Origin of the sequence: Mesorhizobium sp. ES1-3, assembly GCF_020164795.1 — a bacterium.
Lineage (GTDB): Bacteria > Pseudomonadota > Alphaproteobacteria > Rhizobiales > Rhizobiaceae > Mesorhizobium.
This window is the reverse complement of sequence record NZ_JAIUGW010000018.1, coordinates 1-55,564: the sequence shown is the minus strand read 5'-3', so window position 1 is coordinate 55,564 and position 55,564 is coordinate 1. Positions and strand designations below refer to the sequence as shown.

The window sequence follows — 55,564 nt, the reverse complement described above, 5'->3', positions numbered from 1 at the left end:
CAAGAGAGAATTCAACAGCCATTATAGAACCACTCAGTTCTGGAACTAGTTGGTTCTATAAATGGTTTGACCTAGTCCGTCAACAAGCTTCGGGAAGCCTGCGAGCGCTTGGAGATAGGGCGCCTGCCGGGAAGGACGTTTCCAACCCGGCCGCCGCCAACCGCCTCAGGCGGCTGCCTTCTCGGCCGCGATGCCGTTCAAGACCTCGATCGCGTCGGCCGGTAGCGTCAGCTCGGCCGCCGCCAGATTCTCCCTGAGATGCCCGACCGACGAGGTGCCGGGGATCAGCAGGATGTTGGGGGAGCGCTGCAACAGCCAGGCGAGCGCCACCTGCATGGGGGTGGCGCCGAGCTTTTGCGCGACGTCGGCAAGCGTGCCCGACTGCAGCGGCGTGAAACCGCCGAGCGGGAAGAATGGCACATAGGCGATGCCGTCGGCGGCAAGCTCGTCGATCAGCCCATCATCCTGGCGATGCGCGATGTTGTATTGGTTCTGCACGCAGACGATGTCGACCATGCCGCGTCCCTGCACGATCTGTTTGCGGGTAACGTTGCTCATGCCGATATGGCGCACCAGGCCCTGTCGCTGCAGTTCGGCGAGCGTGTCGAGTTGCGGCTCGAGCGAGCCTTCGGCGGGTTCGTGGATGCCGTGCATGGAGCGCAGGTTCACGACCTCGAGCACGTCCAGCCCGAGATTGCGCAGATTGTCGTGCACGGCCTGCGTCAGCTCCCGCGGTGACATTGCGGGGATCCACGATGCATCCGCGCCGCGCCGGGCACTGATCTTGGTGACGACGGTGAGGTTGGCGGGGTAGGGATGCAGCGCCTCGCGGATGATCTGGTTGGTGACGTGCGGGCCGTAGAAATCCGATGTGTCGATGTGGTCGACGCCGCTGGCAACAGCCTCGCGCAGCACGGCGAGCGCGGCGTCACGGTCCTTCGGCGGGCCGAAGACGCCCGGTCCGGCCAGTTGCATGGCGCCGTAGCCGAGGCGCTTCACGCTGCGGTCGCCGAGCCTGAAGCTTCCGGCCTTGCTGATGTCTGTCATGGTCTCATCTCCGTTGGATCAGCCAGATATAGACAACGCCTGCCTGCACGATAATATGGTGCAATCGGTACGGCCTGTGCGGAAAGGCGAACAATGGCGGATCTGGGCGACCTCCAGGCATTCATGGCGGTGGCGCGCGCCGGCGGCTTCCGCGAGGCCGCCCGGGTGGGCGGCGTCAGCGCCTCCAGCCTCAGCGAGACGGTGCGGCGGCTGGAGAGCGGGCTGGGCGTGCGGCTCCTCAACCGCACCACGCGCAGCGTGGCGCCGACCGAGGCCGGTGCGCGGCTGCTCGAGCGGCTCGGCCCCGCGCTCGGCGAGGTCGAGGCGGCGCTCGACGTGGTCAACGGTTTTCGAGGCCGCCCGGCCGGCACGCTGCGGCTCAACGTGCCTGTCGTCGCTGCGAAACTGGTGCTGCCGCGCCTTTTGCCGCCCTTTCTCGCGGCCTATCCCGAGATTCGCCTGGAAGTGACCGCCGAGGACAGTTTTGTCGACATACTGGCGAGCGGCTGCGACGCCGGTATCCGCTATGACGAGCGGCTGGAGCAGGACATGATCGCCGTGCCGATCGGCCCGCGCCGGCAGCGCTTCGCCACAGCCGCCGCAACGGCCTATCTCGACCGGCGCGGCCGGCCCGGCCATCCGCGCGACCTGCTCGATCATGCCTGCCTGCGCGGCCGCTTCGCCAGCGGATTCACGCCGCCCTGGGAATTCGAGCGCGATGGCGAGGTGGTGAGCGTCGAACCGACTGGACCGCTGCTGGTCAGCACCGGCACGGCAATGGCGCTTGCGCTCGAGGTGGCGGTCGCCGGCGGCGGCATCGTCTCGCTGTTCGAGGACTGGCTGCGCCCGTATTTCGACGACGGCCGGCTGGAGCCGGTGCTGGAGCCCTGGTGGCAGCAGTTTTCCGGCCCGTTCCTCTACTACCCCGGCAGGCGCCTGACGCCGGCGCCGCTGCGGGCGTTCATCGATTTTGTCGGTGGGATGCGGTGGGACTGATACCTGACCGACATCGTTCCGCGGCATGTGCCGGCCTTTTCGACCCTGCCGTCATGGTCCCCTTCGACCAAAGGGCAAATCCCCTGATGTAACACTTTGTTGTCATTGGAGGTCTATCGAAGAGGCGGTACGGCGAAAGCCCGATGAAGGGAAAAAGGCGCGCAATGGGTTCGCCCTGGTCCGAATTGCTGGCCAATCTCGCGGTCGTGGCGATGTTCGTTTCGGTCTGGATCCACACGCATGTGTGGCTGGATCGCTGGCCGGCCGCCGTAAAGGCAGCGACCTTCGGCGTGCTGATGGGCGCCGGCGCCATCGTTCTGATGCTCACACCCATGCAGTTGCAGCCTGGTGTTCTCGCCGATCTCAGGGCGACGATGATCGCCATTGCCGGCTTCTTCGGCGGTCCTGTCGCCGGCATCGTCGCCGGGGTCATGGCCGGCGCCTTCCGGACATTCGAGGGCGGCATCGGCACCTTCGCCGGCGCGGTGGGAATAGCGGCAGCCATGCTGGTCGGTGTTGCCGGAAACCTGGCCCTGAAGGGCCGCCACGCCACCATGGTCGACATCATGATCCTTGGCGCGGCGGCGGCAGCCGCGTCGCTGCTTGGCCTCAGCGTCCTGCCGCGGAATGTCCTGCAAGTGGTTCTGCCTGATGTGGCGCTGCCGTCCTCCCTGCTCATCTTTGTCTCGGTGGTGCTGTCGGGGCTGACGCTCTACCAGGAGCGGCGTCGCCTCGAAGCGCTGCAGTCCCGGCGCATTTACAAGACCGTGGTGGAGACGCTGCCCGATTGCCTCAACGTCAAGGATCTCGACGGACGGTTCATCGCGGCCAACCCGGCAACGGCCGAATTGCTGCATGCGCCCGACGCCAAGGCACTGATCGGCAAGACGGACTTCGACTTCTTTCCGCATGAGACGGCGAAAGGCTTCCGCGAGGACGAGCTTGTCGTGCTTGCGTCGGGCGCCTCGGCCACCATCGAACAGCGCCTTCGCCACGAGGACGGCACCGATGGCTGGCTGGCGACCTTGAAAGCTCCGTTCCGCGACAGGACCGGGGCGGTCGTCGGCCTGATCACCCACAATCGCGACATCACCGCGCGCAAGCAACTCGAGACCGAGCTGGCGGAAAGCCGGGTCCGGCTCGGAGACGCCTTGACGCACATGGCCGACGGCCTGGTGATGTTCGACCCGGATGGCGTGCTGGTGCTGTGCAACGCACAGTATCGCGCCATGTTTCCGAAGACGGCCGAATTAAGAGTTCCGGGTGCCGACTACCGTGACATCCTGCGCGCCGCGGCGGCGCGCGGCGAGGGGACCACACCGCCGGACGCGGTCGAGGACTGGATCGCCGACATCATGGCCTCGCAGAAGCTCGTCAGCCACCGCCTGGTCCGGCTTGCCGACGGGCGCTGGCTCGATGTGCGCACCCGGCCGACCGGCGATGGCGGAAGCCTCAGCGTGTTTTCCGACATCACCGAAGCCAAGCAGATCGAGGCCGAACTGATGGCCGCCAATGAGAAGCTGAACCTCCTGGCGCACCGCGACGGCCTGACCGAACTCTTGACGCGGCGCGCCTTCGACGAAGCGCTGGCGCGCGAATTCGCCCGCGCCACCCGCAACGCGATGCCGCTCAGCCTGCTCATCATCGACGTCGACTGGTTCAAGCGGTTCAACGACCATTACGGCCATCCGGCTGGCGACGAGTGCCTGCGCGTCGTCAGCCGCTGCATCGAGGCCGCAGCCCGCCGGCCGGCGGACGCCGCCGCCCGTTACGGCGGCGAGGAGTTCGGGCTCATCCTGCCCGAGACCGACGCGCGGGGGGCCTTCGTCATCGCCGAAAACCTCAGGAGCAAGGTGCGCGACCTCGCTCTTGGGCATGCCGGCAGCGAAAAAGGCATCGTCACCGTCAGCATCGGTGTCAGCACCTTCGAGGCCGACGCCGCCATGGAGATCGCCGATCTCCTGAGCCGCGCCGACGAGGCGCTCTACGGCGCCAAGGCCGCCGGGCGGGACCGGGTGCATGGCTGGCGTCCGCATCTCAGCGGCCAACGCTCGACCGGTTCGCGGCGCAAGACATGAGCGTTCCCAGGCACCGGGTTGCCAGTAGAATTTGGATCGAGGCTGAACTGGCGAGTGCCTGAACGAGGATCCGGGCGCGCACCTCTCTCAAGTGGCGTGCAAGCTTCAACCGGTGCGAACTGAATCCGTGCTGGCGTGATCGAGCTTCACAAGACGAGCCTTCGCCTCGCCGACACGTTGTTGCGCGGATCGTATCCTGTCACAAAGCGTCAGATTGATACCAACGCCACAGTGTTCGTCCAACATCGCGTTTGCACGTTCGAGGGCGAGTTCCGCTCGGTTAAGTCGCTGCCTAGCCCTGGCCAGTTCCAAGGTCAGAAGAAGTTCCATTACTGCTGTTTCCGTGGCTACGGTCCCTTCAAGTGGGAAACCGTTGCCGGTCATTTTGGTTCCGGCTGTTTGCGCGCACCTGCGTTCGCTGCCGCGCGCACCCATGATGCCCGTCAGGACGGCCTTGGATGGGCAAGGTTGGTGTCGAAAGTGCCCGGGAGGACAGGTGTGTCATTCCGGTCGGTCGAGGCTGTCGACATCGTGTCGACCGGCGGAATGATGACCATGCGCACATGCTGCTCTGGCCACAATGGCTTTCCGAAAAGAACGAACGTGCCGGCGAGAAAACAGACCAGCAAGAGGATGGCCAAGATGTTGGCTATGATCTCACCAAGCTGCATTGCCTTTCCTCCAAATCACGCACCTGCAATCGGCAACGAGCACCAGCGGACTACGTTCAACGTTTAGGACCAATGCGCCCGGCACTTCGGACTTCGGTCCGAGTTGCGGGTCGAACGATAAGGGCACAGCCTGCGCACCGGCGGCCAGCCGGTAGCGAGGGCTGCTACCAGCTTAAGGTAAAGCTGACGAGCAGGACGGCAATCAAGGCCGATAACGGGACCGCCATCAATAGCGCCGCCTCGATAAGGCGGGTTTGCTTGTCGCCGAACATCCGAATCTCCTCACATCTCGGCCCAAAACCAGGGAATTTAGGGTTCGCCCACCGCATGGAAGCGGTGAGCGAACCCTATTGGCGCAGGAAGGGACGTAGCTGCGCCAATTTGCAAAAAAATTCGCAGTTACTGTCCGGCTTTTAGCAACTACCCGCCGTGTCCTCGCAGCGAACAACGAGCGCGAAAGGCAGCCGTTCCCGGCGACGGTTCCGGCAGGACTATTGCGTTTTTATATGGGACTTAAGTCTTGGGCCGATGGGACCGAAGCCCAAGCCTGGAACATTCGATGCTACCTGAAGTTCGATCCGCAGCGCAGTGACAATGTTGTGGCTGTGCGGATTGCAGATGGAGGAATTCATGAAAAAGAATCTTGCCGCCGTAGCCGCGGTTCTGTTGCTCGCAGGAGTCGGCGCGGCCGCGGCCGAGGACGTCGTCATCCAGCCCGAGCAGGAAACGGTGATCAAGGAATATGTGAAGAAGCAGCCGCTGGCTTCGATCAAGATTCCCGGCGTGGAACTCAATGTCGGCACGGCTTTGCCCGATACGGTCGAGCTGCACGAAGTTCCCAACGTCAAGTACCGCTACACCGTCGTCGACAACCATACCGTGATCGTGGATCCAGGCACCCGCAAGATCGTCAAGATCATCCAGTAACGGCGCCTGGCCCGCCACCGGGCTGGTGGCGGGCCGGCTACGCAAGATGGATTGCCTGAGCAATCGGAATTTGCGCGGGTCGATGGCCTTTAATGCATGTCGCCCGGAAGTGTCTTCGAGCCGGCCTGTAAGGGCTGCGGTTTCGCCGATCCTGACCTCGCGATCGTCGCAGCAGAACTCCCAGATCCACCTACCGGCATTCCGCGCAGGACACCTTCCGGTGGGGGACATTGCAGCCATGGACTTTGATCCGGTGGGCGAATGCCGTACCGCTAGCGGCTTGCTACCTTGTGCCGCAGAACGAGGCGATATTCATGCCAGATCAGCCAGATGACGATCAGGTCGAATATGGTGAGCACGATCAACCCGGCCGAGTGGGTATAGCTGAAGCGGTAGAGCTGGTAGACGATGAAGACCAGCAAGGCGACAAGCGATGCCGGATAGGCCCATAGCTTGCCCCACAACAGGCCTGCGACCAGGGCAATCTTGATGAGGCCGTGACTGAGAAGGTAGAATGCGTAGAAATGCTGCGTGCCGACAGAGAAATGGCCTGCCGCGTCCATCAAATGGCCGGCGATGAAATCGTGCGGGTCGTCGACCAGCTCTTCCTGCGTGAGCCTGTTCACCAGCGACACGATCGTGCCGGTGCCGACGACGGCGAGCAGCAGGCCGCCGACGCATTCGACCAGGGCGTGTGCGCCTTTTAGCAGCAGGCTGACCTCGAAAATCTGGTGGACACGCTGCTCGTTCATGCAGTCTCCTGGCGTTTGGCGTGGCGCGTCGATGACAGGGTGAGTTGATGGACGTGACGATTACACATTGGATCAATTCGGCGGCGGGAATAAGCCCAGTGCTGGATCAGATCATGATAGCCGTAACGAAATTCGGTGTTCCGCTTCTGGTGGCCTGCGTTGTGCTGCAATGGTGGAGCAGGCCGGACAGGACGCATGTGCGACATGCCGCGATCGCAGCTGGACTGTCTTTCCTGCTCGGACTTGGCGCCAACCAGATCATCCTGCTTTTCGTGCATCGCGTGCGTCCCTACGACGCCGGCGTGACCCACCTCATCATTCCCGCCAGCATCGACTGGTCGTTTCCTTCGGATCACGCGACAGCGGCTTTCGCCATCGTTGCCGCATTCGCCCTACAGGCGCTTCCGGGGCGCGCGTTGGTTTTCGGAGCAATGGCGCTGCTGGTTTGCTGGTCGCGGCTGTTTGTGGGCACCCACTACCTAACGGATGTGCTTGGCGGCGCTCTGACCGGCATTGCCGCCGCCGTGCTTGCCCGCGCCATATACCGCGAAGACTCCAGGCTCGACCGGCTGGCGACAAACATCCTGTGAGGGAAATCGGCTGTCGAGCAAACTCGGCCGTAATCGTGCAGGCCTTGCGTCCATGACCGATTCGCCAGACGCCTCGCTGACGCTCAGCGATTTCGCCGAACCGTCGATCCGCCCGCATGCCAATCTTTACTGGGGGCCGACTTTGCAGATCCTGAAGGCGATGTGCGAACGCCCTTGAACGGATCCAGCGTCATTACGATGGGTCCGCCTCTTGCAGTTCGTGGTGCCGGGCCAGCGCGCGAATTCGATCGGCGACCTTGCCGTCCACCGGGTTGTAGACGGTCAGGCTCAGATCGGGCCGGCCGTCGACCGCGAAGGCCGAATATTCGAGCTCGATGTCTCCGAGTTCGGGGTGCTTCAGGCGCTTTGTCCCGTCGCCATGGCTGAGCACGTCGTTTTCCCGCCATAGCGCGTCGAACTCCGGGCTGGCGCCGCAAAGCTCCTCCACCAACTGGGCGACCTCCGACACCGCGCCGGCGCGTGCCGCGTCGGCCCGGAACGCACCGACCACGAAGCGGGCGAGGTTTTCCCAATCGTGCTGCTTGGCGCGGATGGTGGGGCTCAGGAACATGAAGCGCAGGATGTTGTGCTGACCGGGGGGCAGGACGCTGTAGTCGGTGAGCACGACCTGCGCGGCGCGGTTCCAGGCAACGACATCCCAGGTCGCCGTCTTGATCAGGGCCGGGCTCGCCTCGAGCGTGTCGATGAGGCGCTGCAGCCGGGGGCTGACGCCCTCGGCGCCGACGTAGCGGACCTCCGGCGGGCGCCCCAGCCCGAGCATGAAAAGATGTTCGCGCTCGGCCTCGGTCAGCAGCAGCCCCTTGGCGATCCGGTTCAGCACGTCGGCCGAAGGCGCGCCGCCGCGGCCCTGTTCCAGCCATGTGTACCAGGTCGGGCTGATGTTGGCGCGCTGGGCGACCTCTTCCCGTCGCAGTCCCGGCGTGCGCCTGCGCCCGGAGAAGCCGAACGATGCGGGGTCGAGCCGGGTGCGCCGGTCTTTCAGAAATGCCGCGAGCGAACCGGCGGAATTGTTGGGCATCCTGTTAGCCTTCAAGCTGGTAGTCATTATACCATGATAAGATCACTACTTTAATGGAATAATAGAGCAGCGATACTGCGCGGGCAACTGTGCAGGAGATTTGCATGCGTATCTTTCTTACCGGCGCGACCGGCTTCATCGGTTCGGCGCTCGTTCCCGAACTCATCCAGGCCGGCCACCAGGTGGTCGGTGTCACCCGCTCCGATGCCGGCGCCGAGGCGTTGGCCGCCGCGGGCGTGGAGGTGTATCGCGGAACCCTCGAGGATCCCGAGGGGCTGCGCGAAGGCGCGGCGAAGGCGGAGGCCGTGATCCACACCGCGTTCGACCATGATTTTTCGCGGTTTGCCGAGAATTGCGAAAAGGACAGGCGCGTGATCGCGGCACTCGGCCAGGCACTCGCCGGCTCCGACCGGCCGCTGGTGATCACGTCGGGCACCGGCATGGGCGCCGCCGGACATGGTGAGTTGGCGGTCGAGGACGTCTTCAATCCCAGCCATCCCAATCCGCGCGTCGCCTCGGAACTCGCCGGGAATGCCCTGCTGGAGGCAGGCATCAACGTGTCGGTGATGCGGCTGCCACAGGTCCATGACACGGTCAAACAGGGGCTGATCTCGCCGCTCGTCGAAATCGCGCGCCAGAAGGGCGTCTCGGCCTATGTCGGTGAAGGCCGCAATCGCTTTGCGGCGGGCCATCTCCTCGACGTGGCGCGCCTCTATCGCCTTGCCGTGGAAAAGCGGCAGCCGGGCGCACGCTATCACGCGGTCGGCGAGGAAGGCGTCGAGGTGCGGGCGATCGCCGAGGCGCTTGGCGGGGGCCTGAACCTGCCGGTGGTTTCGATCGCGCCGGAAAAGGCGGCGGAGCATTTCGGCTGGATGGCGATGTTCGCTCCCATGGACCTGCCGGCTTCCAGCGCGCTGACCCAGGCGCGGCTCGGCTGGCATCCGACCGGGCCGACGCTGATCGCCGATCTCGACGCCATGCGGTACTGAGGCGCATAGCAACGTTCGAGGTTAGCCGAAGCCTCTAAACTTCGTTATCCCTGGGCGCAGCAGGAGCGGCGCTCCGTCACGGAGAGCCTGGGATCCATTCCGTGACCTGGGCCGAAGAGCGCAGCGGAGCAGAACTCTGCACTGTGGCGGTGCTCAGAAGTCCCGGCATGGATCCTCGGGTCTGCGCCGCGTCGCTACGCTCCTTGCTCCGCCCGTGGATGACGAAGCGATGGAGGCATGCAGTCCATAAACGCAAGCACGCAGCCTATTCAGGCTTTTGCACCAGGCAACCAGACGGAAAGCGGTTTCCTGCTTTCAGGATCATGCAGGGCTGACGGCGTAGCGCAGATGGACGACCCCATGCGTGAGGGGCTTGCAGTCCGTAAGCGATAGCCGCACCTTGCCGGCAAGGCCGGCCTCGCCGAACTCGACAAAGCCCTGGTTTGCCGCCCGCGCATCGAGCGCGGGGGCAATGAGAAGGCTGAGTTCGTCGATAAGCCCCGCCGCGAAGAAGGAGCCGTTGATACCGGCGCCGCCTTCGAGCAGCAGCCGGCGGATGCCGAGTTCGCGCCCGAGCACGTCGAGCATCGCGGCGAGATCGATGTTGGCCGTTTCCGACACGATATAGGACACGCCGTCGGCGGCGAGTTCGGCCAGATGGCTGTCGGCGACGTCGTGGCCAAGCAGCACCACGACATGGTCGCCGCCGATGTCGGGTTTGGCGAAGTGCAGCTTGCCGGAGGCATCGAGCGCCACGGCATAGCTGCCCGCGTCGCGCCGCGCGAAATGATGCGGCCGGTCGACCTTGCCCCCATGCGCCGGCGGGTGCGCGCCGGCTTTGCTCATCTCCGCCATGGTGACGCGGCCGACGATCCAGGCGTCGCCTTCGAGGTCGTTGTGGATCTGTTCATAGAGACCCGACCACTCGGCCCGGCTGCCATCGGGGCTGGCGGTATAGCGGCTCGGATGAAGGCTGCCGTCGAGCGAGGCAAGCATATGGCAGATGATTTGCGGCTTCATGCGATTTCTCCGGAGATGGATTCCAAAATTCAGGCCTTGTCGTGCGTGGTCCTCCCAAACCGTACCGCTTTTAGGCGCTCGCACGACACGAGACGGCTGGCCAAGGGAGCAGCCAAACTCTCGCAGACCGTGAAGTAACGCCCGCTATGTCGATTGCAATGTTTGAGGCGTGACCGGGCTAGGCCGCTTCAAGCGCCATCACCTTCTCCGCCGCCTTCGCCAGAAACCCCGATCGCGTATAGCCGTGGGCTTCGGCAAAGGCATCGATCCGCTGGAGAACATCGTCCGGCAGCGTCACGTTGATACGCACCGCCTTCCTGGCCCCGGTTCTTGCCGCGACCAGGATTGCAACGCCGTCACGATTGTCGGCGTCTGTCATCACTGTCTCCAGACTGGAAGGCTCCGGAATGGCATCGCCATCCTCGACCAGCCCTTCGATATGGAGGGCAAGCGCCTCTTCAGCCATGGACCGGGCGTCATCCAGATCCTTGCCGGCGGTAATCACGCCTGGGAAATCAGGGAAAGACACGCCGAAGTCGCTGTCGGCATCCTTGTGGATAAGTCCGATATACTGCTTCATGTCCGTCACCTCGGTTTCAGTCCAGATTGCTTTTCGATGCTGCGCAAAGTGCCTATCGGAATATCGCGCTTGGGATGGGAACGGTGACGCGCCCTGGCTTGTCGCGGTGTTTGAATTGCGCATGGCTACCCTTTCGGGCGACCTCGAACCAACCGTCAGCTTCCAACAGACGGATGATTTCAGCGCTAGTCATGTGTATTTATACACATCGAAAGGCGGCCTTTCAATAAAAATACGGAAGGAAGCCATGGCCCTCGAAGGAGCAGCATGCCCGCAATCCAAAATTCCGACAAGTCGCCGTCCGGCTCTGTTATATCGATGTTACACAAACGGTTGACCCTGGGTTAGCATCCTCTTGTTGACGCCGATCGGAGGAATTTAGGCGGCGGTCAGCTGGAGCTGCATGCGTTCTTGGCGCAAGGAGGATGCTCCAACACTTTAACCGGCGCATGATCCTTCCTGAAACCGGTCCCGGTTTTAAGGGACGTGCGCTTCAGTGGAGGAGGAACCCATGAACAGACGTGAATTCCTGATGACGTCCGTGGCCGCGGGCGCCATGATGTTGGCCGCACGCTCGGCTTTCGCCGAGGACAAGCTCACCATTCTCGGCTCGGTGCCCAGTCTCGGCTTTCCGTTCTTCGTGCATATGCTGAACGAGATCAAGGCCGAAGCGCAGGCGCAAGGCGTCAACCTGACCGAGAGCGACGGCCAGAACTCGGCCACCAAGCAGACCGCCGACATCGAGGCGGCGCTGGTGCAGAAGGTCAATGCGATCGTCATCTCGCCGCTCGACGTCAACGCGCTGGCGCCGGCCATCGAGGAAGCGGTCAAGGCCGGCGTTCCCGTGGTGACGATCGACCGCCGCGTCGACGGCGTCCAGGGCATTCTGGCCCATGTCGGCGCCGACAATGTGAAGGGCGGCGAAGCGGAAGCCCAGGCCGTGGTGGCGGCATTCCCCAATGGCGCCAAGCTGTTCCACCTGCAGGGCCAGCCGGGCGCGGGTCCCGCCATCGACCGCAACAAGGGCGTGCACAATGTGCTCGATCCGCTGAAGGACAAGTACCAGATCATCTATGAGCAGACCGCCAACTTCGCCCGCGCCGAGGCGCTGACGGTGACGGAAGCCGGCCTTGCCGCCAACGGCAAGCCGGACGCCATCATCTGCGCCAATGACGACATGGCGCTGGGCGCGCTCGAGGCGTGCGCCGCGCGCAACTTCAGCGACGTCAAGATCTACGGCTTCGATGCGCTGCCGGAAGCGCTGGTCGCCGTGCGCGACGGCAAGCTCGCCGGCACGGTCGAACAGTTCCCCGGCAAGCAGTCGCGCACCGCCGTGCAGATCGCGGTCGCCTACGCCAAGAACAAGACCGAGCCGAAGGAGAAGCTGGTGCTGCTGACGCCCATCGTCATCGGCAAGGACAATCTCGACAAGGCTGAGAGGCTGAACGAGACGAAGTAGGCCGACTGGAAAGGCCGGCGGGACAGCACCCCCCTCTGTCCTGCCGGACATCTCCCCCTCGAGGGGGGAGATCGGATGTCTCTTCCGCCTTCGCCAATCTCCAGCATTGCAGGAAAGGGCGCTGGCGTTCAGGCTGCCAATCTCCCTCCTTGAGGGGGAGATGTCCGGCAGGACAGAGGGGGGCGCTCAGGCGCAACTTGACTCATGCAGGGATGGCAACAAGGAGAAGTCTTTGCCTTTAGCTGAAGCCGCATCCCCTGTCCTGCTTGCCGTCGAGGGCGTCACCAAGCATTTCGCCGGCGTCACCGCGCTGAGCGATGTCTCGCTCGACGTCCGCCCCGGCGAAATTCTCGGCCTGCTTGGCGAAAACGGCGCCGGCAAATCGACGCTTCTGAAAATCCTGTCCGGCGTCATGCCGCCTTCCGGCGGCCGTATCACCTTCGATGGCGCCGAATACCAGCCGGCGAGCCCGCAGGACGCCAAGCGGCACGGTATCGTCACCATCTACCAGGAGCTCAGCCTGATCCCGACGTTGACGGTGGCGGAGAACATTTTCATCGGCCGTGCGCCGACCGGACCGCTCGGGCTGGTGAGTTGGCGCAAGATGGAACAGGATTCCCGCGCCATCATTGCCCGCGTCGGTCTCTCCATCGACCCGATGACGCCGGTATCGGCACTGTCGGTGGCCGAGCAGCAGCTGGTCGAGATCGCCCGTGCGCTGTCGTTGAAAAGCCGGCTGATCATCATGGACGAGCCGACCTCGGCACTGACCGAAACCGAGGTGCAACGCCTGCTGTCGATCATGGACCGGCTGCGCAAGGACCATGTCGCGATCATGTTCGTCACCCACCGGCTGGAGGAGGCATCCGCCATCTGCGACCGCATGACGGTGCTGCGCGACGGCAGGCTGGCGGGGCATCTCGACCGTCAGGGCGGACCGATCAAGCTGCCCGCCATCATCGAAAAGATGGTCGGGCGCGCCGCCTCCGAACTGTACGCGCGGCCGGCTCAACGCGCGGCGGCCGGCGATGTCGTGCTTTCCGTGCGCGGCTTGCGCACCGTGCGCGACCCCGAGGCGCCGCATGCCATCGTGCTCGATGGCGTCGACGTCGACCTCAAGGCGGGCGAGATCCTCGGCGTCGCCGGGCTTGTCGGCTCGGGCCGCACGGAACTGGCGCGTGCCATTTTCGGCGCCGACCGCATCGCGGCGGGAACGATCACGCTTGATGGCAAACCGATAGCGCCTGTTTCGCCGGCCGACGCCATCGCGCTCGGCATCGGCCTGGTGCCGGAGGACCGCAAGCACCAGGCGATTTTTGCCGCGCTCGGTATCCTGCCGAATTTCTCCGTCGCCTCGCTCGGGCGCTTCAGCAACGGCTTCGGTTTCATGGCCGAGCGGCGCGAGCGCGACGCGCTGTCGGGGTTCAGGAAGATGCTGTCGATCCGCATGGCGTCGGCCGAACAGGCGATCGAGGGCCTGTCGGGCGGCAACCAGCAGAAGGTGATCCTGGCGCGCTGGCTGGCGCGCGACCCGAAAGTGCTGATCGTCGACGAGCCGACCCGCGGCGTCGATGTCGGCGCCAAGGCGGAAGTGCACCAGATCCTGGTGCAACTGGCGGCGCGCGGCATCGCGGTGATGATGATTTCGTCCGAGCTGCCCGAGGTGCTGGCGGTGTCGGACCGCATCGTCACCATGCGCAAGGGGCGCATCACCGGGCAGATGCCGGGCGTCGAGGCAAACGAGGAAAAGCTGATGGAATTGATGGCGCTCGACAGGCAGGATACGCCGGGACAGGACGCGCCGGGACAGGACGCGGAAGGGCAGGCACGATGAGCATCGCCGAGGAACAGAACCAGCGCGGCGGCGTGACGATCGCGCGGCTTTTGATGAGCTTCGGGCCGCTGCTGTTCCTGGCGGCGCTGGTCGTCGTCTTCACCGTGCTGAAGCCGAGCTTCATCGACCCGATCAACCTGTTCAACATCACGCGCCAGATCTCGATCACCGGGCTGATCGCGCTCGGCATGACCTTCGTCATCCTCACCGCCGGCATCGACCTGTCGGTCGGCTCGCTGCTCGCCTTCTGCGGCATGGTGGCGGCCGTTGTCGCCAAGGGCGGCACCGCCAATACGCTCTCGCTGTCGACCTCAGGCACGCAGGGTTTTGGCTGGTTCGCCGCGCTGCTGGCCGCCGTCGTGGTCGGTGCGCTCGCCGGCGGCGTGCAGGGGTTCGCCATCACAAGGCTGAAAGTGCCGCCCTTCGTCGTCACGCTGGGCGGGCTGACGGTATTCCGCGGGCTGACGCTGACCATCTCCAATGGCGGGCCGATCTCGGGCTTCGACGCCTCGATGCGCTGGTTCGGCACCGGGCTGATCGGCCCGGTGCCGGTGCCGGCGCTGATCTTCGCCATCGCCGCCATCCTGTGCCACATCGTGCTGCGCTACACCCGCTACGGCCGCGCCGTCTACGCCGTCGGCGGCAATGCGGAGGCCGCGCGGCTATCGGGCCTGCGCGTCGACCGTATCCTGGTCTCCGTCTATGTCATCGTCGGCTTCTTCGCCGGGCTTGCCGCCTTCGTGCTGTCAGCGCGGCTGAATTCCTCCGAAGCGGTCGCCGGCATCGGCTATGAGCTGACGGTGATCTCGGCCGTCGTCATCGGCGGCACCTCGCTGTTCGGCGGCATCGGCTCGGTCGGCGGCACGGTGGTGGGCGCGGCCCTGATCGGCGTGCTGCAGAACGGGCTGCAGTTCAACAACGTCTCGTCCTATACGCAAAGCATAGTCATCGGGCTGATACTGATCCTGGCGGTGGCGTTCGACCGCTGGCTGAAATCACGGGTGAGGCGGAGAGGGGGTGGTTTTTCCTTCTCCCCTTCTTGTGGGAGAAGGGAAAACCGGCTGCCGCGTTGCTTGCAAAAGTCCTCGCCTGAAACCCGCAAATGGCGCTATCGAGCCGCCGCAGCTCAAGCCGCTTGCCTTGCTTCATGGCCGAAGCGGCGGAAGAAACGGGCCAGGAGAAGCTGCTGCCTTGCTCTGGCGAGATCGGGCAAGCGCCGTTCCTGGCGCCAGCGCGGCATGTTGCGCCAGCCGGCGATGAAGCGGGCTGCATCCTCGACGGCTTCATGCGCCGACAGCGCTGGGCCAATCGCGGCCAGGAACAGCAGCTCCGACGGTTTCAATTCGTCGATGACGGCCTTGCGCCTGAAATGATCCAGGCGGGCCTGAGCGATACCGTTGCGGCGGATGGCCTCGAAGGCTTCGAGCAAAGCGGGACTGTCACCGGTGTAACCGCAGGCGCGGGCGAAATCGGCGGCATCCATTCTTGCTCCCGGTTCTGGCGCGTGCAATTCCGCGCCGACTCACGCTTGCAAGTCACATATAAGCATAACTCAAACTGATGTAAAAGAGAGACTTTTGGAGGAGTCTGGAAACTGCGACTCGACTCCTGCTTCAAAACACGGGAAGATACGAACAAATCAGGAACAAACGGACGGAGGAACGATGGCGTTGCCGGGCAGGGAAGCAGTGATCGCGCAGGTTGCCTCGCTGTCGGTCGAGTGCGCCGATTGCGGCCGCAACAGGTGGTGGCGGCCCGATCAGTTGAAGCGCTTCGGGGTGAACGGGAACACGCCGCTGGCCGCGCTGTCGGGTCGCATCGTCTGCTCGGCCTGCCGTGCCGAAGGGCTGCCGGGCAGCGCGGTCTCGATCCAGGCCGCGTTCATCGACGAGCGCCAGCGCGTGCGCTCGGAAGCGCGGATGCTGAGCGACCGCGAAGTGCCGCTGGAAGGATCGAGGTGGGCTTGAGAGGCGCTGGTTCTTCCTTCTCTCCTTGTGCCCCTTGTGGGAGAAGGTGGATCGGCGCGTTAGCGCCGAGACGGTTGAGGGGTGTTCCAGCGAAGTGAGACGTCGGCGTTCTCTGGAGCGCCCTCATCCGACCCCGCTTCGCGAGGCCACCGCCCTGGGCGAGTCACGGGCCTCGCCCGCCCTTCGGAACCCGCAAGGGGAGAAGGAAAGGGCGCCCTAATATCCCAGCAGTTCCTTCAGCGGAATGACGCGCCAGACCTGCTTGATGGCGTAGCGGTTGAAGGTCAGCGTCTTCGGCGGATTGTACTGCTCGACCACCAACTCGCCCGCGGTGCGCCGGACCAGCTTCTTGATGAAGGCCTTGCCGTTCTTCTCGTTTTCTTCGGGAAAGCTCTCGATCACCACGTGGTCGCCCGGCACCGCGTCGCGGCCGCCGCAATAGATCATGTCGCCGGGTTCATAGCGCGGCACCATGGAATCCGAGAGCACATGCAGCGCGAACACTTTCGGCAGGTTGCGGACCCCCGGCGGACGCTGCACGTACCCTGCCGGCTCGCCGTTGAAGGTGAAGTCGCCGTCGTCACCGCCGACGGCGGCGCCCAGCACCGGAATATCCATCGCTCCGGCCGGCAGCGGGCCGGCATCGGTGACGATCTCGGCGTCCGCCACCGGGCCGGCATCGTCGAGGAAGACGACCTCGCCCTTGCCGAGCGCCACGGGGTCGACGCGCAGGAAGGCAGCGGTCTTCAACAGGTTCTCGGTCTTGGGCAAGTTGCGCCCGGTTTCCCAGTTGCCGACGGCCGCGACGTCGGTGTCGTTGTGCTCGGCGATGTGGCGCATGACCAGGCCGCGCTGCTTGCGGGCCTGGCGGATCGCGGCCCCGACCCTGATCGACAGTTGCGTTTTCACCATGGCCTCATGTGACCAATAAGTCTTGCTTTCGTCCATGAAAGAATGACTTGCATCAGCTTTTGAGTTATGCTTATATCACTTCATGCAAAAGCTCAATCCCCTCAGAGTCGACAGCGCCTCCAGCCGGCCTTGCCGGGCTGCCCTTTCCCTTCCGCCCCGGCCGCCTCCTCCCCGGCCGGGGCGAAGCGCGAAGCCGATTGCCTCGGTGCATTGGCCTCGCGTCCGGCCTGCCCGTCACCGGCGGCCGGAACGGCCGGAGCCGCCGCTCCCCGCGGCTCCGGCCCCCCATTCGACCTGGCCGCGGGTTGTTCCCTGATCCGCACGCAGGACGGCACCGTCATTCTGTACGAGCCGACGACGGGCAGGGTGGTTTCCGCCCCTGACAGGGACATGGCGTCGGCGCGGCTTGCGCGCCTTGCCCAGTCAGCCGACCGGCGGGGCTGAAAGCAACCCTTCCACAGGCAACCCAGCGGCCGACAGGCCGGACCAGGCCCCGGCAGCCCATGGCGGCTGCGGGCAAACCCCGACGCTTGCCTGACGGCGCCGTGTGCGGCGGCCGCTGGCCGCGCAATGGAGACGGACATGGCAAGCTACAGCGACAGCGAATTGCAGGCGATCGGCGCCTGGCTGAGGGACGGGCTTTCAGCATCGGGGATCGCGGCGGCGTTCAGCGCGCAGCGCGGCGCGCGCGTATCACGCAACGCCATTATCGGCATCGTCCACCGCAGCGCCATGCTGGGTGCGATCGGCTTTGCCAATGGCAAGGGCCGGCCGGCGGCCCGCACGGCGATGGCCAAGGCAGCGAGCCGCGCCGCCAAGGTGGAAGCCAGCCGTTCCGGCGCCAGCCTGCAGCCGGCGGTCAAACCGGCCACACGGCCGAAGCGGGCTCCTTCGCCCGTCCGGCCACGGCTTTTCCAGCGCGAGGCGGGCGTGCTGATCGCCGATGGGCAAACCTACCGTATCAAGGTACCTGCGCCGCCACGTGGTCCCATCGGCCGGCAGCCACATGGCGTGGCCATGCGCTTCATCGACTGCCTGTTCAATCGCTGCCGAGCTCCGCTCGACCTGAGAGTGGAGGAAGACCCTCAAAATGGTGCGCCCGGCGGGCGGCCAGGCCAGGACATGCTGTGCTGCGGCATGCGCACCAGGGCGATGAAAAGCTACTGCACCTATCATCAGGCGCGGTTCCAGCGCCGTGTTTGCGAGGCCGGGTAAGTCCCTTCTCCCCGTTCAACGGGGAGAAGGTGCCGGCAGGCGGATGAGGGACGGCGCCGACATAACGGAATTTGGAACTCGGGCAGACGTCAACCTATGGAAACGCTGGCGCTGCCCTCATTGCCCTGCCGGACATTTCTCCCCGTGTAATGACGGGGAGAAAAAGCCGGCACCGACGCTTTCGCCAATCTCGGTCGATGTGGAAAATATTGGGAGAATTGTTTTGAACAGCACTCGCGCCGCACCGCTATTTCGGCATCTGGCGGCCCTGTTTGGGCAGACGGCTCTGCACCGTCCGTCGCTCCAGCATCGTCGCCGGGCCGCCGCCGGCAACCAGGATGCCGGCAACGCGGGCAAAGCCGGTGAATACTTTTATCGCATCGGCTTGCGAAATCTGCGCCGCGATGGCGGCGCTGCAGGCGTTGAGCGCACTACGATAGACGTGGCCCCGTCGCTCGATCGGCCAGCGCTGCAGGAAATCGGCGGCGTCGCTGACATTCTCGATCTCCTCGACATGTCCGTCCAGGGACACTTTGAGCGGCACTCCGGTTTTCATCGTACCCATGGCATTCACCTTCGGCCCAGGCGCGGCATTCAAGCCGACGCTCATAAACGCACAAGGCCGGCAAGCGGTTGCATCGCCGCCGTTTCAGGGGCTCGCCGCCGCGTCGAGCCACTCATGCGCGCGGCTTCTTGGCTTGGCTACCAATATGCCCTGTTGCCTGGCCGCCTCGCGAAAGGCCTCGAAGGCGGGGCGTGGGCAGCAGGTGCCCTCGACCGCGAGCCGGATGAGCCGTGCTGCTTCGAGATAGGCCGGCGCGGTCTTGTCGGGCCATTGGTGACGAAGCGCCGTCGCCGCATCGGCCACCGAGCCGACCAGCATGGTCTTGTTGTCGCAGAAACGCAGGGTCACCGGCATGAAAGCCGTCATGGGCAAACCTCCCCTAGCCATGGACGCGTCATAACGTCCGGACCGGCGGCTGGTTCCATTAGCGCGGCGTGGAGCGCGGCATGAGCGAACGGCCTTTCATGCAGCTCTACGTCTCCGATTTCATCGGCGACACGCTGCAGCTCTCGACCGAACAGATCGGCGCCTACATGCTGCTTCTGATGGCAATGTGGAATGCCGGCGGCAGCCTGCCCGACGACGACGCCAGGCTGGCGCGCGTGGCGCGCCTGCCGTTGAAACGATGGCGGGCGATCAGCGCCGAGCTGTTGGCCTTCTTCGAGCGCGAGGACGGGGAGATCGGCCACAAGAGGCTGACGAAGGAGTTGCACAAGGCGAGGCTCAAGAGCGAGGCGAGGGCGGCCGCCGGCGCGCGCGGCGGGGCCGTCACCGCCTTGAAAGCAAAGGCGCATGTCCAGGCAAATGCCGATGTTTTGATGCGGCATTCTCCAGATTCCAGAAACCAGATGGAAGAAGCTTCCGCTTTTTCAGCGCGCGGGGCGCGCGAAAGACCGGGGATTTCGATTCGGGGCCGTGAGGCGGCTTCGGGATCGCACGGCCCCGGCCGACCCAAGAAACCGCCGGGCTGGATCAGGCCGAAAACCCACGGCGACGCCGCCGCCGCCATCATCGAGGAGATCCGCGGATATGACAACGGCCGAACTGCAGCAGGCGACGAAGGCGCTGGCGGCAATGTTCTCCTGCTTCCCGCAATCCGCACTGACTGATGTCGAGATGCAGCTGCGCGGCTATCTCGGCGCCATCAGAGATGCCGAATTGGCCGACCTGCAGGCCGCCATCCAGCGCTTCGTGCGCGGCGAGGTGAGGAGCGGCAACGCGCAGTTCTGCCCTTCGAGCGCGCAACTCTGCATCGAAGTGCGCGAGCGGCGGGTGATGCGCGAGCTGCTGGCGCGGCGCGGCGCGACCTTCCCTACCTCTCCCCCGCAAGGCGAGGAACCCAGGTTCAGCAAGGCCATCACTCGAATACCCAACCACGAGGAGCCACCCCATGCCCAAGAAAACCAAAGCCGCCAGACCGCAGGCGCCGAAACTGCCGAAGGGCGAGGCCGAGCAGGTGCGCATCCGCCGCGAGGTCGGCCATGATTTCGCGCTGAAGGACGATGCCTTCGGCCGCAAGCGGCTGACATCGGGCACGGCGGAGGCGCGGCGCGTCTACGAGGTGTCGAATGACGGCCATACCTCCACCGGCGGCATCGTGCGGGTGCGCAATGTCGACCCGCTCCTGGGCATCACCTCGCTGTCGCGCCAGCAGCGCGAGGCCGGCCTGCGCTACCGCGAGCATTTCCAGGGCAGCCAGCGGGCCGATATCAAGCCGATGCGCTGGACAGAGCGCGTCGACGGCGGCCGCGTCGGCGGCGGCATCGCCGACAGCGTGCTCAACGCCGGCCGCGCGCATGCCGCAGCGACACGGGCGCTCGGGCATTGGGACGTGACGGCAATCGTGCAGAAGGTCGTGTGCCTGGAACAGCCGGTGAAGACCGTGGCCGAGCAGGATGGCGAAGGACGCGACGTGGTGACGAAGCTGCTGAAGGTGGGGCTCGACCTGCTGGCCGTCCACTATGGGATGATGATGGGGCGCTGAGGCGCGGCTGTTTGTTAGGCCCTTCTACCCCTTTGAAACCGCGATTACTTCAGCCTGGGGGTAATCACGTTTCTCTTTGTAGAGGATGATGTAACCGGGCAGGGCAGTCGCCTGCCATCCTTGAGGTAAGGGATCCACGATATGACGGATTGCTGACCTTGGAGTTAGAGGGCCGCTCAATGCCGCCAGCTTGGTTGCATCGAAATCCGAGTCCATCTTCTGGAAACGGAACGTGTACGGCAAGGCCTCTTTGAGCCGAGCGAGGGCGCTTGACGCGGTCTCGCCATGGTCGATGGCGAACGCCATTTGCCGGTCAATGTCGATCGGGAACTTGGCGTCATAGTTCTTGGGTTTGACCTTAGTGGTGTCGCGCTGCCTACCTGGATCGTTGGAGCCGAATCCGCTTCCGTTCCAATCTATGGCCTTTACGCCGCCATAGTGGCGTATGAGATTCGCCTCCAGATCCATGGCTGTGAACACGAAAATGCGCACGGCCCTGAAGCTGACGCGCGCTGGATCCAGGCCCACGCGGTGCACGATCTTGCGGGCATGGCGCGACAGGCGCTTCTGGAGTCCGGCCTCGGCGTCAGTCTTGCCTACATATACGAGTTGGCCATCAAGCAGGAGTTGATAGACGCCCTGTTCTTCGGGGACCGCCTGCAAACTCGCGCTGTTGAGCGGAGCAGCATCAAGCCTGTCGAGCACCTCGATAAGTCGTGCCAACAGTGCGCCTGGGAGGTCGAATTCGAATTCGACATAACCCTTCATTTCAAGAAATCCGACCCACCGAAGTCGAGATGGCGTTTCACGCTGCGCGCGATGATGGTCGCCAGTTCCACCGGGACAGCATTGCCGAGCTGGCGCATCGTTTCGGACCATGCGCCGTGGAAACGGAAATTGTCCGGGAATGTCTGCAAGCGAGCGCTTTCGCGCACGGTGAAGTAGCGCACGCTACCATCTGGCCGCAGCAGCATGTTCTCGCCACCCGGAACGCCGTGGACACCTGCTTTCAACGTCTTGGCCGGTTCGTCAAGTGGGCTTCCGGTATGCCCGGGGTAGGATCGCGCCCCAGGTTGGAACCGGTGGTTGCTATGGTTCGCGGCCTTTCGCAACTCATGCTCGGGATCGGGCAAATCACCAATCGCGTCTCGCGTTGTCCGCCATGGTGCGGTTTTTGGTTTGACGTCGAGTCGTGCCGCGCGCTCGGAATGCCTATCCCCAACCTTGCGATCAGCATTGCGGACTTTGTGTCGATCCCAGTAATCCCCGTTTTCCTGATCCCACAGCAAGGCCTCGAGAGAGTGTGTTTCCAATGGAAAAGCCCATTTGATGTCGAGGTCGGCTCGGAAGCCCACGAAAATCACGCGCTCCCGACGCTGCGGGATACCGTAATTCGCCGCGTTCAACGAACGTGGAACGACCCGATATTCAAGGCCTCTTGGTCCGCGACGGCCGGTATGATGCTTTTCAAGCCGACGCAGATGGCTTTCCCAACCCTCGTCGGATTCGGCGACTAGCTCCGGGTATGTCATCTGCAGCACGATATGCGAAAAATACGTCGCGAAGGTTTCGCGGGTCAGCCCTTTCACATTCTCGAAGATGAAGGCACGTGGCTTGGTTTCCCGAACCGCCCGGACTGCTTCCGGCCACATATCACGCGAATCCAGATGGGCGCGATGCTTGCCACCCAGCGAGAATGGTTGGCAGGGCGGGCCGCCTGTCACCAGATCGATCTTGCCCTCGTGCGCCCGAAAATCCACGCCGCGGACATCGCCCTCGATGGGCTCCGGCCAATCACCGACCAGGCCGAGGCCATCGGCCCGGTTTTCGCGAATGGTGTCGCAGCACCACCGGTCCCACTCGATTACGGCTTCCGGCGTGAATCCGGCACGGCTCACACCCATGCCAAGCCCGCCAGCGCCCGCGAACAGCTCGATCGATTTCATGCTATTCCCCCACGAATTGGCGCAGCTTGTTCTCTAATTGTTCACTCTGCCGCAATTCGCATTCCCAGACAACCAGTACCTTCCAGCCGAGCCGCTTCAATGCATCCTGTTTGAGCGCGTCGCGCTCCGCGTTCGCCGACAATTTAGGTCCCCAGAAGTCCAACCGGGACTTTGGAAGGCGAGCGAGCCTGCACGCCGGATCGTCGTGACGATGCCAAAAGCATCCATGAATGAAAATCGCTTTTTTTCGTTTTCCAAAAACAATGTCCGGTTTTCCGGGTAGGTCGCCACGATGGAGCCGGTAACGGTAGCCCATGCGGTGAAGGAGCCGCCGAACGACCATTTCTGGCTTCGTATCCCTGCCATGGATACGCGCCATTCGTTTGCTTCGTTCGATAGTCGAGAGGGTGTCCACTTTTCATCGTCTCATGATTCGGGAAGATGGTGTTGCGTTTTGCCGCGAATGTGAAGGGCCACACGCGCAAGCATTGCTGGAGGAAGCCGTCTCGCTCGATGCTCGAAACATGGCTAAGTTCCACTCCGTGTAGTGCCGGGGGGGGAATCGTGAAAGCCATCTTCGATTTGAAGTCGGGGTCTCGTTATAAGGACGGCCAAGGCCACTATCACTTTCCGGCTCGCTATCTGGAAGTAGCTCGAAATTCGGTTGGCGATTGGGTGCTCTACCGTGAGCCACGACGCAATAATGGTAGCCAAGCGTATATTGCCGTCGCTCGGGTGGCCGATATTGAGCCGGATCTGGAACTGGCCGGCCACTACTATGCCAATGTGACGGACTATCTTGATTTTCCGGCACCTGTGCCCTTCAAAAACGATGGCCGCTACGCCGAGACAGCGCTACGCGATATCGGTGACCCGCGCCGCGTCGGTCGAGAGATACAGGGCAGATCGATACGGTTAATCCCGCAGGAGGATTTCGACGAGATCGTTCTGGCTGGTTTGCGCGAACCACTTGACCCCGCAAATGCCAAAAGACTTAGCCCCGATATGCTTCCGCTCGACGTTCCATGGTCGATGCAACCTGGTTTCGATGGACAGTCCGGTTTTGCCGAGACAGTCGATCGTCGGGTCGAGCAGATTTTGCTAAACCGCAAAGTCCGTGATGCAACTTTCCGGCTGGAGGTCTGTCGCGCCTATGAGGATACCTGCGCTGTCACCGGCTTGCGCATCATCAATGGTGGTGGTCGATCTGAAGTTCAGGCCGCTCATATCAAGCCGGTCGCGGCTAATGGTCCCGATGTTGTGCGCAATGGCATCGCACTATCGGCCACGGTGCACTGGTTGTTCGACCGACACCTGATTTCGATAGGCGAGAACCATCGGCTGCTGGTCGCTCACAATCGGGTCCCCAGTGAATTGAGAAATCTCTTTCGCCCTGAATCCCAGGGTTTGCACTGGCCCAAGGATTCGCGATTGATGCCACATCCGGCGTTCTTGGCTCATCACCGAGAGCGGTTCGCGGGCGTGCACTGATCTTGAGGCACGCTTTTATCCGTTGGTTAGCAAGCCACCGGCCGACGGTATGCCGGCCGGACAAATAAGGTCAATAACCGCAGACACGCACTCTCTCGATGACACGGTGGTGATGACGCCAGTGCCTCACCACCTCGATACGGCAACGATGGCTGTGCATACCGAAATAGCGCGGCCGATAGCCGTTGTCATACATGCGGTAGTGGTGACGGCCATAATAGGGGCCATAGTCGGAATAGGCGCCGTAATAGTCGCGATTTCTGGGAACGTAGTAATCGCCATCATAGCCATTCCCGATGCCGAGCGTGATACTGGCGGCATTTGCGGGAGCGATCACTGACACCGCCGAAATCATTGCGATGACTGATGCAAGCAAGAGCTTTTTCATGACAACCTCCTCTTCAAGGTGTGCCTAATAAACGCTGCGGTAGCGACCCTGTTCCCATAAATCGGTGGATCGATGGCTGGAACCGCGCGCCGTGACGGCAAAAGCGGGCCGCTGCGATGGGGCGGTGCGTGGCCATACGTGTCAGCATGGTGACGCGAACTTTGAACCTCGGCCGCCGCCATCCATTCCCCTGTATGCAACCAGCAAGGGAGATTGGATCATGCATATCATTCTTGGCGGCACCGGGCATGTCGGCTCGGCCGCTGCGGCAGCGTTGCTGCGGCAAGGCGAGCCGGTCACGGTCGTGACGCGCGATAAGGCAAAGGCGTCGCCTCTGGCCGCGCAAGGCGCCGAGGTGGCGGTGGCGGACGTGCTCGATGTCGAGGCGCTGCGTGGCGTGTTCAGGCGCGGCACACGGGCGTTCCTGCTCAATCCGCCGGCCGATCCTTCGACCGACACGGATGCCCAGGAGCGCAGGACGGTGGAGGCGATCATTGCCGCGCTTGACGGCTCGGGGCTGGAGAAGGTGGTCGCCGAATCGACCTATGGCGCGCAGGCCGGCGAGCGTACCGGCGACCTCACCGTCCTGCATGGGCTGGAAGAGAAGCTGCATCGCCAGCCCATTGCCGGCAGCATCATTCGCGCGGCCTATTACATGAGCAATTGGGATGCCTCGCTGGAGACCGCCAGGCGTGATGGCGTGGTCAACACGCTTTTGCCGGCGGATTTCGAACTGCCCATGGTGGCGCCACGCGACCTCGGCGAAGCGGCGGCGCGCTTGCTGATGGAGCCGGCGGACAAGAACGGGCTGCATCATGTCGAAGGGCCGTCGCGTTACACCGCCAGGGACGTTGCCGCCGCCTTCGGCGAGACGCTCGGCAAGGCGGTCAGCGTGGTCTCGGCACCCCGCGAACATTGGGTGGAGACGTTCGAGGACATGGGTTTTTCGCCGGAAGCCGCGCAATCCTATGCGCGCATGACGGAGGTGACGGTCGATAGCACCTATGATCCGCCGACCAGGCCGGAGCGCGGGAAGGTGACGCTGGTGCGGTATGTGGCCGATCTTGCCAGAGCTGGGTGAGCGGGGTGGCGTTTCTTCCTTCTCCCACAAAGGGAGAATGAAGGTCCAACTCTTTCTAAAACAACGCCTTTTCCAGCGGTCCCTCCAGCGTCTCGGCAAACCCCGTCGCCAGATGATGCCGGTCGCGGAAGGCGAGTATGCCGCCGATGAAGACGTGGCATTCGGTCGAGCCGCAGAAGCGGTCGGTGAGGTCGACATAGCGCGTGTCGGGCACGCTTTTCACCACCGCGCGCTCTTGCGCGGCGGCGCCGTCATTGGCGGCCTCCGCCCTCGGCGTGTCGCACAGCGACGGCGCCTCGCGCCACCACAGCGCGCGGGCAACGCAGGCGTCCGCGAAGCTGTCGCCGATCGGCGTGTCGCGGATGACGGCGGTCTCGACGCCGGCCTTGCTGAAGGCCTGCAAGGTGGAGCGCAGGCCGGCCTGCCAGCGCGCGGTCTCGGCCTTGCGGCTGGCGGCGGACATGTCGCGGGTCAGATTGCCGATCGAGAATTCCGAGATCACCACCAGGCGCGGCTTGCGGCGGATGATGTCTGAAATCGCCTGTTCGCGCCAGGCGTCGCATTCGGTGTAGTCGCGCTTGAGCACGGCGTTGAAGGTCGACAGCCGCGAGGCGCGGCATGAGGATTTGAGGTAGGTGACCACTTTGGTGTCGTTGCGTTTTGCCGCTTCGACCAGCGGCGTCGACCAATGGTCGGCATGCGAATCGCCGAACAGCACGATGGTGTGGGCGGCGTCGGCCGGCCCGAAGGTGCAAGGTTTCGGTTTCACCGTGTGGAAGTCGAGCAGGCAGCTCTTGTCGACGGCGCGTGCGATGGAAGGCTGTTCGGCGGCCTCTTCGATGTCGCGCTGGGTAGGGTCGATGTTGCGGGTGGCCAGATGCGCGTTGGCGTAGGCCGCCGCCACGCCGGCGGCGGTCAGCACAAGGGCCGGGGCGAGGGCCAGTCCGGGAAACAGCCGAGGCGGTTTTGCGCCCGGGCCGGTGTTGAAGGCGCGCGCGACCGCCGCCGGCCAGTCGCCGCGCCGCGCCGGGTTCTCGATCAGCCGGTAGGTCGCCGCCGACAAGGCAAGCGCCAGTACGGCGCAGCCGATGCGCTGCACGACGCCGAGGTCCGGCTCCAGCATCCCGGCATAGACGATGATGGGCCAGTGCCAGAGATAGAGCGAATAGGAGAGCGTGCCGACCCACTGCAAGGGTGCCAGCGAGAGCATGGCGGCGGGTGCCAAGGCCTGCCAACGGGTGCCGGCCGGTGCGTCGCCCTGCCTGCCGGCGCCGCTCAAGAGCACCAGCACGGTGCCGGCAACGGGCAGCAGCGCGTACCAGCCGGGGAAGGGCAGGTCTTCGCTCAAGGCGAGATAGGCCAGGGCGATCAGCGCCAGGCCCAGCCATCCCTGTGCCGCCCGCAGCCAGGACTGATGCCGCCACAAGGCTGGCGCTGCGAACGTCGCCAGGCCGCCGGCTGCGAACTCCCAGGCGCGCAGCGGCGAGAAGTAGAAGGCCCAGGCCGGCGAGAGGCTGGTGAGCCAGAGGCAGGCGGCGAAGGAGGCGAGGCCGACGATCCCGATCACTGCCACCGTCATGCGCCGGCCCGGATATAGCCAGGCGGCGAAGACGAGCAGTGCCGGCCAGACGAGATAGAATTGCTCCTCCACCGACAGCGACCAGAAGTGGATGAAGGGGTTGCTCGAGGCGTCGGCGGCGAAATAGTCGAACGACCAGCGCAGCAGCCACAGATTGATGGTGTAGGCCGCCGCATACATGGCGCCGCGCGAATAGAGCGCCTGCTCCTGCGGCGCCAGGATAAGGGTGCCGGCGGCGAGCGTGGCCAGGATGACGAAGATGGCGGCCGGCAGCAGGCGCCGGGCGCGCCTGGCATAGAAGCGCCAGAGGTCGAGCCGGCCGGTCTCGGTGATCTCCCGCATCAGATGCGTCGTGATCAGCCAGCCGGAGATGACGAAGAAGATGTCGACGCCGGCAAAGCCGCCGGGCAGCGCGGTGAGGCCAAAATGGTAGGCGACGACGCCGCCGACCGCCAGCGCGCGCAAGCCCTGTATATCAGGCCGAAACGATGCCGCCACGAGGCCTCCTTGGTGCAAGCCCAGCCCCCAAGATCCCAGCCCTCGCCAATCTCGGCCGGACAGGCCGCTATCGCAATGCAATAAATCTTTCGCAGTGCAACATGGCCGGAACCAGGAGAAGCGTGCAACCGCTTCATGGAAGCGCGGCAACTATGTCGATCGATGGAATTCGCGGCGTCACGACAAACGCCTCGAGTGGGGAACCGGATCGCATGCAAAAGGAGCGGCAGTATTCGCCAACATCCTCCCGCCGCCGCCAATCGCGGCGTGCCTCCGGGTTGGCCAGGCTTGCGGCCGTTTGGACAACTTCGCGATTTGCGGATGGTTCCGGAGGCTCGACACGGCGGTCCCGGCGCTCCAAAAAAGCCCCGCCGGCGAGGCATTGATTGCAGGGTCTTGTCGTCGCCCGGGAGGCGATCACGCAGCTCGCGGAGAATTTCAACGTTCGATGTCCGTTTCTACAGCCATAGTCGCGCCGACCTCGGACGGCTGCCGCCCGGCGGCCTTGGACGCTCCGGGCTAACAGCTTTGCCGTCCGATCCTCTACGGCGCCTCGTCGCCCCTGCGTGGCTGCGCCAGCGACCGGGCCGCATCCGCTCCGGCCGCCAGGATGCGATCCGATAGGTCAGCGCCCTCCACCGCGCGGGCCAGCTGAAGCGTGCCGATGAGCGTGGCGAAGATGCCGAATGCCACGGCTTCCGGATCGCCTGTATGCGGCGGGAGAGCGGCTGACACCTGGCGCACCAAAGTCATCAAGCGTTCGGTGTAGAGTTGCCGCGTTTCGGGCTGCTCCCTCGCGATTTCCGGCAACAGGGCGGCGGAAGCGCAGCCCGTGCCCGGACTATCGCGGTGCTGCGTCGACAGATAGGCGTCTATGGCCGCTGCCAGGCCGCCGGAGGCCAGCGCCTGCGCGATCTGGCCTGACTGACCCTCCAGCGCCGCCGCCACGCATTCCTGGACAAGTACCGCCTTGGAGGGAAAATGCGGATAGAAGGCGCCGTTGGTCAGCCCGGCGTCGCTCATGATGCTTGCCAGTCCCGAGGCGGCAATGCCGTCGCCCCGGAACCGTTGTGTGGCGACCTCCATGATCCGGCTGCGCGATGCGTCCTTCCGGCCCTTCTCGTATCGCATGATTTTTCCTTTCTGCTCGCTATTGTATTATGAGCATAATATGATATTACGAATATAATCCAATCAATCGAAGAAGGCTAGCCCTGGTGGCTTTGGAGCGTCAAATGAAAGCACATTCTGGAAAGACCGCGATCGTAACCGGAGCTTCTTCCGGCATTGGTCGAGCAAGCGCCGAGGCCTTGGCGCGGGCGGGGTTCACCGTCTTCGGCACAAGCCGCCGGGCGACAGGCAATGGCCCAGCAAATGTGTCCATGCTGGCGTGCGACGTGACTGACGGGGACTCGGTCACCGCCCTCGTTTCGAACGTGCTCGCGCAGACCGGTCGGATCGACCTGCTGGTCAACAATGCCGGTATCGGCCTGTTGGGCGGCGCCGAAGAGTCCTCCATCGCACAGGTGCAGTCCCTGTTCGACGTCAATCTGTTCGGCGTCATCCGCATGACCAATGCGGTGTTGCCGTCGATGCGGCGGCGTGGCCAAGGGCGCGTCGTCAACATCGGCTCGATTCTGGGATTGGTACCCGCGCCATACTCAGCTCACTACTCGGCGGTGAAGCACGCGCTCGAAGGCTATTCGGAATCGCTCGATCACGAGGTCCGTGCCTTCAATATTCGCGTCTCGGTCATCGAGCCGGCATTCGTGCGTACCGTCTTCGACCAGAACGGAATCGAGCCGGATTCCCTGTTGAAAGAATACGATCAGGCGCGAACCGGGTTCAAGGCGCTGCTTGCCGATGTGATGCCCAAAGCCGATCGGCCAGAAATAGTGGCGGATGCGGTGGTCGAGGCGGCGGCCGATGCCAGTCCGCGGCGGCGCTATACCGTCGGCAAGGCAGCGCGCCAAGTCAGCCTGCTGCGCCGCTTCGCCCCTGCCGGGATGTTCGACAAGACCTTGCGCAAGCAGTTCCGTTTGCCGGTCTGAATGCCAACAAGGCGAAGGATTTCACGCGCATGCAACACGCAACCGCGACAAACCTGGTCAAGCCGGCCTGTTTCGTGCCGGACATCGAGAAAGATTTCAGAAAGCGAATATGATGAAAGCCTTCGTCGTCGACAAATATCAGAAAAAAGGCGCGCTGCGGCTTGCCGACATGCCGCAGCCGGAGCTGGGAGACAATGATGTGCTGGTCGAGGTCCATGCCGCCGGCGTGAACCTGCTGGATTCCAAAGTCCGCGACGGGGAGTTCAAACCCCTGCTGCCCTATCGCCCACCCTTCATCCTGGGCCACGACGTGGCCGGCATCGTCGTGCGGGTCGGATCGAAAGTCCGCAAGTTCAAAGCCGGTGACGAAGTCTATGCGCGGCCGCGCGATGGCCGGATCGGGACTTTCGCCGAATTCATCGCCATGGATGAGGCCGACGTGGCCCTGAAGCCAAAAAATCTCAGCATGGAGGAGGCCGCTTCCATTCCGTTGGTCGGCCTTACTGCCTGGCAGGTGCTGGTCGAAAGGGCAGGGCTGAGGAAGGGCCAGAAGGTCTTCATCCAGGCCGGCTCCGGCGGGGTGGGCACGTTTGCCATCCAACTGGCGAAGCATCTCGGCGCGACGGTTGCGACAACGGCGAGCGCGGCGAGTACGGATTTGATGAAAAGTCTCGGCGCCGATGTCGTCGTCGACTATCGCAAGGACGATTTCGAGAAGGTCCTGCAGGGCTATGACGTCGTCGTGAACAGCCAGGATGCCAAGACGCTCGAAAAATCGCTGCGCGTGTTGAAGCGGGGCGGGAAGCTGATTTCCATTTCCGGTCCGCCGGATCCCGAGTTCGCCAGGAAGCAAGGCCTGAACATCGTGCTGAAGCTTGTGCTGAGGATGCTTAGTCTTGGCATACGCCGCAGGGCCAAACGCGCCGGTGTGGACTATTCCTTCCTGTTCATGTGGGCGCAGGGCGACCAGCTGAGCCGGATCACGTCGCTCATCGAAACCGGCGTCATACGTCCCGTCATGGACCGGACTTTTCCGTTCGAACAGACCAACGAGGCCTTGGCCTATGTCGAAACGGGACGTGCCAAGGGCAAGGTGGTCGTGAAGGTCAGATAAGGACAGTCGGGAGCCGCAGGCCCAATTTTGCGGCGATGCCCGTTCTCCAGCCGGCGCTAGCCCGCCGGCCCTGTCTCGACCTCCTGGAGATAAAAAACCTTGCTCGGCTGCAGGTGGTCGACGCAGAGCTGCGCCAGCACCCAGTTGTCGCTGCGTTTCAGCGCCTCGATCATCATCAGGTGGTGCTGGCGCGAGATGTCGAGCTTGTCCCGGTCGGCCAGCGAATTGGCCCGCACCGGCAGGCTGAGGCGCATATAGTGCTCGATCGAGGACACCAGATAGGCATTGCCGCAGGCCGAGAACATGGTGAGGTGGAAACGGTCATTGGCCTCGTGGATGCCTCTGAGATAGCCGGCGTCGACATGGCCGCTGTAGACGTGGTGGATCGCGGTCAATTCGGCGATCAGCGCGTCACTCGCCGGCAGGCGGATCATCAGCGCGGCCTGGCGCTGCAGCATCTCGCGCACCTCGTAGATCTGGCGGACCTCCTCGGGCGCGAGCCGGCGCACCATGGCGCCCTTGTTGCGCTCGCGCGTGGCGACGCCGAGCCTTTCCAACTGGTACAAGGCCTGGCGAATGGTGTGGCGCGAGACCGGGAAGCGGGCCAGAAGCACGTCCTCGACCAGGCGCGTGCCGGGCGCCAGACGGCCGAAGATGATGTCTTCCTCCAGCGCGTGGACGATATCGGCTTCCTTGCCGCCATAGTCGACCGTGTTGAGCATCGCGACCCTCTCGTTGGCCCAATCATCATTGGCCCCCACCACTCTAGCCTTCGCGCGCGAAGCTGGCCACAAGCTGGTCGAGGCGCGGGTCGTCGAGGCTGACGACGCCGGACATCGGCATCGCCTGCCGCAGCTGATCCCGCCGACTTCCTGGCGCATGAGGAAACCGGCCCGCTCCTGCTTGCGGGCCGACATGGAAAGGCCCGCCACCGACGCGACTCGTGGCGGGCCTTCTGGAGTACGCCGGGCTCGCCCGGCCATTTGCAAAACCTGCCGGCGGCGCGATCGTTCCTATCCCCGTATAAAAATCATAGAACCGACGGGGCAGACCGCCGTCACGGACGACAGCTTGTCGCGCTTCACCAGAAGCGGCTTCTGATAGGTTTTTTCATGTGAATTCCCCGATACGCCGGAGAAAGCGCCCGCACCGGGGCTTTTCAAGCTTTCGCCAAGGTAAGCGTCTCGGCATGGGCCGGGCCTAGTTTCTGTCCGACGGCTTCGAGCGCATCCTCGAGACCGTCTCGCGCTCGGCGCGTTTGGAGCGCATCGGCGGCAGGCCGCGATCGATCAGGTCCATGTCTTCCAACACCATGTCGCCCATGCGCTTGAAGGCGATGTCGAGGGCGCCGGCGCGATGGGCGGAGCGCAGGAAGCCGGGCAGTGCGCGCACGGGATGGTCGCCCGCCAGCGGCTCTTCGGGGAAGACGTCGCTGGCGGCAAGTATATGGCCGCTCTTCACCGCCGCCATCAAGGCGGGGAAATCCACCACGCCGGCACGGCTGAGCAGGATGAAGGCAGCGCCCTTGCGCATCCTGGCGAAAGCATCGGCGCCCAGAAACCCCTGGTTCTCGGAGGTCACCGAGGCGACGACGAAGACGAAGTCGCTTTGCGACAGCACCGCGTCCAGCGAGGCCGGCTCGACGCCATTCTCGCTGAGTATCGACGGCGGCAGCCAGGGGTCGAACACCTTCGTGCGGGTGCGGAAGCCCCACAGCAGGCGGTTGAGCGCGCGGCCGAGGTCGCCGAAGCCGATGATGCCGACATCGGCGCCCGAAAGCAGCCGCGCGGTCCGGTTGCCATCGCCGCCCCACAGCTCCTCCCCTTGGCGGAAAGCGAGGTCGGCATCGACGATGCCGCGGGCAAGGTTGAGCGCCATGGCCAGGCCGAGCTCGGCCACCGGCTCGGCGAAGACCAGGCCCGTGGTGACGACATGGATGCCGCGCGAAAACAGCGTTTCGTAGGGCATGTTGTCGAGGAGATTGCTCTCGACGTTGAAGACGCAGCGCAGCGCCTTCATCGCTTCAAGCGTCTCCGGCGAGATCGGCGGCTGGCCGACGATGTAGCGGGCCTCGGCCAGCACCCCGGCCGGCAGTCGCGCCACGCCGTCCGGCGTCGTCTCGACGATGCGGTAATGCGCCCTGAGCCGCGCCAGTTGCGGCGGCGTGAAGATCAGCTCGAGCGTGCGCGGCTCGGGCGCGCTGATGACCAGCGGCAAGGCGGTGTCTGACATGGCAAGGTCCTCCCGGAGCGGCTTGTGGCGCTTTCTCGGTCCGAAATCTATCCCGGACTGGCGGATTTAAAAGCATGGTAGACCGATTTACCCGGCGCAGGAGCGTTTCGCTCGAAATCAAGATGGCCGTCCTGGCACGATTGACATTCGCTGCGAAGCCGGTCTTCACTGCGGTATCCAATAGGGGGAATAGCTGATGAAGAAATACGAGAAGCCGACTTGGCAGAAGCGCGAACGGCTTTCGGCCGTCACTGCTCAAACTGTATCTTCTACGCCGGCCTGAACGGGCTGGTGAATTAGCTTGCCGAAAACAAAGGCGCGATCGGTCGATCGCGCCTTTTGCTTTTGCGGAAAGAGCAAATCATCACCCCTGCGGCTTTGGCGGTGCGGGCTTCTTTTCCTCGCCGCTCGGCTCGGCTGACAGCCGCTGCTTGCGAAGGCGGGCGGTCTTTGCGTCGCGGGCCTGACGTTCGGCGTCGAGGATGATCCGCGACTCGCGATCCGCTCTCTCAAGCTTCTGCTTGTCGACCAATCGGGCCACTTCGTTCTCCGGCGGCATGTCACATTCCATAAAACCAACCGTGTGCGGCAAGGTTCCGCCGGATGCCGACTGCGAGCGATCGCGTCAGGATTTTGCCTGGCCTGATCGTTCGTGGCGATGACTGGCCTGCCAACTGATGAGTTGGCGCTCGGCCTCGGATATGGTCACGCTCATCAAGCCATCAAATTCGGCCATGGCGTCCATATGCCCATGATCGATTATGGATTTGCGAAGAGTGCGCATCGCCAGAATGGCATCCTGCAACGCGCGGTCGATATTCTTGACCATGACAGGATCTCCTGCGGGCATAACCTGTCGGCGCACCGCTTGTTCCGACTGAACGGCACTGGATCCGCTTTTTTTCAGCGCTATCTCATTATCTTGGTGAAGGCCGCAGGGTTGGAGAGGGGAAGCGGTGCTATCCTTACGGCAGCACCGGCAAGTTCCTTCGATGACGATGAAGGTGGGAGGCTGCTCAGGCCACGCCCGGCTCCCGCCGCAATCCCAAATGGGCTACCTTGCGTCCGATGATCATCAGCTGGCGTGCCGTGTTGTTACGCAGGCGCCGCGCGCGCCATTCCAGTCCGGTCTCGGTGGTAATCTGCCTGGCATAGACGCTCACGCGCATGCCGGCCTCATCGGAAGCGACCTTGACGGGATCGTCGTAAAAAGTCCCGATCTTGTCAGACGCCATGCCTGGTGTTTCCAGCCAGCGTGGAATGTGGACGGAATGGAGCTGATCGACGTCGATCATGACCCGCCCTATGCCGACCCCCGGCGTCGGGCATGTCGTACAGAACGCGTCGCCAATGAAGACGACCCCGTCGCGGCGATGGCCCTGCGTCGTGGTCAGATTGATCTGCCGGACCTCGACGGGACTCGAGACAGCGAAGTTGCCGCATTGCGCCGATATTTCGGGCATCAGCTCACAAAGCATCTTTTGCGGATCGGCCCGGAAATCCCTCGTCCATTGGTCGGCGACGGTATGATAGACGAACATGTTGGCCCGCATCTTGTCGCCGAGGGGAAAAACGGTGATGTAGGCGACGCGATCCGAAGGCCGCTTGCCGTAGCAGGTGACGGCCCGAAAGCCGCAGTCGCGCTGGGAGATGGCGAGATCGAAGCCCATCGACAGCGAATGGGCTTTCGATTGCTCGACGCGCTCGACGCCGATGGCGCGGCGCACCGCTTCGCTGTGACCGGTGGCCACCACCAGGAGGCGTGCATCGATGATCCTGCCGTCGGTGAGCACAAGGCGCTGCCGGTCCGGGCCGGTCGAGACCTCGGCGACCTTGCCGACCGTAAGCGGCACTTGCGGTGGAAGGGCGTCACGAAGCCCGTTGATCAGCGCGCCATAGGAAAATGCATACTCCGGCCTGCGCTCACGCGCGAACAGCTGGCCGAGGCGGAAGACATGGATATCGTCGAACGGGGTGACGAGACGCATGATCGTTTCGTCGAGGCCGAGCTTCTTGAATAGCCGTATCTGATCGGTACCGATCTTCTCGGCCCGGAACTCGTCGTGATGAACCCGGTGCGGATCGATCAGCGCCACCTTGCGGCCGGCTTTTCCCAAGGCGGTTGCCAGCGTGGTGCCGGCCATTCCGGCGCCAACGATCGCCACATCGACCTCGGCCGGGACAGCCTCGATGGTGTTCATCTCGCTGCCCTTCATGCTAGTCATCGTCCTTCTCCACAAGCTGTGGCGGAAAATATCTTCCAGAAGTAATCAACCTCAAGCAACCAGCGCGGGTGGCTGCTAGCAACAAACGTTTAGGTTAACTACGCCTCTTCTGCTTCCAGCGCGGCGCGATCGCCGAGCCATCGATGAATTCCAGGCCGCCCGCCTCGTTGAGCGTGTGCAGCTTACGCCCACTCCATAGCGCCCCGGGGGTTAAGATCGTCTCGACACGCTGGTCCATGCCGTTCAAATCAAGGTGAGTGACGCGTGCGATGCCAAGCGCGCCGCCGTAGCTCCTGCGGCAGTCCTGCACCGGGCGCAGCAATTGGCCATCACGTTCCACCATGCGGCCGGCCGGTCGCGCCGAGGCGATGTCGATCAGCACCGGATTTTTGGGATGCGGTGTCCACGGGCCGCGAAAGTTCGGCGCCGACCACAGATGCAGCGCGTCGGAGAAGGCGCCGCCGCCATCCCGGGCGATGCCTTCACCGTCCCGGACGGTGGCGAACATCCACCATGAGCCGCCATGCTCGACCAAGGTGGCGTCGCTGGCGACGATATCGGACAGCAGCGTCGCTTCCTTGACCCATCCGCCGGGGAAGGCGGTGGCGCGGTAGAGATCCACGGTGCGGTTGGCGCAGCTCTCCGGCACCATCCAGACCTCGCCGTCACGCTCGAAGACGAAGGGGTAGGAAAGATGGTAGGGCAGGTCGAGCACAGGCTCCGGGCGGCCGATCGGCCCCGACGGGCCGAACGGCACGGCGGAGATGATGGCTCTACCGAGACGGTGGATATAGTCCTCGACGAACAGGGTTACCTGTCCCCGGTAAAGGATCGGGAACGGGTCGGCGTAGAAGCGGCTGCCATCATCGGGCAGCTCTTGCCAGCCCGATTCCGGATGCGCGCGCAGGTCGAACAGATCCCGCCCTCCCATCTCGCGCCAGCCGACCTTCCAGTGCGGGGCGTTGTAGCAGAGATGATAGATCTTCTGGACGATGCGCCGCGCCAGCGCCTTGCCTGCCTTTACGCCGAGCTTGCCGGCCGAGGGCAGCGACGGCGCGGCCCTGCCGTCCGCCGGCTCGGGCAGGACGGGCAGGGCGCCGCGTGCAGCGCCCGTCACCGCCGCCAGGATCAGGCTTGCCGTGCGCGCCAGCATATCCTGGAACGATGCGAGCGCGATGCCGCCATATTCGGTTCCGAGCCGTGCTTCGGCGACCACGACGCCGTTCTCCTCGATGCGGGCCAGCGGGGTCCGGCCATCGAGGATCGACGCCAAAAGGGCCGCTTCGCCGCCGGCGCCGTCATAGGTCACACGCCAGACGCGCGTTCCTTCCAGTTGCACGTCGCCGCGGAGGTCGAGCACGAGGTCGGGCGAGGCGGGAGGCTGCGTGCGCCAGGCTGCCAGCGCCGACAGCGGCAGGCGCTTGGCCAGCCCGTCCGCGGGCAAGCCATGGATGACCGTTTCAAGCTGGAACAGCGCAGCGACGCTGCCTGGAATGCTGCTCCCGCCTGGGCGTGCGTCGACGCAAACCTCGACATCCGTGAGCGCGGCCAGGCGCTGCAACAGCAGCAGGTGAAAAGCACGGAGGCAGTCGCTGTCCAGGCGCAGGCTCACCTGCATGTCGCACCCCTAGAATTCTGATGTTCGGTAACTGGCCGGTGTTCGATTTTTGGGCACGAGAGGTGGGCGACGGTTGGATTGGAGACCGATGTTTGCTCCATTTCCATTCGTTTCCCGCTCGCTTGCGCCCTGTCAACACGACCCGTGCCTCTGCTACGCAAACTCCGTGCCAAAAATCAGAAGAGCTCCCAACATAATTAACAGTGTTTTAACAGTTGGAGTAATAGCTAGGCTGAAGCCGCAATTTAATCTTTTGGGGCATATGGAGTGTTGTCGGAGCGACCTTTGCAATCATCCCTGCTCTCGTTGCCGCAACAACACGCTCCGGAGGTGATGCAATATGCGCCGGAGCCACCGCCGGCCGCGTCCTATCCATCCTCGACGGTCGAACTGGGTGACCTGAAGCGCATATTGGTGCGCCGCCGTTTCCTGATCCTCGCCACAGCCGCGCTGCTGACCCTTGGAGCGCTGCTCTATGGATTGTTCACGCCGGCGCTCTACAGCTCGGTGGCGGAGATCATCGTCGATCCGCAGGACTTGCAGGTGGTCACCAACGATGTCAATCCGAGCCGCGTTCCGCCCGATGGCGGCATCACCATGGTGGAAAGCCAGGTCGCCGTCGTCCAGTCGAGCGGCGTGTTGCTCAGGGCTATCGCGGCGACCGACCTGACCAAGGATCCGGAATTCAACGGACAGGGCGGGTTGTTGAGCCATTTGCTCGGCGGCGTGCTGGGCTCGGGTTCGGCCGAAACCGACAGGACGGGCAAGACGCTCGATGCGCTGCGCCGGCGGTTGGCGGTCAAGCGGGCCGACAAGGTTCTGGTCCTCGACGTGATCGTCACCGCCAAGAGCGCCGACAAGGCGGCGAAGCTCGCCAATGCCATCGCGCAGGCCTACCTGACGGACCAGGCCGCCGCACGCGCCAAGATGGCCACGGACGCTTCCGACTCCATCACCGCGCGGCTGGACGAGCAGCGCAAGCGCGTCCAGCAGGCCGAGAATGCGGTCGAGGCCTACAAATCCGCCCACAACATGGTGATGGCCGCGGGCAATCTGGTCAGCGACCAGGAACTGACCGAGATCAACACGCAACTCGCGGCCGCGCAGAGCCGCACGGTCGCGCTGAAGGCGCAGGTCGACCAGTTGCGCCGGCCCGGCGGCGCGCCGGACGCGACCTCGGAAGCGATGCGCTCGGCGGTGATTTCGAGCCTGCGGGCGCAGGAGGCGACGCTGGTCGACCAGGTCTCCCAGCTCGGCACGGAACTCGGGCCGCGCCATCCCTCGATGATGGCGGCCCAGCAGCAATTGCGCGACACGCGCGCGCTCATCGCGCGCGAACTCGGCCGCATCGGCGCCGCCGCCGAAACCGACTACGAACGGGCGCTGGCCAACCAGCAGGCGCTGGAGGCCAAGGTCGCGGGCTTGAAGAGCAAGTCGCTCGACACCGACCAGGCCTCGGTCAAGCTGCGCGAACTGCAGCGCGATCTCGAGGCGTTGCGCTCCGTCTACGCCACCTATCTGCAGCGGGCGCAGGAAACGCGCGAGCAGGTGAATGTCGACAGCACCAATGCGCGCATCATCTCCAACGCCATGCCGGCGCTGAAGAAGAGCTGGCCGCCGCTCGGGCTGCTCGTGTTCGGCGCCTTCTTCGGCGGCCTGGGGCTGGGCACCGGCCTGGCGCTGATCGCGGAATATTCATCGCCGACGGTGCTTTCCAGCGCGCAGATGCAATCGGCCATCGATGCGCCGGTTGTGGGCGTGCTGCCGGCAAAATCGGCGCGCCGCCGCTGGTGGCCTTTCGGCAGCGCCGCCACGCCGGCCGGACAGAAGATGGACGCCGTCGCCGGACTGGCGCTGAGACGCCTGTTCTCCTCCAGCCAGCGTCCGCCGAACTGGCCGCTGGTGCCGTCCATCCTTGTGACGTCGGCGCCAGAGGACGCCGCGCAACGGGGCCGGGTGGCGCGCCTTCTGGCCAACGCGGCGGCTGCCAGGGGCAGCCGCGTCCTGTTCATCGACACCAATGCCGGCAAGGGCCAGAAGGAACCGCAGCCGGGCCTGCTCGACGTGCTGCGCGGCGAATATGCCTTCGAGGCGCTGAGCCAATACGCGCCCGGCAGCAACGTCGCCGTTCTGGGCAAGGGTCGGCCAAAGGCTGCCTTCTCCGAGGCGCAGGGCGTCTATTTCACGCAGCATATGCTGGCCCAGGCGAGCCGCAATTTCGAACTCGTCGTCGTCGACGGCGGTGCACTGGCCGACAATCTCAACGCCTCGCCGCTGGTCGCCATGGTCGACGAGATCGTGCTCGTCGCCACGCTCAACGCGACGCCGATGCGCGATGTCACGGCGGCCTCGCAGGCCATTTCCGTCATGGGGCGGTTGCCGACCGGCGCCCTGCTGGTCGACGAGGCGGCCTGACATGGTTGCCATCCGGCCCGCCACTCCGGCGGCCGGCTGGGCCGGCCAGGGTCAAGCCGTGGCCGCGCCTCGCGGCGGCAATTCCCTCGATTGGGTGACCGGCTACGGCCTGGTCGCCGCGGTGGCGCTGCTGTTCGGCATTTCGGGCGGCATGCTGTGGCTGGTGGGCTACAATTACGACGGCCTGATCGGCAATCCAGCCACCAAGATCCATCCCTCCACCTATCTGCTCGTGCTGATGTTTGCCTGGCGCGCCTGCACGTTCGGCAACCCGGTCGGCTACACGCTGGCCATCGCCGACAGGCGGCCGGCCAGCGCGCTGATGACCGTCATGTCGATCATGCTCCTGGTCGTCGTCATCGTCAGGCAGCGTCCCGGCATGGCCGGCATGATCGACACCTTCGTGGCGCCGGCGCTGCTGGTGATGATGCTGGCCGAGGCCGACGAAAAGATATTCGCCCGCATGCAGACCGTCGTTCACACGATCATGACCGTGAACGCACTGCTGGCACTGTTCGAGTTCGCCACCAAGACGCTGATCTTTCCCTATCGGCTCGACGGCGTGGTGTTCATGAACGACCTGCGCTCGACAGCCCTCCAGGGCCATCCGCTGTCCAATGCCACGATCACCTCGATCTACGTACTGGCGCTGCTTTCTGGCTCGCGGTCGCTGTCCATGCCGCTGCGGCTCGGGCTGATCGGCCTGCAATGCGCGGCGCTGGTCGCCTTTGGCGGGCGCTCGGCGATGGTGACGACGATCGTGCTCGGCGGTTGCTACCTGCTCCTCCAAGGCCTGCGCACCTTGCGTGCGGGGCGTATCAACCTGCTTGGCGCCGCACTTGGCCTCATCCTTGCCGCGCTGGTGCCGGTCGTTATCGTGCTCGCCGCTTCCTATGGCTTTTTCGACGCGCTGCTCGAGCGCTTCGTCTCGGACTCCGGCAGCGCCAATGCCCGCGTCGAGATGTTCGACCTGTTCAAACATTTCGAACTGCGCGACCTGATCGTGGGGCCGGATATCGATCTCATCGAAAGCCTGCGCCGCATCAACGGCCTCGAACAGGGCATCGAGAACCCGATCATCCGCCTGATCCTCTATCAGGGCGCTTTCTTCACCCTGTTGTTGTTTTTCGGCTTCGTGCTGTTCATGCACGAAGTGGCGCGCCGCTGCCATCCCGGTATCTGGCTGCCGATGCTGGGCTGGCTGATCCTGCTCAACACTTCCGAAAGCCTGGCGTCCAAGACGACGCTGATGACCAAGTTCGTGGTGATCGCGCTGGCGCTCTACAGGCCGGTGAAAGTGGGGTTGCGGCGCCCGGCGCAAGCGCGGCGAGCGTAGCGCTTCCTCTATTCCGGCATCCTTAACCCCAGTGCCTCGACCATCGCCGGGTCCAGCGCCCGCGTCTTGTCGTCCATCATGCCCATGCCGTCGAAGAGGTCCCAGAAGGCCCAGGGGAAGCCTGATGCCTCGGCGCTCTGCCTGACATCGGAAATGTAGCGGGCGCGGTCGGGGTTGGGGGCGGCGACATAGCGGGCGTCGGTGCGCAGCGCGCCGAATTCGCCCATGATGACGCGCTGCGGTGCGATGCCGTGGCTGTCGGCCCAGTCGCGCGCCTGGCCGATATATTTGTCGATGAACCAGCGGTCGGGCCTGGCGTCGAAATAGACCTTCAGCACGCGTTCGGTTTCGGCATAGGCGGCGTGCTTGTCCGCTTCGGAGGTTTCGGTGTCCTGAGCCATGCGCGCCCTGACCGAGGCCAGCGTCTGTTCCAGCGAACCGGCGGAGGCCGGCCATGGCACGTTGTTGAGCGCGCGGTAGACGGGCTCGCGCATCCAGGGCGCGCCCTGATGGCTGAACAGGTAAGGCTCATAGAAATGGAAGGTGAACAGGATCGGCTCGAAGGCCGCCAGCGGCTCCGGGTCGAGCGCGGCGAGCCCGCTCACCATCGAGCCGCAGCCGCCGGTGACGACAAGCGGCAAGGTCCGGGATGATGCCCTGGCCGCCGTCAAAAGGGCCGTCTGGACGTTCGACCAGACGTTGGAGGAGCACGCCTGCGGCGGTTCGTTGACCGGTTCCAGCGCCACCATGCCCTGTGCGAACCGCTGCAGCCTGCCGGCAAGCGTGCCGACCAGCGTGCGATAGGCAACGAATTCCGGCGCGGCGGTGCTGGCGACCATGCGGTCGGGATTCCAGTAATGAGTGGCGCCGTTGGCCTGCACGTTGACGATGATGCCGAGATCCGCATCGATGACGGCCGTCACGGCATCGTCCAGCGTCGTCAGCAATTTTGCGTGCGTGGCGGCGTCGGCGGCCAGGAACGGGCCGGGATCGACCGGCAGGCGGATGAAATCGAGCCCGGTCTGGCGCAGCCGGCGAAGGTCGTCGGGTGTCGGCACTGGCCGCTGCGACTGGAAGGGCGGCCAGGCATAGTCGGTGCGCGGTGCGGGAAACTCACGCGTCAGCGCGAACCAGGGCCAGGCATTGACGCCGCGGCGAAAGCGCCATTCGCCGGTGGCGGCGCGCGCGGGCGGTGCGGAAGAAAGTGCTGCCGTGGCGGGCACCAGCGTCGTCGACAGCGCCGTCCTCAGCAGCCGCCGTCGCGACCAGCCCGTCATACGGCGCCGGGAGAGGGGCGGTCGACCGGTACGGCGCCGGCGGCGCTCACGCCCAGAAGCCGGTAGGCTTCGGTTTCATAGGCAAGCAGGACATCGTCCCAGCGGAAGACTTCATTGGCGCGGGCCCTGGCGGCCGCGCCGCAGGTCTTGACCAGGGCGTCATCCTCCAGCGCCTGTTGCATGCGTTCGGCGCAGCTCCGCGCGTCGGTGAAATAGATGGCGGCCGCACCCGCGGTCCATCTGTTGTAGGGGTTGTCGTGGGCGATCACCATGTTGCCGGCGGCCAGCGCCTCGACCAGCGACGGGTTGGTGCCGCCGACGGTGTGGCCATGCAGATAGGCGCGCGCATGAAAACGCAGCGCCTTGACCGCCGCCTGGTCGTAAATGGCGCCGGGCAGCACGACCGAGGCGTTGGCCGCGTTGCGGACGGCGACATGATAAGGGATCTGGTCTGAAAGCGTGCCCAGCACCACCAGCTTCATGTCGCGCTTCTGGCTGCAGAAGGCCTCGACGATGGGCAGGATGTTGTTGTCGGGCTCAATGCGCGCGATCGAGATCAGGTATTTGCCGGGCTCGAGGCCGAGCGCGCGCACCGGCGCCTCCGGTGCTGAAGCCACCGGGTCGGCGCCATAGGTGATGGTGGCGATTGCGCTGCGCGGCCGGCGCGTCGCCAGGTGATCGGCGATGACGGGATGGTCGGCGACCAGACGGTGCGAGGCCCAGGCGCCGATCCATTCGTTGAGCCAGAACCATGTGCGCGCCGCCACGCCCCATTTGGGCCGCCGCCACTCGATGCCGTCCATGTTGGTGATGATCCTGCGCCGCATCAGCCTCAGCCAGGTCAGGAAAACCGCGCCATTATAGCCGAGCACCAGGCAGACGCCGGGCCGGCGGGCGGCGTCGAGCACGCATTGCCAGTCGAATTCCAGCGTTGCGCGCGGGCCTTTCGAGGCGACCTGGACATGGATGAGCTCGATGCCTTTCCAGGTGTCGACGCGCACCCTCTGGGCGACCCGGTCGACCTCTTCCTGGCAATAGACGCCGACCTTCCAGCCGCGCCCGACAAGAAACAGCGCCAGCTTCTCGGCGAAGGTTTCAAAGCCGCCATGGGCGGCGGGAATGCCGCGCGTCCCGAGGATCAGGATGGTGGGCGCTTCCGGTTTCATGGCTGCTGGCGCTTTCAAATCCGCTCGATTCCGCAATGCGCGGGCCGTCCCGTCTGGAAATCACAGCCCAGCGATATCCATGCCAGGCTCAGTTCCGCCCATCATCGCACCGGGGTGTAAAATATTTCTTCCAACGGCCGGAGTTGTTTCACTATCGGTCAACTATCCCGGCGTATGTGTACCGAAACAAGGCAATGCCGCAAGCTGGCGACCAGCAGACGGTCAGATCAGGGCCGGCATGATCCTTGCTCATGGACTTCTGTGCGCCACACCGGCGGAGGACGTGCAGCATTGGTATGGTGATCGAGGTTCCACATCCGCTCGTCACCATGCTGGCAACAAGTGAAGTCCAAAGGGGTATTGGACTTGAAGTCTCCACTCGCCTGATCCGTCAGGTGGCGGAATCGTCACCACCCCTGACAGAAAGATGCATGTGAATATGCGGATTGCCTGCATCCATCAGGGCTATGAACTCTATGGTTCCGACCGCAGCTTCGCGGAGAGCGTGGCCGCGCTGCGCGCCGCGTTTCCGTCAGCCGACATCGAAGTGGTCCTGCCGCGCGGCGGACCGATCACACAGATCCTCGAACCGCATGCGACCCGGATCGTCTTCGAGCCGCTGTGGGTGCTGAGGCGCCAGGCCATCGTGCGCCTTGCCACCATCGAGATGGTGCGGCTGCCGGTCGCGGTGCTGAGGGCCTGGCGGCGGCTCAGGGATTGCGATCTCACCTATGTCAACACCTCGATCGTGGCCGACTACGCGCTGGCCGCGCGCCTTCTGCCGCAGAAGGCCGTGCTGCACATCCACGAAATTCCCGAAGGCGCCATGCGCAGGATCCTCGTCGGCCTGATGCACTGGAGCCATGCCGATCTCATCTTCAACTCGCGCGCCACCCGCGCCGCGTTTGGCGACCCCGGATCCGCGCGGTCCTATGTGGTCTATAATGGCGTTGCCGGCCCGATCGCCGCCGAACCGATGACTTATGACGGCAAGCGCCCGCTCAAGGTGCTGCTGCTTGGCCGCATCAACAGGATCAAGGGCCAGGAAGTGCTTCTGGAGGCGATCGCTTCGCTGCCGGCGGAACTCAAGTCGAGGATCGAGGTGCGGCTGGTCGGCGGCGCCTTCGAAAGCGTCGAACGCGAGCACGCGCTCGCCGAACTGGTCGAGACCATGGGGCTCACCGGACGTGTCAGCGTGCTGCCCTTCATCCCCGACCCGTCCGAGCATTATCGCTGGGCCGATATCGTCACCGTACCGTCGCGGCGTCCGGAATCGCTCGGCCGTGTCGCCATCGAGGCGATGGCCTATGGCCGGCCGCCGCTGGTGTCGGCGATCGGCGGGCTGGTCGAAGTGGTCGCCGACGGCGAAACGGGTTGGCATGTTCCGCCCGGCGATGCCGCCGCGCTCGCCGGCAAACTCGAGGAAATCATCCTGCATCCCCAGGCCTGGCGCTCCTTTGTCGCCGCCGGACGCGCGCGCTACGAGGCGGTCTTCAGCGAGCCGGTCGCGGCGGCGGCGATCGCGGCAATAGCCGCGGACAAGCTGAAGGCAACCATCGCCAAGCCGGGCCGGACGGCAACCGCCCGCCAGGCGGAGACACGGCCGTGAAACTCCCTGGCCATCTGGTGCGCCGCCTCATGCTGATGATCGGCGGCGAGGCGATGCAGAGCGGCTTCCACTTTGCCCTCAACATCGCACTGCTGCACATGCTGTCGGCGCAAGGCTACGGCCTCTTCGCCATCGGCATGGTAATGGGCGGTGTCGGCCTGTCCTATATCAGGTCGCTCACCGCCGTTCCCGCCTCGATATGGATGGGCAAGAGCACCAACAGCGCCGGCGTCGACGCCTATGACGTGGCCTTCGGGACGGCGGCGCTGGTCGTTGCATTGCTGATGGCCGTCGGCACGGCGATCGTGATGCATCTCTTGGGCGATCCCAGCGGAATTGCCGCCGGCTGCTTCGTCGGCGCATGGTCGCTGCGCAGCCACATGCGCACGGCCTTCTTCGCGCGCCGCCAACAAGTGATCGTCTCCATCAGCGATGCCGCCTTCACGATCGCCGGCATCGTCATGGCCGGCCTGGCGATCTGGCTGGCCAGGGATGCGCTGCAGTCCGTGTTCTCCGCACTCGCGGCGGCCAATCTGTTTGGCATATTCGTCCTGGTCCGGCTGGCTCGCCGCACGATGCGCATCAGCTTCCGCATGCCGACGCGGCGGCGCTACGCAAAGCTCTGGTCCCAGCTCTGCTGGTCGGCATTCAGCGCCACCACAACCAACATCCAGGGCCAATGCCTGGCGCTGCTGGTCGCGGGCATTGCCGGGCCGGCCGCCTATGCGCCGCTGGCGGCGGTGCTCGTGCTGTTCGCGCCGCTGCGCATCATCAGCCTCGCCTTCGTGAACATGACGCAACCGGAACTGGCCAAGCTGATGCGCAACAACGAAACGCGCCGTGTCTGGGCGCAGGCGAAGCTGTGGGCTGTCGTCATGGGGCTCGGCGCGGTGGCCTATGGATGCGCCATCATGTTTGTCCTGCCCATGATAAAATCCCGGGCCCTCCAGGATGCGTCGGTGGGGTTCATCGGGCTTTTCGTGACCGCGAATTTCGTCCCGATCATGCTCTATATCATGCCCCGCATCGTGCTCGAGATAATGGGCGACTTCCGCATCGTCGCCTTCATCACCTTGGGCGGCGCCATCGTCGGGCTGGCGTCGATCGCGATCCTGCTGTCGATCGCCTCCCCGCCGTGGGCGCTGCTGGGTTCGGCGGTCTCCGAGATATTCGTGCTCGTGGCATCATGGTATTTCATGCATCACCGCATGTGGAACATCGAACACCCGGATCAGCAGCACGACAGCCGCCTGGGCTCGTGGCGGCGGGCGGTTTCGTTCGCCGCGGCAAGACGATAGGAGAGGGATGTGTCAGGCCAGGCAGTTCAAATCGCCGCGATGACCGACTTGCCCGGCGGGCAGGTCCCGCATCCCGCCGCCATCGCGGCGAACGACGCCTATACGGCGAAACTGCACACCAGCCTGGAGGCGGTCAGGCCGCTCTGGCTGCGCCTCCAGGCGGAGGGCGTGTGCACCGGTCACCAGAATTTCGCCTGGGCGGAAGGGATCGTCGCGCGGCTGCTGCCGGAAAGCGCGGAACTCCTCATCGTGGAGGTGGCCGACGCCGCGACCGGCGAACCCAGAATGCTGGTGCCGCTGATGCGGCGCAGGGCCTTCCACCATTGGGTGGTCGAATGGTTGAGTTGTGGCGTCTGCGACTATGCGGCGCCGCTGCTGGCCGATGCCAGCCCGTGGTCACGCCAATCCGCGCAGGCTGCGTGGACGGCGGTGCGCTCGGCGCTGCCGCCGTCGGACCGCGTCCACATCGTGGGAATTCCGCGACAGATCCACGGCGTGGCCAATCCGCTGGCCTTGCTCCCGGCGACACGCGATTCCATCCAGACCGCGTTCGGCCTCGCCATCGACGGCGACCCGGAAACAGTCCTCAAGCGTCTTTGCAGGCCGTCCTTCGTCAAGGAGTTCGGCAAGGACTGGCGTCGCCTCGAACGGCTTGGCGGTGTGGAGCTGGTCGAGGCCGCCGCGCCGTCTGAGGTTGAGCGTATCTTCGGCGAACTGGTGCGAATGCGGCTCGACCGCTTTCGCGAGCTTGGCCGCTTCGACCTGCTGACGCAGGAGAAGATCGTGGATTTCTACCGGAACGCGGCTGTTCAGGGCCTGTTGGACGGTTCGGTGCGGCTTTTCGGGCTGCTCGTCGGCGAGGCCCTGATCGCGGTTCAATATCTGCTGGTTCATCAAGGGACTGTTCATGCTCTCCTGATAGCGATGGACCAGGGCGTCGTGCCCAATGTCTCACCCGGGCTTGCAATCATGGGCAGGTTGATCGGCTGGGCGCGCGAACAGGGTTTTGGGTATTTCGACCTGTCGGTCGGCAACCAGAGCTACAAGGAACATATGGGCGCCAAGGGTTCGGTATTGGTCGAACTCTGTCATGGGTTCACGATGCGGGGCAGTGTGGCCAATGCCGTCATCGAGTTCCGCAGGCGGGCCGAGGCTTTCGTGCGATCCAACCCAAGGCTGCTCAAAGCGGTCCAGGGAACGATGCGGGGTTTGCGGCGCTTGCGTGGATGACGCCGAGGCGGGCCAGAACGAATGGGAGAAGCATGTGGCAAGCCAGGCAGTGCAGTTGGTCGCGGCGGCGGATGCACCGACTCAATCAAGTTCCCCGATCAGATCCGGCATTGTCGCCACCGCGCGCTATACCGCGCGGCTGCACACCAGCTTCGACACCGTAAGGCAGCTCTGGCTGCGCCTTGAGGAGACCGGCCTGTGCACCGGCCACCAGGGCCTTGCCTGGGTGGAAGGGATTGCCAGGCGGCTGATGCCCAAAAGCGCCGATCTGCTCGTCGTCGAAGTGAACGACGCCGCCACTGGTGCGCCTGTCATGCTGCTGCCGCTGTTGCGGCGCCGGGCGCTCGGTCACTATGTGATCGAATGGCTGAGCTGCGGCGTGTGCGATTATTCGGCGCCGCTGCTTGCCGATGCCAGGCCTTGGACCCGGCAGAGCGCGGACGCCGCCTGGGCGGCGGTCCGCTCCGTGCTGCCGCCGGCCGACCGCATCCATATTGCGGGGATTCCGCAGGAAATCCACGGCGTGACCAATCCGCTGGCGCTGCTTTCGGCGGCGCGCGACTCCATCCAGATCGCCTCGGGCCTGGTCATGGATGGCGAGCCGGAGACGCTGATCAAACGTATCTGCAAATCGTCCTTCACCAAGAATTTCAACAGGCACTGCCGCCGCTTTGAACAGCTCGGCGGCCTCGCACTGGTCGAAGCCGAGACGCGCGATATGATCGAGGAGCAGTTCGGCACGCTGCTGGACCTCAGGCTCAACCGTTTTCGCGAACTCGGGCGCTTCGACCTCCTGACGCAGGCACCGATCGTCGAGTTCTACCGCGACGCCGCCCTGCAAGGGTTATCCGACGGCTCCGTGCGGCTGTTCGGGCTGCGCGTCGGTCAAGCCTATCTCGCTGTCATGTATGTGCTGGTCATGAAGGGCACCTTGCACGCACTGTTGCTCGGGATCGACCAGGATGCAGTGGCCAACGTCGCGCCGGGCCTGACGATGATCGGCAAGCTGATGGTGTGGGGACGGGCGCAAGGGCTCGGCTATTTCGATCTCTCAGTCGGGGGACAGGGATACAAACAGCATATCGGCGCCTCGAACTCGGTGCTGGCCGAATTGTGCGAGGCGATGACGCTGAAGGGCAGGGCCTCGACCGCCTATATCAGGCTGCGCTGCAAGGCCGAGCTGTTCGTCCGCTCCAAGCCGCGGCTTTACAAGGCCGTGCAGGGCGTGATGCGCCGTTTGCGGCGGTTGAAGAACTGAGGGGCGACGACCGCGAAATTGACAGGGCCGCGTGTCTCCGCCATCCTTGCGGCCAGTCGCCGGGCCGCCAAGAGCGGCCGAGTTCCGTGTCGGGCGACCGAGGGCGAAGCGCATGTCCACTGCCGTGAACAGCCAGAACTCTAAGCGCGCAGCGGTGCGCAAAGCGCTCGACCGCCACAAAGTCTACATCACCGCGCAGCGTTTCTCTGATGGCACCTACAGCGCGCGCGTGCTGGTCGACGGCGAAGCCTACTGGGTCGACGAATTCCGCTTGAGCCAGTTGCAGCAGGGGCTGTCGCCGGCCGAGCTGGAGCTGACACCGGCGATTGACGATTGAGACCACGTGAAAAATCGCGAGTGGTGCCAACGTAGCGCCCCACGGCGCCCCCCTCTGTCCTGCCGGACATCTCCCCCTCTAGTGGGGAGATTGGCCGTCGCGACGGGCTTCGCCAATTTCCGAACTGGCAAGGGACGAGCCGGCGGCGAAACCGCCGATCTCCCCCCTAGAGGGGGAGATGTCCGGCAGGACAGAGGGGGCCGCGACGGAACGAGGCGGTTGTTATTTTCGACCGCCGGCCTTTGACATGCCCTCTAAGCTCAAATCCTATCGCGCCAAGCGCGAATTCTCGAAGACGCCGGAGCCGGCCGGCGGGTTGATGGTTGGAGGCGGCAACCGCTTCGTCATTCACAAGCATCACGCCACCGCCGACCACTACGATCTGCGCCTGCAGGTCGGCGATGTGTTGAAAAGCTGGGCGGTGCCGCGCGGGCCCTCGCTCAATCCCGCCGACAAAAGGCTGGCGGTGGAGACCGAGGACCATCCGCTCGAGTATATCGATTTCGAGGGCGTCATCCCAGAAGGGGAATATGGCGGTGGGCCGATGATCGTGTGGGACACCGGCACCTGGGCGCCGATGGACGATATCGACAAAAGCCTGCGCACCGGCGCCTTCAAGTTCCGGCTGGCCGGCGAAAAGCTGAATGGCGGCTGGATGTTGACCCGGCTGAAGCCCAAGCCCGGCGAGGACGAGAACAAGAAGAACTGGCTGCTGTTCAAGGAGCGCGACCTCGCCGCCGATACGGCACTGAACATCCTCGAAGCGCGACCGGAAAGCGTGAAATCCGGCCTGCGCATCGAGGAGCTGGTGGCGTCGCCGAAGCCGGCCGCGAAGTCCGCGCCAAAGCCTGGCTCGCTGAAGCCGGGCGAGCTGCCCGGCGCGGCCAAGGCGCGGGCGCTGGGCCGTATCGAGCCGCAACTGGCAACCCAGGTGCCGAAGCCTCCGGGTGGCGAGGGCTCTGCCGAGAATACCAACGAGCTCTGGCTGCATGAGATCAAATTCGACGGCTACCGCACCATGGCGCATGTCTCCAACGGCGAGGTGCGGCTGATCACGCGTGGCGGCATCGACTGGACGAAGCGCTACGGCGACCTGGCGAGCGCGTTCGCCAAGCTGCCGTGCCGCGAGGCGATCATCGATGGCGAGATCGTGGTGCTCGACGCCAAGGGCATTTCCCGTTTTGCGCTGCTGCAGGACGCGCTGGCGGTGGGCGCCGGCAGCAAGCTGCATTTCTATGCCTTCGATCTCCTGCATCTCGACGGCTGGGACCTGATGAAGGTGCCGCTCATCCGGCGCAAGGCGCTGTTGGCCGAACTGCTTGGCGGGCTTGGCGCCAACTCCGCCATCCAGTTTTCCGACCATGTCGAGGGTTCGGGGCAGGGGCTTTACGACAAGGTGACGGAACTCGGCCTGGAGGGCGTGGTCTCCAAGCGCGCCACCGCGATCTATCAGAGCGGCCGCAGCAAGAGCTGGACCAAGACCAAGGCGCTCGAAAAGGACGATTTCGTCATCGCCGGCTACACCACTTCGGCCGCGGCCGAGGGGTTGGCCGCGCTCGGCATGGCCGAATGGGTGGACGGTGAATTGCACTATCGCGGCAAGGTCGGCACCGGCTTCGATGCCGGGACCGCGGCTGATCTGCTGGCGCGGCTGGAGCCGCTAACATCCGGCGCAACGCCGCCGGAAGGCGTGCCGCGCGAGATCATGCGCGAGATGCACTGGGTCAAGCCGCTGTTTTCGGCGCGCATCCATTTTGCCAACCGAACCGCGGACAATGCACTGCGCCACGGCGTGTTTCGGGGTCTGCGTGACGTCGGCCTGTCGACGCCGGTTTCGGCAAAACGCAAGCGGCTGATCGCCGAAGCCGACCTTGCCACGATCTGGGTGACAAACCCGACGCGGCGGCTGTTCGGCAAGACCGGCCCGACCAAGCTCGACATCGCCGTCTATTACGCGCTGGTCGGCGACTTCATGCTGCCGCATATCCTTGGCCGCCCGGTGTCGCTCGTGCGCTGCCCAACCGGCCTGCCCAAGGACTGCTTCTTCCAGCGCCATGCCTTCACCGGCATGCCGCCTTCGGTGGTGACGTTCCAGGCGACCAATTCCGAGGGCGAGACCAAGTCCTATCTCTCGGTCGAGGGCGCGAAAGGCTATCTGGCGCTGGCGCAGTTCGGCGTCGTCGAGTTCCACACCTGGGGCACGCATCGCACGAGCCTCGACAAGCCCGACCAGATCGTCTTCGACCTCGACCCGGGCGAGGGGATTTCCTGGCGCGAGGTGGTGGAGGCCGCCGTCCACATCAAGGGCGAACTGGAGGGGCTGGGGCTGGTGCCGTTCGCAAAAACCTCCGGCGGCAGCGGCATCCACATCACCGTTCCGGTGACGGGCAAGCAGAACTGGAAGAAGCTGCACCAGGCGACCAGCGCCATGTCAACGCATCTGGCGGCCACCGCGCCCGACACCTTCACCACCACCATGGGCAAGGAAAACCGCAAGCGGCGCATCTTCATCGACTATCACCGCAACGCGCGCGGCCACACCTCGGCGGCGCCCTATTCCTTGCGCGCCCGCACCAACCTGCCGGCCTCGACACCGGTGAGCTGGAGCGATCTGGAGGCGATCGATGCGCCGCAGGATTTGAATTATGCGTCGCTGCCGGGGCTTTTGGAGACGTCCGGCGATCCGTGGGCTGACATCGACGAGTTCGCGCGGGATTTGCCGACCTCTCCTTCGTCATCATAGGGTCTTCGCCGCTTCGCTTCGCTCCTTGCTTCGCCCTACGATGACGAAGCCATGGCCGCCCAGGCTAACGGCCAGCGCCACACCGACTCCATCGACGCTTCCGACAATTTGAATTATTCTCCGCCCGTGCCCCGAAAACCGGCGGGAAGATTTCGTCAGGGATTTGCCGGTATTGTGCGGGGTCGGTGTAGGATTTGCGCAGCCTTGTTCGTCCTTCGGACGAAGCGCTGCGAATTAACTGTCAGCGCATGGCCGCGTAGGAGTTCATCATGGCGCCCAGGGCAAGTTGGAAAGGTTACCTCAAGCTCAGTCTGGTCAGCTGTCCGGTGCGGCTATACCCCGCCACCAGCGCCAGCGAACGCATCTCGTTCAACCAGCTGCACAAGAAGACCCACAACCGCATCAACATGAAGCCGGTCGACCCTGAACTGGGGCTCGTCGAACGCGCGGACCTGGTTAAGGGCTACGAGTACGAGGACAAGCAGTATATCATCATCGATGATGCCGACCTCGACGCGGTGCGTATCGAATCCAACCACACGATGAACATCGAGGCCTTCGTCGACGAGGACGAGGTCGACGTCATCTACCAGGACGCGCCCTATTACATGGCGCCGGACGGGGCGATGGCGGAGGAAACCTTCGCGGTGCTGCGCGAGGCCATGCGCAAGTCCGGCAAGCTCGCCATCGCCCGGCTGGTGCTGTCCAGCCGCGAGCGCGTGGTGACGATCGGAGCGCGCGAGAACGGCATGTTCGTGTGTACGTTGAGAAATCCGAACGAAGTGCGCGGCACGGCTGAATATTTCGGAAACATTCCGGCCGGCAAGCCTGACCCGGAAATGCTGCAGCTAGCCGAAGCGCTGATCAAGCAGAAGGAAACCACCTTCGATCCGAAGAATTACGAGGACCGCTACGAGATCGCGCTGATGTCGATGATCCGCGAGAAGCTGAAGGGCCACAAGCCGATCATCGCGGCGGCGCCGGAGCGCGGCAATGTCATCAACCTGATGGATGCGCTGAAGGCGAGCCTGTCGCAGTCGAAGCCGCCGGCCAAGTCGAAGAGCAAGGCCGACGAGGTTGCCAAACCCGCCGCCAAGAAGGCGGCCGCGGGTGGTGCGCCTGAAAATCCGCTCAAGGCCAACCTGCTCAAGGCGGTCGGCAAGAGCAAGAAATGACGGCACCGGCCGTTCCGGGCGCTGTTTTCGGCACGATCGGTGCGCTGGCGGCGTTTCCGCTCAGGCTCGCCGCGCGCGAGGTGGAGCGCCAGCACGGTCAGCTCAGGCGCGGCGTCACAAGGCGTACCACGCATGTCGTGTTCGGGCGGACCTTGCTGCTGACGAAGGCCGGACTCACCAAAAATGGCGATAGCGAGATCGAACGTCGTCTCGGCGCCGAGCGCGCGGCCGGGCGCATTCTCTTGAGCGAGAACGGTTTCCTGCGGCTGCTCGGGCTGATGAAGGCGCCCGAGGCGTCTTCGCTGTCGCGCCAATCGCTGATCGACCAGTCCAGGCTGTCCGGCGCCGATCTCGACCTGTTGTCGCTCTTCGATGCGTTCGAGCATGACGCGGAGCCCTATTCCTTCCGCGACCTGATCCTGGCGCGTAAATATGCCGGGCTGATCGCCGGAGGCGCCACGTGGGGCGCGATCGCCCGCTCCGTCCACCGCTCCGGCCCGGTGGCCTCGCTCACGGCCAAGTCGCTCAATGTCGGCTCGCAGCATGGGCGGCCCGACGCGATCTACCTCGAAGGCGGCCAGAGCGAACTCGACGGGCAGTTGCTGTTCGATCTGGGCGCCGCGCCACAGGGCGACGACACGCTGGAAGACTTGTTCGCCGAGGCGGAAGCCGCCGAGGAGGGCGGCGACCATGACGGTGCCGCCGCACTCTACCAGCGCTGCCTCGCCATCGATCCTACCGACGCCATCGCCGCCTTCAACCGCGCCAACTGTTTGCGCGGGTCCGGGCGCGTGGCGGAAGCCGCACACGATTATGCCAGGGCGATCAAACTCGATCCGGCCTTCGTCGAGGCCTGGTTCAACCTCGCCGGGCTGATGAGCGAGCAAGGCCGCGACGCCTCGGCGCGAAGGCACTTGCAGAAGGCGATCACGCTCGACAAGACTTACGCCGACCCGGTGTTCAACCTGGCGCGGCTTGAATTCGATGCCGGCAATTTGCTCGAGGCGCGGCGGCTGTGGGTGCGGTATCTCGAACTCGACGCGGCGTCGGAATGGGCTGGGGTGGCAGCCAGGGGCGTGCAGTTCGTGGACATGCAACTGGCGAAGTCGGCGGGGTGACGATGGTTGGCGAAAGCCGCGATGACAGCCGATCTCCCCCCTTGTGGGGGAGATGTCCGGCAGGACAGAGGGGGGCGCCGTCCCGCCGGCGGATCGGTTCATTTCAGACGGTCCTATTCCAGAGAGACTTGACACAAGGCTGGCGTTCCTTCGCGCCCCCCTCTGCCCTGCCGGGCATCTCCCCCACAAGGGGGGAGATTGGCAGCTTCACCGTCGCGCGCGTCGTCACATCATGACCACCTTCCTCTTCGACGGCCACGACACCGCTCCTGTCACCATCCTGCTTGCGCATGGCGCGGGCGCCTCCATGGACTCCCCCTCGATGACCGCCGCCGCCAAGGCGCTCGCCGCCGTCGGGTTCCAGGTCGCGCGCTTCGAGTTCCACTACATGGCCGCCCGCCGCTATGGCCAGCGCAAGCCACCGCCGCGCGCCGAGACGGTGAACCCGGAATACATCAAGGCGATCGCCGACCTCAGGGCGAAGGGCGTGACGGGCAAGCTCATCATCGGCGGCAAATCGATGGGCGGGCGCGTCGCCTCGATGGTCGCCGGCGAGATGTTTTCCAAGGGCGAGATATCAGGTCTGGTCTGCCTCGGTTATCCCTTCCATCCGCCTGGTAAGTCCGAGCAATTGCGGACAAAACATCTCGCGGGGCTGAAGACACCGACGCTGATTTTTCAAGGCACGCGCGACGAGTTCGGCACGAAGGACGAGGTCGCGACCTACGGTCTTTCCGATGCGATCGAAGTGATCTGGCTCGAGGACGGCGACCATGATCTCAAACCGCGCAAGAGCATTTCGGGTTTCTCGACCACGGATCATCTGACCACGCTGGCGGAGACGGTGAAGGCGTGGGTGGCGCGGATCGTCCCCTGATCGCCAATGAAGATCGCCAGCTTCAACATCAACAACATCAACAGCCGGCTGGACAATCTTCTGGCGTGGCTCGCCACCGCGAGACCCGATGTCGTGTGCCTGCAGGAATTGAAGGGGCGCGACACGCAGTTTCCGCGCACCGCGCTTGCCGATGCCGGCTATGGCACGGTCTGGAAGGGCGAGCCGACCTGGAATGGCGTCGCCATACTCGCGCGCGGTGCCGAGCCGGTGCTGACCCGCGATGCCTTGCCCGGCGACGATGCCGACCGGCAGAGCCGCTACATCGAGGCGGCGGTGGACGGCATCGTCATCGCCTGCCTCTATGCGCCCAACGGCAATCCGCAACCGGGGCCGAAATTCACCTACAAGCTCGCCTGGCACGCGCGGCTGGAGGCGCATGCGGCCCAACTGCTCGACACCGGCCTGCCTGTGGTGCTGGCCGGCGACTACAACATCGTGCCCGAGCCGCGCGACATCTATGCCACACGCTCCTATGACGACAACGCGCTGGTGCAGCCGGAAAGCCGCGCCGCCTTCGCCTCGCTGCTCGAACAAGGCTGGACCGATGCGTTGCGCAAGAAATATCCGAAGGAGACGCTCTACACCTTCTGGGATTACCGCCGGAACCGCTGGCCGCGCGACGCCGGCCTGCGACTCGATCACATCCTGCTGTCGAAGATGCTCGTGCGCCGGTTGAAGGGGGCAGGCATAGACCGCGACGTGCGCGGGCAGGACGGCGCCAGCGACCATGCGCCGGTGTGGGTGGAGTTGGGGTGAGCAGAAACTTTAAGCTTTTAGAGGCTAGGACGTAGTGACGATTTAACGGGTTGGGATTCCCAAGGAAGCGCAAATCAGATTCAACGCTGATTTTTGGAGG

54 protein-coding genes and 3 pseudogenes (1 of these 57 cut by a window edge) are annotated in these 55,564 nt (G+C 64.4%); 31 read left to right on the top strand and 26 right to left on the bottom strand.

Annotated features, from left to right (window positions below; all coding sequences use genetic code 11):
- Together LB536_RS22175 and LB536_RS22170 are read right to left on the bottom strand one after the other, a co-directional pair.
- Positions 1–22: the 5' end (the start) of an ArsR/SmtB family transcription factor gene (locus LB536_RS22175; RefSeq protein ID WP_224596322.1), read on the bottom strand. Its footprint begins 314 nt before the window's first position; 22 of the gene's 336 nt are visible here — the first part of the coding sequence; the start codon lies at positions 20–22; its stop codon lies off the left edge, out of view.
- A gap of 143 nt (positions 23–165) precedes the next feature.
- On the bottom strand, positions 166–1,047 hold the full coding sequence (locus LB536_RS22170) for an aldo/keto reductase family oxidoreductase (RefSeq protein ID WP_224596321.1): 882 nt from the start codon (positions 1,045–1,047) through the stop codon (positions 166–168).
- A 93-nt stretch (positions 1,048–1,140) separates the two neighbouring features.
- Between LB536_RS22170 and LB536_RS22165 the strand changes: the two genes are divergently transcribed.
- Both LB536_RS22165 and LB536_RS22160 read left to right on the top strand, forming a co-directional pair.
- The gene (locus LB536_RS22165; RefSeq protein WP_224596320.1) at positions 1,141–2,043 is read left to right on the top strand and encodes a LysR family transcriptional regulator; all 903 of its coding nucleotides are present in this window, start codon (positions 1,141–1,143) and stop codon (positions 2,041–2,043) included.
- 164 nt (positions 2,044–2,207) lie between these two features.
- Positions 2,208–4,121 (top strand): diguanylate cyclase, encoded by a 1,914-nt coding sequence (locus LB536_RS22160; RefSeq protein WP_224596319.1) that lies wholly within the window; start codon positions 2,208–2,210, stop codon positions 4,119–4,121.
- 105 nt (positions 4,122–4,226) lie between these two features.
- On the opposite strand, the gene LB536_RS22155 is transcribed toward LB536_RS22160, so the two are convergent.
- Entirely contained in the window at positions 4,227–4,505 is a 279-nt protein-coding gene (locus tag LB536_RS22155) for a hypothetical protein (RefSeq protein WP_224596317.1), read from the bottom strand.
- A 59-nt stretch (positions 4,506–4,564) separates the two neighbouring features.
- Positions 4,565–4,792, bottom strand: a complete 228-nt coding sequence (locus LB536_RS22150; protein WP_224596316.1) for a polymerase — start codon at positions 4,790–4,792, stop codon at positions 4,565–4,567.
- A 630-nt stretch (positions 4,793–5,422) separates the two neighbouring features.
- Here LB536_RS22150 and LB536_RS22145 point away from each other — a divergent pair.
- A complete protein-coding gene (locus tag LB536_RS22145) occupies positions 5,423–5,719 on the top strand; it encodes a DUF1236 domain-containing protein (protein WP_140763566.1) in 297 nt (98 codons plus the stop codon).
- A gap of 272 nt (positions 5,720–5,991) precedes the next feature.
- Here the strand turns inward: LB536_RS22145 and LB536_RS22140 are convergent, their stop codons facing one another.
- Positions 5,992–6,471, bottom strand: a complete 480-nt coding sequence (locus tag LB536_RS22140) for a DUF2127 domain-containing protein (RefSeq protein WP_224596314.1) — start codon at positions 6,469–6,471, stop codon at positions 5,992–5,994.
- 47 nt (positions 6,472–6,518) lie between these two features.
- Between LB536_RS22140 and LB536_RS22135 the strand changes: the two genes are divergently transcribed.
- Together LB536_RS22135 and LB536_RS31145 are read left to right on the top strand one after the other, a co-directional pair.
- Complete coding sequence (locus LB536_RS22135) at positions 6,519–7,061, top strand: phosphatase PAP2 family protein (protein WP_224596312.1); 543 nt, start codon at positions 6,519–6,521, stop codon at positions 7,059–7,061.
- Between the two features lie 52 nt (positions 7,062–7,113).
- A complete protein-coding gene (locus tag LB536_RS31145; protein ID WP_263489266.1) occupies positions 7,114–7,239 on the top strand; it encodes a hypothetical protein in 126 nt (41 codons plus the stop codon).
- A 15-nt stretch (positions 7,240–7,254) separates the two neighbouring features.
- On the opposite strand, the gene LB536_RS22130 is transcribed toward LB536_RS31145, so the two are convergent.
- Positions 7,255–8,100, bottom strand: a complete 846-nt coding sequence (locus tag LB536_RS22130; RefSeq protein WP_224596310.1) for a helix-turn-helix transcriptional regulator — start codon at positions 8,098–8,100, stop codon at positions 7,255–7,257.
- A gap of 104 nt (positions 8,101–8,204) precedes the next feature.
- Here LB536_RS22130 and LB536_RS22125 point away from each other — a divergent pair, with 104 nt between their 5' ends.
- The gene (locus LB536_RS22125) at positions 8,205–9,089 is read left to right on the top strand and encodes an SDR family oxidoreductase (RefSeq protein ID WP_224596308.1); all 885 of its coding nucleotides are present in this window, start codon (positions 8,205–8,207) and stop codon (positions 9,087–9,089) included.
- 321 nt (positions 9,090–9,410) lie between these two features.
- Here LB536_RS22125 and LB536_RS22120 read toward each other — a convergent pair whose 3' ends face one another.
- From LB536_RS22120 to LB536_RS31355, 3 genes and pseudogenes are all read right to left on the bottom strand, one after another.
- Complete coding sequence (locus LB536_RS22120) at positions 9,411–10,109, bottom strand: RibD family protein (protein ID WP_224596306.1); 699 nt, start codon at positions 10,107–10,109, stop codon at positions 9,411–9,413.
- A 178-nt stretch (positions 10,110–10,287) separates the two neighbouring features.
- Positions 10,288–10,689: a type II toxin-antitoxin system HicB family antitoxin gene (locus LB536_RS22115; protein ID WP_140763551.1), complete on the bottom strand. Its 402-nt coding sequence runs from the start codon at positions 10,687–10,689 to the stop codon at positions 10,288–10,290.
- A gap of 77 nt (positions 10,690–10,766) precedes the next feature.
- Positions 10,767–10,882 (bottom strand): annotated as a pseudogene (locus LB536_RS31355) (type II toxin-antitoxin system HicA family toxin); the annotation flags it as partial.
- Between the two features lie 318 nt (positions 10,883–11,200).
- Here LB536_RS31355 and LB536_RS22105 point away from each other — a divergent pair.
- The 5 genes and pseudogenes from LB536_RS22105 (at position 11,201) to LB536_RS22090 (ending at position 15,949) form a co-directional block, all read left to right on the top strand.
- Positions 11,201–12,148 carry a substrate-binding domain-containing protein gene (locus LB536_RS22105; RefSeq protein ID WP_140763545.1) on the top strand — a complete coding sequence of 316 codons (948 nt, stop codon included), beginning with the start codon at positions 11,201–11,203 and terminating at the stop codon, positions 12,146–12,148.
- A gap of 322 nt (positions 12,149–12,470) precedes the next feature.
- A pseudogene (locus LB536_RS31350) lies at positions 12,471–12,899 on the top strand (ATP-binding cassette domain-containing protein); the annotation flags it as partial.
- Positions 12,894–13,982, top strand: a complete 1,089-nt coding sequence (locus LB536_RS22100; protein WP_411966567.1) for a sugar ABC transporter ATP-binding protein — start codon at positions 12,894–12,896, stop codon at positions 13,980–13,982. The pseudogene LB536_RS31350 and the gene LB536_RS22100, both read left to right, overlap by 6 nt.
- A pseudogene (locus LB536_RS22095) lies at positions 13,979–14,992 on the top strand (ABC transporter permease); the annotation flags it as partial. The gene LB536_RS22100 and the pseudogene LB536_RS22095, both read left to right, overlap by 4 nt.
- 654 nt (positions 14,993–15,646) lie before the next feature.
- Positions 15,647–15,949, top strand: a complete 303-nt coding sequence (locus LB536_RS22090; RefSeq protein ID WP_224596302.1) for a hypothetical protein — start codon at positions 15,647–15,649, stop codon at positions 15,947–15,949.
- A 216-nt stretch (positions 15,950–16,165) separates the two neighbouring features.
- Here LB536_RS22090 and LB536_RS22085 read toward each other — a convergent pair whose 3' ends face one another.
- Positions 16,166–16,861, bottom strand: a complete 696-nt coding sequence (locus LB536_RS22085) for an XRE family transcriptional regulator (RefSeq protein WP_181182860.1) — start codon at positions 16,859–16,861, stop codon at positions 16,166–16,168.
- A 582-nt stretch (positions 16,862–17,443) separates the two neighbouring features.
- Here LB536_RS22085 and LB536_RS22080 point away from each other — a divergent pair.
- Complete coding sequence (locus tag LB536_RS22080) at positions 17,444–18,076, top strand: GcrA family cell cycle regulator (RefSeq protein ID WP_224596300.1); 633 nt, start codon at positions 17,444–17,446, stop codon at positions 18,074–18,076.
- A gap of 247 nt (positions 18,077–18,323) precedes the next feature.
- Here the strand turns inward: LB536_RS22080 and LB536_RS22075 are convergent, their stop codons facing one another.
- Together LB536_RS22075 and LB536_RS22070 are read right to left on the bottom strand one after the other, a co-directional pair.
- On the bottom strand, positions 18,324–18,641 hold the full coding sequence (locus LB536_RS22075) for a DUF982 domain-containing protein (RefSeq protein WP_224596297.1): 318 nt from the start codon (positions 18,639–18,641) through the stop codon (positions 18,324–18,326).
- A gap of 84 nt (positions 18,642–18,725) precedes the next feature.
- The gene (locus LB536_RS22070) at positions 18,726–19,007 is read right to left on the bottom strand and encodes a DUF982 domain-containing protein (RefSeq protein ID WP_140508531.1); all 282 of its coding nucleotides are present in this window, start codon (positions 19,005–19,007) and stop codon (positions 18,726–18,728) included.
- 80 nt (positions 19,008–19,087) lie between these two features.
- On the opposite strand from LB536_RS22070, the gene LB536_RS22065 reads away from it, so the two are divergent.
- From LB536_RS22065 to LB536_RS22055, 3 genes are read left to right on the top strand one after another with little or no spacing between them, the layout of a single operon-like run.
- The gene (locus LB536_RS22065; RefSeq protein WP_224596295.1) at positions 19,088–19,750 is read left to right on the top strand and encodes a YdaU family protein; all 663 of its coding nucleotides are present in this window, start codon (positions 19,088–19,090) and stop codon (positions 19,748–19,750) included.
- Complete coding sequence (locus LB536_RS22060; RefSeq protein ID WP_224596294.1) at positions 19,671–20,126, top strand: hypothetical protein; 456 nt, start codon at positions 19,671–19,673, stop codon at positions 20,124–20,126. The genes LB536_RS22065 and LB536_RS22060 overlap by 80 nt, the downstream gene beginning before the upstream one ends.
- On the top strand, positions 20,032–20,625 hold the full coding sequence (locus LB536_RS22055) for a DUF6456 domain-containing protein (protein ID WP_224596292.1): 594 nt from the start codon (positions 20,032–20,034) through the stop codon (positions 20,623–20,625). The genes LB536_RS22060 and LB536_RS22055 overlap by 95 nt, the downstream gene beginning before the upstream one ends.
- A 24-nt stretch (positions 20,626–20,649) precedes the next feature.
- On the opposite strand, the gene LB536_RS22050 is transcribed toward LB536_RS22055, so the two are convergent.
- From LB536_RS22050 to LB536_RS22040, 3 genes are read right to left on the bottom strand one after another with little or no spacing between them, the layout of a single operon-like run.
- A complete protein-coding gene (locus tag LB536_RS22050) occupies positions 20,650–21,393 on the bottom strand; it encodes a GIY-YIG nuclease family protein (RefSeq protein ID WP_140759829.1) in 744 nt (247 codons plus the stop codon).
- A complete protein-coding gene (locus LB536_RS22045) occupies positions 21,390–22,571 on the bottom strand; it encodes a DNA cytosine methyltransferase (RefSeq protein ID WP_140759826.1) in 1,182 nt (393 codons plus the stop codon). The genes LB536_RS22050 and LB536_RS22045 overlap by 4 nt, the downstream gene beginning before the upstream one ends.
- A 1-nt stretch (position 22,572) precedes the next feature.
- Complete coding sequence (locus tag LB536_RS22040; protein WP_224596291.1) at positions 22,573–22,986, bottom strand: very short patch repair endonuclease; 414 nt, start codon at positions 22,984–22,986, stop codon at positions 22,573–22,575.
- A gap of 149 nt (positions 22,987–23,135) precedes the next feature.
- Here LB536_RS22040 and LB536_RS22035 point away from each other — a divergent pair, with 149 nt between their 5' ends.
- A complete protein-coding gene (locus LB536_RS22035; protein ID WP_224596289.1) occupies positions 23,136–24,062 on the top strand; it encodes an HNH endonuclease in 927 nt (308 codons plus the stop codon).
- Between the two features lie 70 nt (positions 24,063–24,132).
- Here LB536_RS22035 and LB536_RS22030 read toward each other — a convergent pair whose 3' ends face one another.
- Positions 24,133–24,450 carry a hypothetical protein gene (locus LB536_RS22030; RefSeq protein WP_224596287.1) on the bottom strand — a complete coding sequence of 106 codons (318 nt, stop codon included), beginning with the start codon at positions 24,448–24,450 and terminating at the stop codon, positions 24,133–24,135.
- A 220-nt stretch (positions 24,451–24,670) separates the two neighbouring features.
- Here LB536_RS22030 and LB536_RS22025 point away from each other — a divergent pair, with 220 nt between their 5' ends.
- Positions 24,671–25,531 carry an NmrA family NAD(P)-binding protein gene (locus LB536_RS22025; RefSeq protein ID WP_224596285.1) on the top strand — a complete coding sequence of 287 codons (861 nt, stop codon included), beginning with the start codon at positions 24,671–24,673 and terminating at the stop codon, positions 25,529–25,531.
- A gap of 55 nt (positions 25,532–25,586) precedes the next feature.
- Here LB536_RS22025 and LB536_RS22020 read toward each other — a convergent pair whose 3' ends face one another.
- Both LB536_RS22020 and LB536_RS22015 read right to left on the bottom strand, forming a co-directional pair.
- A complete protein-coding gene (locus LB536_RS22020) occupies positions 25,587–27,608 on the bottom strand; it encodes an acyltransferase family protein (RefSeq protein ID WP_224596283.1) in 2,022 nt (673 codons plus the stop codon).
- 543 nt (positions 27,609–28,151) lie between these two features.
- A complete protein-coding gene (locus tag LB536_RS22015; RefSeq protein ID WP_224596280.1) occupies positions 28,152–28,739 on the bottom strand; it encodes a TetR/AcrR family transcriptional regulator in 588 nt (195 codons plus the stop codon).
- Positions 28,740–28,843: 104 nt separating this feature from the next.
- On the opposite strand from LB536_RS22015, the gene LB536_RS22010 reads away from it, so the two are divergent.
- Positions 28,844–29,659 (top strand): oxidoreductase, encoded by an 816-nt coding sequence (locus LB536_RS22010; RefSeq protein ID WP_224596455.1) that lies wholly within the window; start codon positions 28,844–28,846, stop codon positions 29,657–29,659.
- Positions 29,660–29,771: 112 nt separating this feature from the next.
- Entirely contained in the window at positions 29,772–30,773 is a 1,002-nt protein-coding gene (locus tag LB536_RS22005) for an NADP-dependent oxidoreductase (protein ID WP_224596451.1), read from the top strand.
- Between the two features lie 56 nt (positions 30,774–30,829).
- Here LB536_RS22005 and LB536_RS22000 read toward each other — a convergent pair whose 3' ends face one another.
- From LB536_RS22000 to LB536_RS21975, 6 genes are all read right to left on the bottom strand, one after another.
- A complete protein-coding gene (locus LB536_RS22000; RefSeq protein ID WP_140759811.1) occupies positions 30,830–31,495 on the bottom strand; it encodes a GntR family transcriptional regulator in 666 nt (221 codons plus the stop codon).
- A 478-nt stretch (positions 31,496–31,973) separates the two neighbouring features.
- Positions 31,974–33,005 carry a hydroxyacid dehydrogenase gene (locus LB536_RS21995; RefSeq protein WP_224596278.1) on the bottom strand — a complete coding sequence of 344 codons (1,032 nt, stop codon included), beginning with the start codon at positions 33,003–33,005 and terminating at the stop codon, positions 31,974–31,976.
- A gap of 364 nt (positions 33,006–33,369) precedes the next feature.
- Complete coding sequence (locus LB536_RS21990) at positions 33,370–33,564, bottom strand: hypothetical protein (RefSeq protein ID WP_224596275.1); 195 nt, start codon at positions 33,562–33,564, stop codon at positions 33,370–33,372.
- Positions 33,565–33,630: 66 nt separating this feature from the next.
- On the bottom strand, positions 33,631–33,834 hold the full coding sequence (locus LB536_RS21985) for a hypothetical protein (RefSeq protein WP_140759805.1): 204 nt from the start codon (positions 33,832–33,834) through the stop codon (positions 33,631–33,633).
- A 187-nt stretch (positions 33,835–34,021) separates the two neighbouring features.
- Positions 34,022–35,230 (bottom strand): FAD-dependent oxidoreductase, encoded by a 1,209-nt coding sequence (locus LB536_RS21980; RefSeq protein ID WP_224596271.1) that lies wholly within the window; start codon positions 35,228–35,230, stop codon positions 34,022–34,024.
- 94 nt (positions 35,231–35,324) lie between these two features.
- Positions 35,325–36,848, bottom strand: coding sequence for a formyl transferase (locus LB536_RS21975; RefSeq protein ID WP_224596268.1), 1,524 nt, complete (start codon positions 36,846–36,848; stop codon positions 35,325–35,327).
- A gap of 285 nt (positions 36,849–37,133) precedes the next feature.
- On the opposite strand from LB536_RS21975, the gene LB536_RS21970 reads away from it, so the two are divergent.
- Both LB536_RS21970 and LB536_RS21965 read left to right on the top strand, forming a co-directional pair.
- Entirely contained in the window at positions 37,134–39,263 is a 2,130-nt protein-coding gene (locus LB536_RS21970; protein WP_224596265.1) for a GumC family protein, read from the top strand.
- 1 nt (position 39,264) lies between these two features.
- The gene (locus LB536_RS21965) at positions 39,265–40,599 is read left to right on the top strand and encodes a VpsF family polysaccharide biosynthesis protein (RefSeq protein ID WP_224596263.1); all 1,335 of its coding nucleotides are present in this window, start codon (positions 39,265–39,267) and stop codon (positions 40,597–40,599) included.
- Between the two features lie 8 nt (positions 40,600–40,607).
- Here the strand turns inward: LB536_RS21965 and LB536_RS21960 are convergent, their stop codons facing one another.
- Entirely contained in the window at positions 40,608–41,876 is a 1,269-nt protein-coding gene (locus LB536_RS21960; protein WP_224596260.1) for a glycoside hydrolase family 5 protein, read from the bottom strand.
- Entirely contained in the window at positions 41,873–43,042 is a 1,170-nt protein-coding gene (locus LB536_RS21955; protein ID WP_224596259.1) for a DUF1972 domain-containing protein, read from the bottom strand. The genes LB536_RS21960 and LB536_RS21955 overlap by 4 nt, the downstream gene beginning before the upstream one ends.
- A gap of 427 nt (positions 43,043–43,469) precedes the next feature.
- Between LB536_RS21955 and LB536_RS21950 the strand changes: the two genes are divergently transcribed.
- The 10 genes from LB536_RS21950 (at position 43,470) to LB536_RS21905 (ending at position 55,464) form a co-directional block, all read left to right on the top strand.
- Positions 43,470–44,651, top strand: a complete 1,182-nt coding sequence (locus tag LB536_RS21950; protein WP_411966564.1) for a glycosyltransferase — start codon at positions 43,470–43,472, stop codon at positions 44,649–44,651.
- A complete protein-coding gene (locus LB536_RS21945) occupies positions 44,648–45,949 on the top strand; it encodes a hypothetical protein (RefSeq protein ID WP_224596256.1) in 1,302 nt (433 codons plus the stop codon). The genes LB536_RS21950 and LB536_RS21945 overlap by 4 nt, the downstream gene beginning before the upstream one ends.
- 9 nt (positions 45,950–45,958) lie before the next feature.
- Positions 45,959–47,179 (top strand): GNAT family N-acetyltransferase, encoded by a 1,221-nt coding sequence (locus tag LB536_RS21940; RefSeq protein ID WP_224596254.1) that lies wholly within the window; start codon positions 45,959–45,961, stop codon positions 47,177–47,179.
- A gap of 34 nt (positions 47,180–47,213) precedes the next feature.
- A complete protein-coding gene (locus LB536_RS21935; RefSeq protein WP_224596445.1) occupies positions 47,214–48,437 on the top strand; it encodes a GNAT family N-acetyltransferase in 1,224 nt (407 codons plus the stop codon).
- Positions 48,438–48,549: 112 nt separating this feature from the next.
- On the top strand, positions 48,550–48,774 hold the full coding sequence (locus LB536_RS21930; RefSeq protein WP_027144223.1) for a hypothetical protein: 225 nt from the start codon (positions 48,550–48,552) through the stop codon (positions 48,772–48,774).
- Positions 48,775–49,021: 247 nt separating this feature from the next.
- Positions 49,022–51,517: a DNA ligase D gene (gene ligD / locus LB536_RS21925; RefSeq protein ID WP_224596251.1), complete on the top strand. Its 2,496-nt coding sequence runs from the start codon at positions 49,022–49,024 to the stop codon at positions 51,515–51,517.
- A 269-nt stretch (positions 51,518–51,786) separates the two neighbouring features.
- Positions 51,787–52,692 (top strand): Ku protein, encoded by a 906-nt coding sequence (locus tag LB536_RS21920; protein ID WP_140759780.1) that lies wholly within the window; start codon positions 51,787–51,789, stop codon positions 52,690–52,692.
- Positions 52,689–53,810: a tetratricopeptide repeat protein gene (locus tag LB536_RS21915; protein WP_224596248.1), complete on the top strand. Its 1,122-nt coding sequence runs from the start codon at positions 52,689–52,691 to the stop codon at positions 53,808–53,810. Before LB536_RS21920 ends, LB536_RS21915 begins: the two co-directional genes overlap by 4 nt.
- Before the next feature lie 232 nt (positions 53,811–54,042).
- On the top strand, positions 54,043–54,687 hold the full coding sequence (locus tag LB536_RS21910; RefSeq protein ID WP_224596245.1) for an alpha/beta family hydrolase: 645 nt from the start codon (positions 54,043–54,045) through the stop codon (positions 54,685–54,687).
- A gap of 6 nt (positions 54,688–54,693) precedes the next feature.
- Positions 54,694–55,464 carry an exodeoxyribonuclease III gene (locus tag LB536_RS21905; RefSeq protein WP_224596243.1) on the top strand — a complete coding sequence of 257 codons (771 nt, stop codon included), beginning with the start codon at positions 54,694–54,696 and terminating at the stop codon, positions 55,462–55,464.
- Positions 55,465–55,564: the final 100 nt, after the last annotated feature.

Bases quoted from the DNA above. Each gene is read 5' to 3' on its own strand.
- LB536_RS22170 (WP_224596321.1), bottom strand. From the start codon at position 1,047: ATGACAGACATCAGCAAGGCCGGAAGCTTCAGGCTCGGCGACCGCAGC.
- LB536_RS22165 (WP_224596320.1), top strand. From the start codon at position 1,141: ATGGCGGATCTGGGCGACCTCCAGGCATTCATGGCGGTGGCGCGCGCC.
- LB536_RS22160 (WP_224596319.1), top strand. From the start codon at position 2,208: ATGGGTTCGCCCTGGTCCGAATTGCTGGCCAATCTCGCGGTCGTGGCG.
- LB536_RS22155 (WP_224596317.1), bottom strand. From the start codon at position 4,505: ATGACCGGCAACGGTTTCCCACTTGAAGGGACCGTAGCCACGGAAACA.
- LB536_RS22150 (WP_224596316.1), bottom strand. From the start codon at position 4,792: ATGCAGCTTGGTGAGATCATAGCCAACATCTTGGCCATCCTCTTGCTG.
- LB536_RS22145 (WP_140763566.1), top strand. From the start codon at position 5,423: ATGAAAAAGAATCTTGCCGCCGTAGCCGCGGTTCTGTTGCTCGCAGGA.
- LB536_RS22140 (WP_224596314.1), bottom strand. From the start codon at position 6,471: ATGAACGAGCAGCGTGTCCACCAGATTTTCGAGGTCAGCCTGCTGCTA.
- LB536_RS22135 (WP_224596312.1), top strand. From the start codon at position 6,519: ATGGACGTGACGATTACACATTGGATCAATTCGGCGGCGGGAATAAGC.
- LB536_RS31145 (WP_263489266.1), top strand. From the start codon at position 7,114: ATGACCGATTCGCCAGACGCCTCGCTGACGCTCAGCGATTTCGCCGAA.
- LB536_RS22130 (WP_224596310.1), bottom strand. From the start codon at position 8,100: ATGCCCAACAATTCCGCCGGTTCGCTCGCGGCATTTCTGAAAGACCGG.
- LB536_RS22125 (WP_224596308.1), top strand. From the start codon at position 8,205: ATGCGTATCTTTCTTACCGGCGCGACCGGCTTCATCGGTTCGGCGCTC.
- LB536_RS22120 (WP_224596306.1), bottom strand. From the start codon at position 10,109: ATGAAGCCGCAAATCATCTGCCATATGCTTGCCTCGCTCGACGGCAGC.
- LB536_RS22115 (WP_140763551.1), bottom strand. From the start codon at position 10,689: ATGAAGCAGTATATCGGACTTATCCACAAGGATGCCGACAGCGACTTC.
- LB536_RS22105 (WP_140763545.1), top strand. From the start codon at position 11,201: ATGAACAGACGTGAATTCCTGATGACGTCCGTGGCCGCGGGCGCCATG.
- LB536_RS22100 (WP_411966567.1), top strand. From the start codon at position 12,894: ATGGACGAGCCGACCTCGGCACTGACCGAAACCGAGGTGCAACGCCTG.
- LB536_RS22090 (WP_224596302.1), top strand. From the start codon at position 15,647: ATGGCGTTGCCGGGCAGGGAAGCAGTGATCGCGCAGGTTGCCTCGCTG.
- LB536_RS22085 (WP_181182860.1), bottom strand. From the start codon at position 16,861: ATGGTGAAAACGCAACTGTCGATCAGGGTCGGGGCCGCGATCCGCCAG.
- LB536_RS22080 (WP_224596300.1), top strand. From the start codon at position 17,444: ATGGCAAGCTACAGCGACAGCGAATTGCAGGCGATCGGCGCCTGGCTG.
- LB536_RS22075 (WP_224596297.1), bottom strand. From the start codon at position 18,641: ATGGGTACGATGAAAACCGGAGTGCCGCTCAAAGTGTCCCTGGACGGA.
- LB536_RS22070 (WP_140508531.1), bottom strand. From the start codon at position 19,007: ATGACGGCTTTCATGCCGGTGACCCTGCGTTTCTGCGACAACAAGACC.
- LB536_RS22065 (WP_224596295.1), top strand. From the start codon at position 19,088: ATGAGCGAACGGCCTTTCATGCAGCTCTACGTCTCCGATTTCATCGGC.
- LB536_RS22060 (WP_224596294.1), top strand. From the start codon at position 19,671: ATGACAACGGCCGAACTGCAGCAGGCGACGAAGGCGCTGGCGGCAATG.
- LB536_RS22055 (WP_224596292.1), top strand. From the start codon at position 20,032: ATGCCCAAGAAAACCAAAGCCGCCAGACCGCAGGCGCCGAAACTGCCG.
- LB536_RS22050 (WP_140759829.1), bottom strand. From the start codon at position 21,393: ATGAAGGGTTATGTCGAATTCGAATTCGACCTCCCAGGCGCACTGTTG.
- LB536_RS22045 (WP_140759826.1), bottom strand. From the start codon at position 22,571: ATGAAATCGATCGAGCTGTTCGCGGGCGCTGGCGGGCTTGGCATGGGT.
- LB536_RS22030 (WP_224596287.1), bottom strand. From the start codon at position 24,450: ATGAAAAAGCTCTTGCTTGCATCAGTCATCGCAATGATTTCGGCGGTG.
- LB536_RS22025 (WP_224596285.1), top strand. From the start codon at position 24,671: ATGCATATCATTCTTGGCGGCACCGGGCATGTCGGCTCGGCCGCTGCG.
- LB536_RS22015 (WP_224596280.1), bottom strand. From the start codon at position 28,739: ATGCGATACGAGAAGGGCCGGAAGGACGCATCGCGCAGCCGGATCATG.
- LB536_RS22010 (WP_224596455.1), top strand. From the start codon at position 28,844: ATGAAAGCACATTCTGGAAAGACCGCGATCGTAACCGGAGCTTCTTCC.
- LB536_RS22005 (WP_224596451.1), top strand. From the start codon at position 29,772: ATGAAAGCCTTCGTCGTCGACAAATATCAGAAAAAAGGCGCGCTGCGG.
- LB536_RS22000 (WP_140759811.1), bottom strand. From the start codon at position 31,495: ATGCTCAACACGGTCGACTATGGCGGCAAGGAAGCCGATATCGTCCAC.
- LB536_RS21995 (WP_224596278.1), bottom strand. From the start codon at position 33,005: ATGTCAGACACCGCCTTGCCGCTGGTCATCAGCGCGCCCGAGCCGCGC.
- LB536_RS21990 (WP_224596275.1), bottom strand. From the start codon at position 33,564: ATGCCGCCGGAGAACGAAGTGGCCCGATTGGTCGACAAGCAGAAGCTT.
- LB536_RS21985 (WP_140759805.1), bottom strand. From the start codon at position 33,834: ATGGTCAAGAATATCGACCGCGCGTTGCAGGATGCCATTCTGGCGATG.
- LB536_RS21980 (WP_224596271.1), bottom strand. From the start codon at position 35,230: ATGACTAGCATGAAGGGCAGCGAGATGAACACCATCGAGGCTGTCCCG.
- LB536_RS21975 (WP_224596268.1), bottom strand. From the start codon at position 36,848: ATGCAGGTGAGCCTGCGCCTGGACAGCGACTGCCTCCGTGCTTTTCAC.
- LB536_RS21965 (WP_224596263.1), top strand. From the start codon at position 39,265: ATGGTTGCCATCCGGCCCGCCACTCCGGCGGCCGGCTGGGCCGGCCAG.
- LB536_RS21960 (WP_224596260.1), bottom strand. From the start codon at position 41,876: ATGACGGGCTGGTCGCGACGGCGGCTGCTGAGGACGGCGCTGTCGACG.
- LB536_RS21955 (WP_224596259.1), bottom strand. From the start codon at position 43,042: ATGAAACCGGAAGCGCCCACCATCCTGATCCTCGGGACGCGCGGCATT.
- LB536_RS21950 (WP_411966564.1), top strand. From the start codon at position 43,470: ATGCATGTGAATATGCGGATTGCCTGCATCCATCAGGGCTATGAACTC.
- LB536_RS21930 (WP_027144223.1), top strand. From the start codon at position 48,550: ATGTCCACTGCCGTGAACAGCCAGAACTCTAAGCGCGCAGCGGTGCGC.
- ligD (WP_224596251.1), top strand. From the start codon at position 49,022: ATGCCCTCTAAGCTCAAATCCTATCGCGCCAAGCGCGAATTCTCGAAG.
- LB536_RS21920 (WP_140759780.1), top strand. From the start codon at position 51,787: ATGGCGCCCAGGGCAAGTTGGAAAGGTTACCTCAAGCTCAGTCTGGTC.
- LB536_RS21915 (WP_224596248.1), top strand. From the start codon at position 52,689: ATGACGGCACCGGCCGTTCCGGGCGCTGTTTTCGGCACGATCGGTGCG.
- LB536_RS21910 (WP_224596245.1), top strand. From the start codon at position 54,043: ATGACCACCTTCCTCTTCGACGGCCACGACACCGCTCCTGTCACCATC.
- LB536_RS21905 (WP_224596243.1), top strand. From the start codon at position 54,694: ATGAAGATCGCCAGCTTCAACATCAACAACATCAACAGCCGGCTGGAC.